The 57,671-nt window shown below is 33.3% G+C and carries 61 protein-coding genes and 1 pseudogene (2 of these 62 running past the window's edge); 18 read left to right on the top strand and 44 right to left on the bottom strand.

Translation table 11 applies throughout. From position 1 onward, the window contains the following. The 10 genes from ABH961_RS07330 to ABH961_RS07285 all read right to left on the bottom strand — a co-directional run. A protein-coding gene (locus ABH961_RS07330; protein WP_098152946.1) for an MFS transporter crosses the window boundary here: on the bottom strand, positions 1-518 show its 5' portion. It extends 718 nt beyond the left edge of the window; the window shows 518 of its 1,236 coding nt (coding positions 1-518); its start codon is at positions 516-518; the stop codon falls past the left edge of the window. A gap of 208 nt (positions 519-726) precedes the next feature. After that, positions 727-1,197, bottom strand: coding sequence for a MarR family transcriptional regulator (locus ABH961_RS07325; protein ID WP_048546849.1), 471 nt, complete (start codon positions 1,195-1,197; stop codon positions 727-729). Between the two features lie 241 nt (positions 1,198-1,438). After that, positions 1,439-2,440, bottom strand: coding sequence for a bifunctional threonine ammonia-lyase/L-serine ammonia-lyase TdcB (gene tdcB, locus ABH961_RS07320; protein ID WP_048546847.1), 1,002 nt, complete (start codon positions 2,438-2,440; stop codon positions 1,439-1,441). Positions 2,441-2,526: 86 nt separating this feature from the next. After that, entirely contained in the window at positions 2,527-4,110 is a 1,584-nt protein-coding gene (locus tag ABH961_RS07315; RefSeq protein ID WP_404519141.1) for an aminotransferase class V-fold PLP-dependent enzyme, read from the bottom strand. 69 nt (positions 4,111-4,179) lie between these two features. Next, positions 4,180-4,728 (bottom strand): glycerol-3-phosphate 1-O-acyltransferase PlsY, encoded by a 549-nt coding sequence (gene plsY, locus ABH961_RS07310; RefSeq protein WP_098132538.1) that lies wholly within the window; start codon positions 4,726-4,728, stop codon positions 4,180-4,182. A gap of 134 nt (positions 4,729-4,862) precedes the next feature. Further along, positions 4,863-5,762: a BadF/BadG/BcrA/BcrD ATPase family protein gene (locus tag ABH961_RS07305; protein WP_404519139.1), complete on the bottom strand. Its 900-nt coding sequence runs from the start codon at positions 5,760-5,762 to the stop codon at positions 4,863-4,865. Between the two features lie 18 nt (positions 5,763-5,780). Further along, a complete protein-coding gene (anmK, locus tag ABH961_RS07300) occupies positions 5,781-6,929 on the bottom strand; it encodes an anhydro-N-acetylmuramic acid kinase AnmK (RefSeq protein ID WP_098814319.1) in 1,149 nt (382 codons plus the stop codon). A gap of 22 nt (positions 6,930-6,951) precedes the next feature. After that, positions 6,952-7,218, bottom strand: a complete 267-nt coding sequence (locus ABH961_RS07295) for a hypothetical protein (RefSeq protein ID WP_098123781.1) — start codon at positions 7,216-7,218, stop codon at positions 6,952-6,954. 78 nt (positions 7,219-7,296) lie between these two features. Further along, complete coding sequence (locus ABH961_RS07290) at positions 7,297-8,580, bottom strand: PTS sugar transporter subunit IIC (protein WP_098123780.1); 1,284 nt, start codon at positions 8,578-8,580, stop codon at positions 7,297-7,299. Positions 8,581-8,591: 11 nt separating this feature from the next. Next, positions 8,592-8,897, bottom strand: a complete 306-nt coding sequence (locus tag ABH961_RS07285) for a PTS sugar transporter subunit IIB (protein ID WP_000865895.1) — start codon at positions 8,895-8,897, stop codon at positions 8,592-8,594. Positions 8,898-9,123: 226 nt separating this feature from the next. Between ABH961_RS07285 and ABH961_RS07280 the strand changes: the two genes are divergently transcribed. Next, the gene (locus ABH961_RS07280; RefSeq protein ID WP_098132541.1) at positions 9,124-10,683 is read left to right on the top strand and encodes a glycoside hydrolase family 10-like protein; all 1,560 of its coding nucleotides are present in this window, start codon (positions 9,124-9,126) and stop codon (positions 10,681-10,683) included. 55 nt (positions 10,684-10,738) lie between these two features. Here the strand turns inward: ABH961_RS07280 and ABH961_RS07275 are convergent, their stop codons facing one another. From ABH961_RS07275 to ABH961_RS07265, 3 genes are all read right to left on the bottom strand, one after another. After that, positions 10,739-11,572: a DUF3974 domain-containing protein gene (locus ABH961_RS07275; RefSeq protein ID WP_000008384.1), complete on the bottom strand. Its 834-nt coding sequence runs from the start codon at positions 11,570-11,572 to the stop codon at positions 10,739-10,741. 24 nt (positions 11,573-11,596) lie between these two features. Continuing rightward, positions 11,597-12,709: a toxic anion resistance protein gene (locus tag ABH961_RS07270; protein WP_000137411.1), complete on the bottom strand. Its 1,113-nt coding sequence runs from the start codon at positions 12,707-12,709 to the stop codon at positions 11,597-11,599. A gap of 314 nt (positions 12,710-13,023) precedes the next feature. Beyond that, positions 13,024-13,617 (bottom strand): O-methyltransferase, encoded by a 594-nt coding sequence (locus tag ABH961_RS07265; protein WP_404519137.1) that lies wholly within the window; start codon positions 13,615-13,617, stop codon positions 13,024-13,026. A 302-nt stretch (positions 13,618-13,919) separates the two neighbouring features. On the opposite strand from ABH961_RS07265, the gene ABH961_RS07260 reads away from it, so the two are divergent. Then, positions 13,920-14,078 carry a hypothetical protein gene (locus ABH961_RS07260; RefSeq protein WP_001100983.1) on the top strand — a complete coding sequence of 53 codons (159 nt, stop codon included), beginning with the start codon at positions 13,920-13,922 and terminating at the stop codon, positions 14,076-14,078. A gap of 35 nt (positions 14,079-14,113) precedes the next feature. Here the strand turns inward: ABH961_RS07260 and ABH961_RS07255 are convergent, their stop codons facing one another. The 3 genes from ABH961_RS07255 to ABH961_RS07245 form a co-directional block, all read right to left on the bottom strand. Further along, complete coding sequence (locus tag ABH961_RS07255) at positions 14,114-14,983, bottom strand: sigma-70 family RNA polymerase sigma factor (RefSeq protein WP_404519135.1); 870 nt, start codon at positions 14,981-14,983, stop codon at positions 14,114-14,116. Then, a complete protein-coding gene (locus ABH961_RS07250; protein WP_404519133.1) occupies positions 14,961-16,271 on the bottom strand; it encodes a phytoene desaturase family protein in 1,311 nt (436 codons plus the stop codon). Before ABH961_RS07250 ends, ABH961_RS07255 begins: the two co-directional genes overlap by 23 nt. Before the next feature lie 165 nt (positions 16,272-16,436). Continuing rightward, entirely contained in the window at positions 16,437-17,969 is a 1,533-nt protein-coding gene (locus tag ABH961_RS07245) for an SMI1/KNR4 family protein (protein ID WP_098076995.1), read from the bottom strand. 224 nt (positions 17,970-18,193) lie between these two features. Here ABH961_RS07245 and ABH961_RS07240 point away from each other — a divergent pair, with 224 nt between their 5' ends. The 3 genes from ABH961_RS07240 (at position 18,194) to ABH961_RS07230 (ending at position 21,192) form a co-directional block, all read left to right on the top strand. Continuing rightward, positions 18,194-18,826, top strand: coding sequence for a cupin domain-containing protein (locus ABH961_RS07240; protein ID WP_046955871.1), 633 nt, complete (start codon positions 18,194-18,196; stop codon positions 18,824-18,826). An 823-nt stretch (positions 18,827-19,649) separates the two neighbouring features. Further along, positions 19,650-20,078, top strand: coding sequence for an N-acetyltransferase (locus ABH961_RS07235; protein ID WP_404519131.1), 429 nt, complete (start codon positions 19,650-19,652; stop codon positions 20,076-20,078). Between the two features lie 292 nt (positions 20,079-20,370). After that, positions 20,371-21,192, top strand: a complete 822-nt coding sequence (locus ABH961_RS07230; protein WP_404519129.1) for a hypothetical protein — start codon at positions 20,371-20,373, stop codon at positions 21,190-21,192. A 497-nt stretch (positions 21,193-21,689) separates the two neighbouring features. Here ABH961_RS07230 and ABH961_RS07225 read toward each other — a convergent pair whose 3' ends face one another. Next, positions 21,690-21,935 (bottom strand): hypothetical protein, encoded by a 246-nt coding sequence (locus ABH961_RS07225; protein WP_404519128.1) that lies wholly within the window; start codon positions 21,933-21,935, stop codon positions 21,690-21,692. 141 nt (positions 21,936-22,076) lie between these two features. Here ABH961_RS07225 and ABH961_RS07220 point away from each other — a divergent pair, with 141 nt between their 5' ends. Both ABH961_RS07220 and ABH961_RS07215 read left to right on the top strand, forming a co-directional pair. Beyond that, on the top strand, positions 22,077-22,835 hold the full coding sequence (locus ABH961_RS07220) for a hypothetical protein (RefSeq protein ID WP_404519127.1): 759 nt from the start codon (positions 22,077-22,079) through the stop codon (positions 22,833-22,835). A 17-nt stretch (positions 22,836-22,852) separates the two neighbouring features. After that, complete coding sequence (locus ABH961_RS07215) at positions 22,853-23,887, top strand: HIRAN domain-containing protein (RefSeq protein WP_404519125.1); 1,035 nt, start codon at positions 22,853-22,855, stop codon at positions 23,885-23,887. Between the two features lie 149 nt (positions 23,888-24,036). Here ABH961_RS07215 and ABH961_RS07210 read toward each other — a convergent pair whose 3' ends face one another. The 13 genes from ABH961_RS07210 to ABH961_RS07150 form a co-directional block, all read right to left on the bottom strand. Beyond that, complete coding sequence (locus ABH961_RS07210) at positions 24,037-24,471, bottom strand: hypothetical protein (protein ID WP_076874686.1); 435 nt, start codon at positions 24,469-24,471, stop codon at positions 24,037-24,039. A 17-nt stretch (positions 24,472-24,488) separates the two neighbouring features. Continuing rightward, on the bottom strand, positions 24,489-27,086 hold the full coding sequence (locus ABH961_RS07205) for a hypothetical protein (RefSeq protein WP_404519123.1): 2,598 nt from the start codon (positions 27,084-27,086) through the stop codon (positions 24,489-24,491). Positions 27,087-27,314: 228 nt separating this feature from the next. Continuing rightward, positions 27,315-27,593: a phage major capsid protein gene (locus ABH961_RS07200; protein ID WP_404519319.1), complete on the bottom strand. Its 279-nt coding sequence runs from the start codon at positions 27,591-27,593 to the stop codon at positions 27,315-27,317. 14 nt (positions 27,594-27,607) lie between these two features. Then, positions 27,608-27,766: a hypothetical protein gene (locus ABH961_RS07195; RefSeq protein WP_404519121.1), complete on the bottom strand. Its 159-nt coding sequence runs from the start codon at positions 27,764-27,766 to the stop codon at positions 27,608-27,610. Continuing rightward, positions 27,766-28,014, bottom strand: a complete 249-nt coding sequence (locus tag ABH961_RS07190) for a hypothetical protein (RefSeq protein WP_404519119.1) — start codon at positions 28,012-28,014, stop codon at positions 27,766-27,768. The genes ABH961_RS07195 and ABH961_RS07190 overlap by 1 nt, the downstream gene beginning before the upstream one ends. A 245-nt stretch (positions 28,015-28,259) precedes the next feature. After that, positions 28,260-28,748 (bottom strand): hypothetical protein, encoded by a 489-nt coding sequence (locus ABH961_RS07185; protein WP_404519117.1) that lies wholly within the window; start codon positions 28,746-28,748, stop codon positions 28,260-28,262. Beyond that, complete coding sequence (locus tag ABH961_RS07180) at positions 28,748-29,230, bottom strand: DNA repair protein Rad50 (protein WP_404519115.1); 483 nt, start codon at positions 29,228-29,230, stop codon at positions 28,748-28,750. Before ABH961_RS07180 ends, ABH961_RS07185 begins: the two co-directional genes overlap by 1 nt. Positions 29,231-29,259: 29 nt before the next feature. Further along, positions 29,260-29,709: a terminase gpP N-terminus-related DNA-binding protein gene (locus ABH961_RS07175; protein WP_404519113.1), complete on the bottom strand. Its 450-nt coding sequence runs from the start codon at positions 29,707-29,709 to the stop codon at positions 29,260-29,262. 415 nt (positions 29,710-30,124) lie between these two features. Beyond that, positions 30,125-30,514, bottom strand: coding sequence for a transcriptional regulator (locus ABH961_RS07170; RefSeq protein WP_000227040.1), 390 nt, complete (start codon positions 30,512-30,514; stop codon positions 30,125-30,127). An 11-nt stretch (positions 30,515-30,525) separates the two neighbouring features. Beyond that, complete coding sequence (locus ABH961_RS07165; RefSeq protein ID WP_000152882.1) at positions 30,526-30,753, bottom strand: hypothetical protein; 228 nt, start codon at positions 30,751-30,753, stop codon at positions 30,526-30,528. A 404-nt stretch (positions 30,754-31,157) separates the two neighbouring features. Continuing rightward, complete coding sequence (locus ABH961_RS07160) at positions 31,158-33,410, bottom strand: VapE domain-containing protein (protein WP_404519110.1); 2,253 nt, start codon at positions 33,408-33,410, stop codon at positions 31,158-31,160. 249 nt (positions 33,411-33,659) lie between these two features. After that, positions 33,660-33,929 (bottom strand): hypothetical protein, encoded by a 270-nt coding sequence (locus ABH961_RS07155; protein ID WP_000611694.1) that lies wholly within the window; start codon positions 33,927-33,929, stop codon positions 33,660-33,662. Between the two features lie 73 nt (positions 33,930-34,002). Continuing rightward, the gene (locus ABH961_RS07150) at positions 34,003-34,194 is read right to left on the bottom strand and encodes a helix-turn-helix transcriptional regulator (protein WP_404519108.1); all 192 of its coding nucleotides are present in this window, start codon (positions 34,192-34,194) and stop codon (positions 34,003-34,005) included. An 80-nt stretch (positions 34,195-34,274) separates the two neighbouring features. Here ABH961_RS07150 and ABH961_RS07145 point away from each other — a divergent pair, with 80 nt between their 5' ends. Together ABH961_RS07145 and ABH961_RS07140 are read left to right on the top strand one after the other, a co-directional pair. Further along, positions 34,275-34,745 (top strand): helix-turn-helix domain-containing protein, encoded by a 471-nt coding sequence (locus ABH961_RS07145; RefSeq protein WP_071735167.1) that lies wholly within the window; start codon positions 34,275-34,277, stop codon positions 34,743-34,745. A gap of 79 nt (positions 34,746-34,824) precedes the next feature. Then, positions 34,825-36,009, top strand: coding sequence for a site-specific integrase (locus tag ABH961_RS07140; protein WP_483862360.1), 1,185 nt, complete (start codon positions 34,825-34,827; stop codon positions 36,007-36,009). A gap of 231 nt (positions 36,010-36,240) precedes the next feature. On the opposite strand, the gene ABH961_RS07135 is transcribed toward ABH961_RS07140, so the two are convergent. Further along, positions 36,241-37,518 carry an exosporium glycoprotein BclB-related protein gene (locus tag ABH961_RS07135; RefSeq protein ID WP_404519105.1) on the bottom strand — a complete coding sequence of 426 codons (1,278 nt, stop codon included), beginning with the start codon at positions 37,516-37,518 and terminating at the stop codon, positions 36,241-36,243. A 480-nt stretch (positions 37,519-37,998) separates the two neighbouring features. On the opposite strand from ABH961_RS07135, the gene ABH961_RS07130 reads away from it, so the two are divergent. Further along, positions 37,999-38,289, top strand: coding sequence for a DUF4183 domain-containing protein (locus ABH961_RS07130; RefSeq protein ID WP_001121646.1), 291 nt, complete (start codon positions 37,999-38,001; stop codon positions 38,287-38,289). 60 nt (positions 38,290-38,349) lie between these two features. On the opposite strand, the gene ABH961_RS07125 is transcribed toward ABH961_RS07130, so the two are convergent. After that, positions 38,350-39,315 carry a DUF4183 domain-containing protein gene (locus ABH961_RS07125; RefSeq protein WP_404519103.1) on the bottom strand — a complete coding sequence of 322 codons (966 nt, stop codon included), beginning with the start codon at positions 39,313-39,315 and terminating at the stop codon, positions 38,350-38,352. A 210-nt stretch (positions 39,316-39,525) separates the two neighbouring features. On the opposite strand from ABH961_RS07125, the gene ABH961_RS07120 reads away from it, so the two are divergent. Further along, positions 39,526-40,203 (top strand): BclA C-terminal domain-containing protein, encoded by a 678-nt coding sequence (locus ABH961_RS07120; RefSeq protein WP_404519101.1) that lies wholly within the window; start codon positions 39,526-39,528, stop codon positions 40,201-40,203. Between the two features lie 406 nt (positions 40,204-40,609). On the opposite strand, the gene ABH961_RS07115 is transcribed toward ABH961_RS07120, so the two are convergent. Next, positions 40,610-41,167, bottom strand: coding sequence for a helix-turn-helix domain-containing protein (locus tag ABH961_RS07115; protein WP_098076220.1), 558 nt, complete (start codon positions 41,165-41,167; stop codon positions 40,610-40,612). Between the two features lie 114 nt (positions 41,168-41,281). Here ABH961_RS07115 and ABH961_RS07110 point away from each other — a divergent pair, with 114 nt between their 5' ends. Continuing rightward, complete coding sequence (locus tag ABH961_RS07110) at positions 41,282-41,866, top strand: LysE family transporter (RefSeq protein WP_098076222.1); 585 nt, start codon at positions 41,282-41,284, stop codon at positions 41,864-41,866. A gap of 232 nt (positions 41,867-42,098) precedes the next feature. Here ABH961_RS07110 and ABH961_RS07105 read toward each other — a convergent pair. Continuing rightward, positions 42,099-42,836: pseudogene (locus tag ABH961_RS07105) on the bottom strand (N-acetylmuramoyl-L-alanine amidase). 280 nt (positions 42,837-43,116) lie between these two features. Between ABH961_RS07105 and ABH961_RS07100 the strand changes: the two are divergent. Beyond that, positions 43,117-43,377, top strand: a complete 261-nt coding sequence (locus ABH961_RS07100) for a hypothetical protein (RefSeq protein WP_060488764.1) — start codon at positions 43,117-43,119, stop codon at positions 43,375-43,377. Between the two features lie 472 nt (positions 43,378-43,849). Here ABH961_RS07100 and ABH961_RS07095 read toward each other — a convergent pair whose 3' ends face one another. The 3 genes from ABH961_RS07095 to ABH961_RS07085 form a co-directional block, all read right to left on the bottom strand. Next, on the bottom strand, positions 43,850-44,023 hold the full coding sequence (locus ABH961_RS07095) for a hypothetical protein (protein ID WP_176519550.1): 174 nt from the start codon (positions 44,021-44,023) through the stop codon (positions 43,850-43,852). Positions 44,024-44,297: 274 nt separating this feature from the next. Then, the gene (locus ABH961_RS07090; protein ID WP_098076224.1) at positions 44,298-44,486 is read right to left on the bottom strand and encodes a hypothetical protein; all 189 of its coding nucleotides are present in this window, start codon (positions 44,484-44,486) and stop codon (positions 44,298-44,300) included. Then, complete coding sequence (locus tag ABH961_RS07085; protein ID WP_098076226.1) at positions 44,479-44,946, bottom strand: hypothetical protein; 468 nt, start codon at positions 44,944-44,946, stop codon at positions 44,479-44,481. Before ABH961_RS07085 ends, ABH961_RS07090 begins: the two co-directional genes overlap by 8 nt. A gap of 397 nt (positions 44,947-45,343) precedes the next feature. Between ABH961_RS07085 and ABH961_RS07080 the strand changes: the two genes are divergently transcribed. From ABH961_RS07080 to ABH961_RS07065, 4 genes are all read left to right on the top strand, one after another. Next, on the top strand, positions 45,344-46,480 hold the full coding sequence (locus ABH961_RS07080) for a BclA C-terminal domain-containing protein (protein ID WP_098642315.1): 1,137 nt from the start codon (positions 45,344-45,346) through the stop codon (positions 46,478-46,480). A gap of 584 nt (positions 46,481-47,064) precedes the next feature. Continuing rightward, positions 47,065-47,211, top strand: coding sequence for a hypothetical protein (locus ABH961_RS07075; RefSeq protein WP_001030513.1), 147 nt, complete (start codon positions 47,065-47,067; stop codon positions 47,209-47,211). A gap of 591 nt (positions 47,212-47,802) precedes the next feature. After that, the gene (locus ABH961_RS07070; RefSeq protein ID WP_060488762.1) at positions 47,803-48,588 is read left to right on the top strand and encodes a sulfotransferase family 2 domain-containing protein; all 786 of its coding nucleotides are present in this window, start codon (positions 47,803-47,805) and stop codon (positions 48,586-48,588) included. A 272-nt stretch (positions 48,589-48,860) separates the two neighbouring features. Continuing rightward, entirely contained in the window at positions 48,861-48,986 is a 126-nt protein-coding gene (locus tag ABH961_RS07065) for a hypothetical protein (protein ID WP_255258476.1), read from the top strand. Between the two features lie 408 nt (positions 48,987-49,394). On the opposite strand, the gene ABH961_RS07060 is transcribed toward ABH961_RS07065, so the two are convergent. From ABH961_RS07060 to ABH961_RS07040, 5 genes are all read right to left on the bottom strand, one after another. Further along, entirely contained in the window at positions 49,395-51,191 is a 1,797-nt protein-coding gene (locus ABH961_RS07060; protein WP_404519097.1) for an ABC transporter ATP-binding protein, read from the bottom strand. Then, positions 51,184-52,938 (bottom strand): ABC transporter ATP-binding protein, encoded by a 1,755-nt coding sequence (locus tag ABH961_RS07055; RefSeq protein ID WP_098047833.1) that lies wholly within the window; start codon positions 52,936-52,938, stop codon positions 51,184-51,186. The genes ABH961_RS07060 and ABH961_RS07055 overlap by 8 nt, the downstream gene beginning before the upstream one ends. Positions 52,939-53,161: 223 nt before the next feature. Then, positions 53,162-53,758 carry a DUF1349 domain-containing protein gene (locus tag ABH961_RS07050; protein ID WP_098076231.1) on the bottom strand — a complete coding sequence of 199 codons (597 nt, stop codon included), beginning with the start codon at positions 53,756-53,758 and terminating at the stop codon, positions 53,162-53,164. A gap of 33 nt (positions 53,759-53,791) precedes the next feature. After that, on the bottom strand, positions 53,792-54,676 hold the full coding sequence (locus tag ABH961_RS07045) for a GNAT family N-acetyltransferase (RefSeq protein WP_048546786.1): 885 nt from the start codon (positions 54,674-54,676) through the stop codon (positions 53,792-53,794). Between the two features lie 261 nt (positions 54,677-54,937). Then, a complete protein-coding gene (locus ABH961_RS07040) occupies positions 54,938-55,624 on the bottom strand; it encodes an MOSC domain-containing protein (protein WP_404519095.1) in 687 nt (228 codons plus the stop codon). A gap of 262 nt (positions 55,625-55,886) precedes the next feature. Here ABH961_RS07040 and ABH961_RS07035 point away from each other — a divergent pair, with 262 nt between their 5' ends. Continuing rightward, a complete protein-coding gene (locus tag ABH961_RS07035) occupies positions 55,887-56,789 on the top strand; it encodes a LysR family transcriptional regulator (protein WP_098047834.1) in 903 nt (300 codons plus the stop codon). Between the two features lie 103 nt (positions 56,790-56,892). Here ABH961_RS07035 and ABH961_RS07030 read toward each other — a convergent pair whose 3' ends face one another. Both ABH961_RS07030 and ABH961_RS07025 read right to left on the bottom strand, forming a co-directional pair. After that, the gene (locus ABH961_RS07030) at positions 56,893-57,156 is read right to left on the bottom strand and encodes a hypothetical protein (RefSeq protein ID WP_048546781.1); all 264 of its coding nucleotides are present in this window, start codon (positions 57,154-57,156) and stop codon (positions 56,893-56,895) included. A gap of 66 nt (positions 57,157-57,222) precedes the next feature. Then, positions 57,223-57,671 carry the 3' end of a C45 family autoproteolytic acyltransferase/hydrolase gene (locus ABH961_RS07025; protein ID WP_048546780.1) on the bottom strand. Its footprint extends 658 nt past the window's final position, so only the last 449 of its 1,107 coding nucleotides appear in the window; its start codon lies off the right edge, out of view — the gene reads right to left on this strand; it ends in the stop codon at positions 57,223-57,225.

The raw sequence follows: 57,671 nt of genomic DNA, 5'->3' as shown, positions 1-57,671 counted from the left end.
CCAAACTTTGCAAGTAATCCCCCAAGAGTTGGTCCAATAATGGTTCCTGCACCTACCACTGCACTCACCCACCCAAAATACTTCGTTCTCTGCTTTGGAGGAATGATATCTGCAAAATATGCAAAAATTGTACTTATACTCCCTCCTGTTATACCTTCAATTATGCGTCCAGCAAATAGTACCCATAAAGCCCCTCCTATACCAAAAACTAAGTACCCGATTGCAGAACCGAAAAGGCATATTAAAAGTAATGGACGACGGCCATATTTATCGCTTAAAGCTCCGAGTGCAGGAGCAGCGAAAAACACGCAGACCGCATAAACAGAGGTCAATAGCGTAACAACTAGAGCCTGTTCTTCCGTACTACTTATATAAGGCTGCACTAAGAATGGAACAACAGGCAGTATGATACTGAAACCTATTCCACAAAGAAATACAGAAATAAGGCCGAATATTAAAGCATGTTTATCAATATTTTTTTCAGTTTCACTTTCATTTTGTGATCTAAATATAGACATTTAACTTCTCCTCTTAAAATATTTTGTTGCTTTGTCAACAAAATATTAACTCCGTTTTGTTGATTAGTCAACAAAAATACAATAATAAAAAGGTATCCTTACTGTGAGCAGGCTACCTTTTTATTATTTAAATGTATCCCGGATTAACGAGCAATTAAGTTCGTTTTCGGGATTAACTACCCGTTAATGCCCGAATGCTTCAACTTTATTACGACTTAATATGTATACCTTGTTTCTTTATTTCTGCATCCAAATGCCTACTATACTTTTCCACGAAGCTAATTATACTGTCGAATTCTGACTCGGTTACTTGCTCAAATACGGCTTTATCCCTCTCTTGAAACTCATTGTGCAACTCTTCGTGAATTTTATATATTTCTTTCCCTTGTTCAGTAAGCCTAAAATAGATTTCTTTTTTATTATCTGATTTCTGGTAACTTTCCATAAGGCCTTTTTTTATGAGCTTCTTAGTCATTCTACTTATTGCACCGCGAGTCACATAAAAAGCCTCTGCAAGTTGTGTCACGTTAGAATCTGCATTGTTTTCAATATATTCAATGCAATGTACTTCAGAAGACTTAAAACCTTTAAGACCTACTTCCATCTTATCCTTATTAAGCCAAACCATCTTATTATATAATTCCCTGAAACCGTTCATGACCTGTTCTTCCTTATTCATGGTCTATCCTCCTAACCGCTCATTCATACGTTAAGACCATTATATTAAATTTCTGTTTCCGTTTCGACAATATTGATATAATTATTTGAGTTATAAATGAAAATAGACGCTTAAATAAAATAATTCACTATACGGAAAATAAGGCATGTGTATTAAAACTTGTACTACACATTAGATAAAAAGTAAGAGCTAAGACTAGTTTTCTTAGCTCTTCTTTCATAAAATTTATGTTTTTTAAATACTATTTCACTTCATTAGCTACAAAAAATTGCTCACAAACACTGGAAATGCGCTGCAAGTCTACATTCCCACCAGATATAACCGCGACTACTTTTTTCCCTTTAATATATGTATCCACTTTCCCTGCAAGTAGGGCAGCAGTAGCTAATGCACCAGCACCTTCTACAACAGCTTTTCCACGTTGTAATAAGTCTTTCATCGCTACTTCTAATTCACCTTCTGACACTGTTACAATATCATCTACTAATTCTTTTACAACTTCAAAAGTTAAATCGCCTGGTATTTTAACTGCGCAACCATCTGCTATAGTAGGCGCCTCATAATGTTCTACAATTGTACCTTTGTCATAAGATGCCTTCATCCCATGAACATTTTCTGCTTGGACACCAATTATATTAATGGATGGATTAAAAGATTTTAATGCAACTGCAATACCAGAAATAATGCCACCTCCGCCAATTGGTACAATGACAGTATCAACATCCCACATATCATCAAGAATGTCCAAACCAATCGTACCTTGACCAGCCATTACTTCTACATCGTCATATGGATGTAAATATGTTTCACCTGTTTCCCTTATTATCTCCTCACATTTTGCCTTTGCATCATCAAAAGTTTCACCGTATAAAATCACTTCTGATCCATATCCTCTAGTTGCTTCAACTTTCGCCTGAGGGGCAGAAATTGGCATCACAATTTTACTCTTAATACCAAGTAAATGAGCAGATAAAGCAATTCCTTGTGCATGATTACCAGCGGAACAAGTAATTACTCCTCTCTCTTTTTCTTGATCTGTCAACTGTGACATTTTATTAAATGCACCTCGAAATTTAAAAGAACCCGTTAATTGCATATTTTCTAATTTCAAGTGAATTTCTCCACCTGTTTTACTAGTCAAATAAAATGATTTTACTAAAGGCGTTTTACGAGCATTTCTGTCTAAAATGTTTTGAGCTTTTTTAATATCATCTATATGTAATGGTAGTTTTTTAGTTATCATACTAACACCTCTTCCAATGGTCTATTCCTAAGTTTTCGTATGTAGCAACTCCTTTATACGAAACCAACTATATTAAGAAAAAGTCTTTATATATGTACCTCACTCTGTAATACACACAGTTGTAAACAATTCAACATCCTCTTCATATCACGTTCTTTGTAATGATTCAGGCATGCAATTTGGATCCAATTATTCTTTTGTAAATAAGATGACTCATAATGAACAATGTATCCTTGTAACGCTAACGCATCACCAATCGCCTTAGAAGACTGATTTTCATTTAATTGAATGGTAACTATAATTGGCGCGGCATGTTCTTTAAGTGAAACAAGATTTAAACCCATATTGGTAATAGTTTGTTCAATATATGCATACGTCTCGTTTATTTTTTCAAATGCTTTTGCATCTTCAAATCTCTTTAATGCTTCTTGCAGTGCATAAATTAAATTCCACGAATGAGAATATGGAATACTTTCATTTTCTTCGTACATACCAACGTCCATATAGGCCGGTAATGTCTCGTTTACTTTCACATTATGATTATAAAAAACGAAAGATAATCCAGTAAACGATTTAATTGCCTTTCCACTAACACCGCTTGCAAAATATACATCCTTCAAGTCTATCGGTATTGCTCCAATCGAACTGATACAATCTACACATAGCTTCACATTATACTTTTTACTTAAAACATTTAGCTCGTCTAAATCATTTAACATTCCGGTTGATGTTTCATGGTGAACAAACCAAAGCCATTCATAATCGCCAGTTCCCATTATTTTTTCTAATTCGGTATAAATAAACGGTTCTCCCATTTCTTTTTTATACGTATCAAAATGTAATTGCGCGCGTGCTGCATGTCCAACTAATCTATTACCAAATTCCCCATTTGTTAATACTAGTCCTTTCCCTTTTAAAGAACGTAACTGTAAAGCAATAGCATCATTTGCTAACGTCCCTGTTCCTAACATAAGTTGTACATGCTTTGCTTTTGTCATGTGAAGTAACCGTTTTTTCACATTGTCCATTGTCACTTGAAATGACTTAGAACGATGCGAAATAGGCTTAGTAGAAAATGCCTTTCGAACATTTTCTTCAATATCTACTGGACCAGGTAAAAACGTATATTCTTTCGTCATAATTCCCCCAACACTCGATGCTTCAAACATAGCAGGGGTAACATACATTGGCTGGAAGGCTGCTTCTTCTGTACCAACTAACGTATGGAAAGATTTGAATCCCATTTGCTCATATAGAGGTAGTTCACGTGTTGTAGCAGAAATGAGTGCCAATTCATATCCATTTAGAAGCAAATAACGATGTAAAAAGCGAATTAAACCTAACAACGCTCTTCCATTTCTATATTCACGTTCTACTGAAAGTAAACGAATTTCATATACGTTTTCTCCATGTTCTTGCAAATAATAATCTAGATTTGGAATTTTATTATCTAACGAGAATGGTCGTTTTCCTCGCAATGTAACCATACCTACTAACTTATCGTTATCTAAACAAATTAAATATGTATTTTCTTCATGGAAACGATCTATACGAACACGCTCTTTCGTTTCTTCATGTTGCGGAATTTCTTCTACAAATGTTTTATAATTCAACTTATGTATACTTTCAAATTCCCAAGCTTGATCAGCAACTTTATAAATTAACCCCATGCCTTCTCTCCTTTATGTATTTAATAAAAATTATAAGTGGAGATTAACTCCACTTATAAAAAGTTCATTTCATTCTAGATTTACATATAAAATAAGTACAATGATAAGTGCACTTAATATAGTCGTAACAATAGAGTAAGAATACAAAATCATGCAGACTGGTAAACAAGCGATTGTAATTAGTCCTGGCTTAGTAAATCCTTTAAAGATTAAATAAAATATAATGAAAACAGCAACAAGGGTAAGCGTTATCAAATAATCAAATGCAATTAATCCTCCAATAAATGTTGAAATGCCTTTTCCACCCTTGCCTTTAAATAAAATCGGGTAAATATGTCCAAGTAAAACAGCCAGTAAAGCTAACATTACAAATGTAGAATCTTCAAAAAGGTATTTTGCAATAGAAATTACGATTGCCCCTTTGATCGCATCACCTAAAAATGTAGCGACGAAATACCCTTTTCCATATACTCGCCCCATATTTCTTGCGCCAGGATTACCGCTTCCTTCCTGCCGAATATCAACATTATGTTTCCATTTCGTCACTATATAAGCGGTCAATATGTTTCCAAATAAATAAGAAGCCACCAAATACAAAAATTGCATACTATTAATCATGTAATCATTCACTTTCTACATGGGAGTACTTATACAATATTCAATGACTATGTATATTGTACTTTTCTTACTTTACATCCCTTTATACATTTTAACATCATATTTTTACAAATCATACAAAAATTCTCATGTAGCTATTTATTAAAATATAAATTCTTCATTAAGTAATAGGTTCCTTTCACTGCTAGTTCTGATGGTGATACAAATATAACTTCTCCCATACTTTTCTCGCAGCATTTCTTAAATTCAGCATATATTTCAGGAACGAAACGTAATATACTGCCACTTACTGCAATTGAAGTTGATAAATCAAACTGCATCTTATTGTAAATATTCACCGTAATTCTCGTTAATTCCGTAGCCGCTTGCACCATAATTTCACGTGCGTCATCATTCCCATTTCTCGCTTCCTCAATAATGAATGGTGCGATTGCTGCAACTTTATCTTTTGAAAAACTATATACTAGTCTTTTTATATGAGACAATGTCAAAAGTTGAAACTCTGCTTGAACTCTTAAGCTTAATGGGCAAAGTGGAACTCCTTGATCAAATTGATTTGCCATTCTCTTTAAACCTTGTAACCCAATCCAATATCCGCTTCCTTCATCTCCTAAAATATGTCCCCATCCACCGCTATACTCGTACACTTCTCCTTTCTTTCCTAAACAAATCGCACCTGTACCGCCAATTGTTAAAATCCCATCCTTTCCTTTTAAAGCAGCTGCATGAGCAATCGTTGCGTCATTAAAAACTTCAATTTGTGTTCCGTACTTCTTTTTTAGACGTAATGTTAACTCATTCGTATTTGCTCCACTTACACCCGCTAATCCTAAACAAATACACACGCAATTCCCATTTAATAACCCTCTCTGGCATTGATCAATCGCTTCCATAATATGAAAAAGTGCTTCTTCAAAATCTATTAATATATTTCCAAAACCACTCGTAGCCCTTTCAAGTTCACTTCCGTCTTGATTAAATGCAATTGCTTCTGTCTTTGTTCCCCCGCCGTCTACTCCAATCATATATTTCATATGTTCGCCTCATTCTCTTCAAATTGGAGGGAATGTTATATTCCCTAAAACTACAGATTGCTTTGCACCTGTTGCACTTGGCACATTACTCGGATTACGATGATACGTTTCGTTTGCTAAAATGGCAAAGGCGATTGCTTCTTTCGCCTCTGAAGAATAGCCTATATCTTCTTGAATGAATATGGCGCATTTTTCATCCTTCAATCCATACCGTATCATTTCAACAAGTGTACGATTATAACTGCCGCCACCGCCTAAAATCACCTCATCGATTTCATAATACGGCAGAATAAACTCCTTATACTGATGAACGATTGAACTTGCTGTAAACATCGTGACAGTCGTCAATATATTTTCTTTACTATGCTTTTCATACTGCTTCAACAACTCACTGACAAATTCTTCTCCAAACTGTTCTCTACCAGTTGATTTCGGTGGATTCATTTTCAAAAATGGATGGTTCATACAATAGGTCAATATTTCATCTACAACTACTCCCTGTTTTGCAATCTTACCATTTTGATCATATGACAACTGAAATAGCCTTTGACACATTTCATCAATTATCATATTACCTGGACCAGTATCAAAAGCTATAACGTTCTTATCACTTAGGTGACTTGGTATTACTGTAACATTACCGATCCCGCCAATATTTTGTAGTAGTCTATTTTTAGTTGGATGACGATACAAAATGATTTCTGAATATGGTACAAGTGGTGCACCTTGCCCCCCTGCTGCGATATCCATCGTTCGAAAATTAGAAATAACCGTCGTATTCGTTTCATATGCTATAACTGCTGGTTCTCCAATTTGCAATGTGGAAGGAATCATATTACCATCTTGCTTTGGCTGATGATAAATCGTTTGTCCATGAGAACCTATTAAATCTAATTGTTTCAAAGGAAAGTTGACCTCTTTACAAACTTCCTTTACAGCACCTGCGAAGCATAAACCGAGTTTGAAATTTAAACTGCATATGAGTTGTACATTTGAATTTTCTATTGATAATGCCTGCTGGATTTCATTTTTCATATCATTATAAAATGGCACAGTAATAAAATGGATGAGTTCAACTTTAGAGCCTACACCACTCCCTTCTATATGAACGAGTGCTACATCTATTCCGTCTAACGAAGTACCGGACATTATCCCTGCAATATACATAACATGCATGACCTCCCCTTTACTAAAAAACGATCATGTAAGTTACAAACGTACAACCGATCGAAAATAATATAAATCTATAAAACAACTGAGCTTTTGATGCAAACGATCCATCAATGAAAGAAACAACTACTGTAAGCAAAATACTTGCCGCAATGCTTGTAACGAGCCATATACTATACATTTGTGATAAATGTAGCATTCTTAATAAAGGTACAAAAAGGAAATTTGCACATATCACTCCAAATAATAATAAAAATACACCTTTATAACTAAATTTTATATTCATTCCATTTCACCCTCTCTGGACTTCATGTGAAAGAAGTGATAGACAAAATGCCTATCACTCAAAAATAAAATATAAAACTTACGGATTAACAGATCCCCCATCACCATTTTTCTCAATTTCAAGCATGTTTTTGTCGTACATTTTAAAGAATGGTAAATAAATAAGGAATGAAATTGTTATGTTGATAAATACGAGTACAATCGCTCTCCAATCCCCACCTGTTGCTAAATATGCACCAATTGGAGCTGGTAATGTCCATGGAGGCATTATATGTGTTGGTGTAACAAACCCCATCGCAGTTGCTGAGTATGCAATAGTTGCTGTTACTAGTGGTGTAATGATAAATGGGATAATTAATATTGGGTTTAGTACGATTGGCAATCCAAAAATAACAGGTTCATTAATATTAAAAATACCAGGTACAATACAACTTCTCGATAATGCTTTCGAATATTTCGATCTACCAAATACAATCATAGCTAATACAAGTCCTAGCGTTGCGCCCGAACCACCAATCCATATAAACCATTGGTATAATGGTTCTGGTGAAATGAATGGTAACTGATTTGCGCCACTAGCAACTGCTTCACCATTTTTCCCTAAATATACTTCCCATAATGGCCGGGCAACAGTTCCAACAACCGACACACCATGAATTCCGAATGACCAAAAAAATGTAATTAAAAATACTGGAATGATTACACCGAAGTAACTATCACCAGCTTTTACTAACGGTGCCGCTAATTTATCAACTACATGATGTAAATCAATACTAAAAACGACAGTTACTAAACTCATTAAAATAATAACGAATGCAGCAGGTATAAGTGCTTCAAACGAACGTGAAACAGACGGCGGTACTTGTTCTGGCATTTTAATCATTACATTTTTCGTCTTACAAAATCTTAATATCTCAACTGATAAAATAGAAACAATCATCGTTACGAATAATCCATGACCTCCGAGATTTGTCATCGGAAGCATAAACCCTTTTTTATCAATTAATTCAGGCGTTAATGTTAATAGTAATGAACATACTGCAAGCTGTGCTCCTGATAAAGCATCTAGTTTATAACTTTTCGCTAAATTATATCCTATTCCAAATGCTATATATAAAGACATAATAAACATCGTTAAACGATATGGTATTAATATACTTGTTTGATTTTTTAATGCCCAAACAGATATGAAACTATCTTTCGGTAATGGTGGAAATGCTACGATTAAAAAGAAACTTCCTACAATAATAAATGGTAACGCTGAAATAACTCCATCACGGATTGCTTGTAAATGCCTCTGTTCAGAAAGCCTTGCCATCGGTCCAGATAAGTTTCTATCAAGAAACGTGACAAATTTATTCATAACGCTTCCCCCTAACTAATTAAATCATTTACAGTTTTTAATAAAGTCGGTCCGCCAAGCGGCGTGTATGCTTGTGGCGGTATGATACCGCACGGGATAGATTCCTCTTCTGCGAATTTTTTAACAGAGTCAAATCTATGTCTTACTTGAGGTGCAACCATTACAACGTCCCAGCCATTCTTTACTTCTTCCTCTATCTCACTTGTTCCAATGGCATGAACTTCCATGTTTACACCTTTTTTCTCCGCCTCTTTTTTTAAAGCGTTTACAACAATTGCACTGGACATCCCTCCAGAACAAACGAATAAAACCTTCATTTATTAATCCTCCTATACTTATAAATTATCCCCTTCGGATGAAAGGAAGTTTCACTTTACTAACAAGCATATGAAGAAGTAAAAGAATTTAGTTATATTGAAAGTAAATTTCAGTAAAAATATTTTTCCTATTAAATTAATGTTTCAATATTTATTTTTCTCAATTGTAAGTACAACCTCACCTCGGATATCATATTAGCTAACCATATAATAGGGAGGCGTATAAATAATCATGAAACGTTTATTAGTGATATGTTGTATCGTCATCTTTTTTATTCCTTTCTCTTTCATTTCTCCTCACTCTACTTATGCTGAAGTAAATACTACGTATAAAAAACATGAATTACGTGCTGTATGGATCGCATCTGTTCTTAATATTGATTGGCCCTCAAAAACTGGCTTACCCGTCGGAAATCAGAAGCAAGAATTTATTAGATTATTAGACGATGTAAAAAACACTGGTATGAATGCAGTCGTTGTACAAATTAAACCAACTGCTGATGCTTTTTATCCTTCAAATTACGGTCCTTGGTCTGAATACATTACGGGGACACAAGGAAAAGACCCTGGATATGATCCACTCGCATTTATGATTGCAGAAGCACATAAAAGAAATATAGAATTCCACGCATGGATTAATCCATATCGAATAACGATGAATCACACCGATATAAATCGATTATCGAATAATCACCCTGCAAAACAGCATCCGGATTGGGTTGTACCTTATGGCGGGAAATTATATTACAACCCTGGTATTCCAGAAGTGAAAAAATTTATAACAGAAGGTGCTTTAGAAATTGTACAAAATTACGATGTTGATGCATTACATATGGATGATTATTTTTATCCATATAAAGTAGCGGGTGAACAATTCCCCGATCAAAAAACGTACGAAACATATAATAAAGGTAAATTTACAAATATAGAAGATTGGCGACGTGACAATGTAAATGAACTTGTCAAAGGTTTAAATACTGCTATAAAACAAGAAAAATCATACGTAAAGTTTGGCATAAGTCCGTTCGGCGTATGGCGAAATATAGCTGACGATCCAACTGGCTCTAACACAACTGCAGGCCAAAGAAACTATGATGACCTTTATGCTGATACACGTGAATGGATACAAAAAGGTTATATTGATTACATTACACCGCAAATATATTGGAATATTGGTTTCACACCAGCTGCATATGACATATTAGTAGATTGGTGGGTAAAAGAAACAAATAATAAACCGATTCACCTATACATCGGTCAGGCGGCGTATAAAATTAATAATAATTCTGTCCCAGCTTGGTCTGATCCTGAAGAATACCCAAGACAACTTGCATTAAACCGGTTATATCCTGAAATAAAAGGTAGTATGCATTTTAGCTTAAAAGATATGAATAACAATCCTCTAGGCATTAAAGCTAGACTCACAAACGACATATATAAACATCCTGCATTAATCCCACCTATGCCTTGGCTTGATCATGATCCACCAAAACAACCGACTTTAAAAGGTGCTATTCCAAGCGATGAAGGTATTGCAGTAGGTATCATTGATAATAGAGATAATGACTCTGCTTATTACGCCATTTACCGTGTGAATGGCAAAAATGAAGTGGATATACAAAATCCAAAACATTTACTTACTACTGTAAGAAAAACAAAACTTGGAGAAATTTATGTAGATAAAACAGCTATTTCTGGAGAAACGTACACTTATGTAGTAACTGCAGTTGATCGATTGCATAATGAAAGTGTTGCTTCTAGTCATACAACCGTTAAAGCAAAATAACAACTAATAAAAAAACGCCTTAAAAGCTAAGAACTATAGCTTTAAGGCGCTTTTTTTATTTATTTTTAAACTTCTCAGTCGCTGCTCTCATCTTCACATTCAAATCGTGATCAATCGAGTCACGAATATCTCGCTCGACAACTTCCATTTCTTTTTGGAAATTTTGCAAGTAGATTTTTAATTCTTCTTCTTTTTCTGGTCGTTGTGAAGGTGGTAATTGTACGACTAACGATAGCATCGCTGTTAAATCTTTCATTAAGAACGTTTCAAGTTTATGTTGTTGTTCAAACATACGTTGCTCCTGATAATACGGCAAGGCATTTAATACTGAAATTGTAATTTCATCAACCGTTCTTTGTAATGAAGGGTTGATTGATCGTTTATACGTTTGAATTGTATTTAATGCATCTGGATATCGATCATAAAAATACAATTTATAAAATGAAAGGTCTGATGGTTTTACTGTTTGCTGCGTTTCTTGTCTTAAAAAATCTTTTACTTTCATCGCCGCTACATCAATATCTTCATTTGTAAGTTTTTTCGTTGTTTTTGCCATTACATGTACTTTTTTCTGTTTTTCTTTCGGTAACATTGAGAATACTTGCTCTCTCGTACGTTGACCCGATGCACAGAAAAGAGTGTTTAATGTATATTGTTCTTTCTTTCCTTCCGTACGAATCCAGCGATAAAAGAGTGGATGTTGTGTAAATTCTTGTAGAAACGGTAATGATTTATTCGATAACTTATCTAAAGAATCATGTGCTCTTTTATATGGTTTCGTCCATGAAAAATACAGTTTACGTCCGAAATATACAACTAAAACAACGACAGTAAATGCGATTAAAAGCAATGTACCCAATAGTACTAATACTGTTTGAATGAAACTCATTTTTTCACCTCCTCTAAAAGTCTGTTATTTCCTTGGACGCTGAATGAGTTTTTGTTTCATTTCATCATTAAATGTGTCTAATTCAACTACAAACTTCTTACTTGACTCGATAATACGTTCTGATGATTTCTCAGAAGCTTCAATCGCAGCAAATACATTTTGGAATGATTCACGTAATTTATCCATGCTAATAGCAGGATTTTCAAGAAGTTTTGTTGTCTCTTCTGTATTTTGTTTTAATGCTTGTGAGTTACTTAATACCATTGATTCAATTGCTTCATTTGTCGCATTCACTGCATCAATTGTTTTACGCTGATTTGTTAACGCTAGCTGGATAGCAGCTGAAACTGTTACAACGTTTTGCGTCATCGTAATTGCATTACGAATTGCCTCTGTTAACTTTTCATTATTTTTCTTAATAATGTCTACAGATGCGATAGATTGTAATAGTACACTTTTCGCTTGCTGCATATTTCGTGTACGTACTAGAATTTTTTCTAATGCATCGTTAATTAATGGAATATCTCTTTGGCGTTCTGGATTTTGTTTCTCAGCTTCCAGCATACCAGCGAGTTTTCTGCCTAAGTATACTTGTTTATCAAGAGCGTGAATTTTATCATGCGATTGTTCTTTAAGCATTTCAAGACCAACTGTATCTTCTTGTAAGTTGTCACGACCAATTAGAAGGGATCTTATAATCTCTTCAATTTGTTTATCTATAGATTGATATTTATGCACGTATGTTTCAAGTGGATTTTTCTTGAATACTTTAAACATAATTTTCTTCATACCACTTGCTTTTAATGAATTCGGATCAAGCTCTGATACCACTTTGCGTAATTCTAACAATGTATTTGGAATTTCTTCATTCTTTCCATTCATCATCGCTGTTACAGGACGTTTTAATGCTGATAACGTTTGTCCTGCTGCTTGTTGCTCTTTATCCCCTAAATCTCCTAGCTGTGACAATACTTTTGATAAATCCGTATTTTGCTCGCTATTTAATTTTTGTACATAAAGATCAGCTTCTTTATTCAGTTCCTCTAATTCTTGATCTTTTATAACTGTATCTACTACTACTTCTACATTATTATCTTTCACAATGGATACAGGTTCTTTTTTCTCGAGTTCAGTCAACAAAATCGCTCCTTTATTTATATGTGCGAATTTATATGCACTATATTCCATCTATTATATCGTATTTCATATACATTCTAACTGCTTGAAATCGATTTTTTTAGAAATGCCTGTTTATGCAGTCATTCCCTGTTTCTTAGTATAAGTATACCTGTTCTCAACATTATTTTCCTCAGACTTAAGACCTAGAGAACAACATGCTGAAGGCGGATTCTTCGTATGTTACGTATATAAATTACGTCCTTCCCATCCTACTGTACTCAATCTTTTGACATACAACCTTTTTCAATGTGATAATTATATTACGCTCAATCTTAACTCTTCTTAAGCGCTACAAATGCTCCATTTTGAAATGCTAATAACACCGTTTCAAACATTTCATCCTCTTCAATCATTTTTCTAAACTCGGCTAACTCACTTGCATGAGAGGTTGCGTTATCAACAACAAGAAAACCCTTTGGTTGTAAAATGCGTTTTATATGCTCAAGCCACCACATATATTGCGTCCGCTCTGAATCTAGGAAAATAAAATCAAATGAATGATCTAGTTGCACATCTAAAAATGCCCCTGCTTCTTGATTATGAACATCAATCCTTTGTAAAAGGTTTGCCTTTTCAAAATTGACTAGTGCCTCTCCAACTCGTTCTGAAGAAAGCTCTACAGTTGTTACATTTCCATTTGTTTCTTCTACCGCGCTAGCTAACCACAATGTAGAATAACCATTAGAAGTTCCAATTTCTAAAATGCTTTTTGCTCTACATCCTTTTACTAAAATTGATAAAAATCGCCCCATCTCACGTGAAATATTCCGTAATTTTTCTTCCCGTGTTTTTTTGTTTCGATCATGCTCTTCTCCATATTGTTCAAGTTGAAATAATAATGAATCTAACGTATCCATTCTTTTCATCGCCTTTCCAAGCAATATGATGAAAAAGCTCTTGCTGCCCGTCTACTTTCATTATATGCGAAACGAAATCCTTTTTCTCGTTATATGACAAAGATTTGAATTTTTTTATAGCATATTGTTTCGTTTTTTGGTAAAGTTAATTTCTACGTGCAATTATTCCATTCATACTATTTTTAATTCAATTGCAGTTGTTAAATCATATAAACCCCAATTAAATGAATCGGTATTTCAAATTCAATTAAGCGCCCTTTCCGGACGCATTTTCTTTTGTTTATATATTTCTAGAAGAAAGGATGCTTACAATGAACGTGATTAGCTTAGATGCTGCTCGAAAGCGCAAACAGCATAAAAAATTAATGATTACTATACCGATTATTTCACGTATTTATGAAGAAGATGGGGAAATTAAATTTGAGGTAGCAGGCGAAAAAGATGTACCTCTTGAAATGTTAGAGAAATAAAAAAAAGACGCACTTCTAAAGAAATGCGTCTTTTTTTATACAGTTACATTTAAGTGCATAAGTTTTTCAGGATTAACCATCATATAAATGTTTGAGATTTTCTCATTTTCAAATGTAAATGAAAGTACATAAGTCACTTTATTATTTACTTTAACAATAACACCTGGGGCACCATTTACCATCTTATAATCAACATTGTACTCTTCCGGTAACTTCTTCCCAATTCCAAAGAATAAACGTATAATTCTATCTGCAGAATAAATTGGATGAATTGCAGTTGTAACTTTGCCACCACCATCTGCTTTCAATATCGCATCTGTTTTTAATACTTCTAACATGCCTTGCGCATCCCCACATTGTAATGATGATACAAACTTTTCCACATAGACAGCCATCTTCTTCGTACTTAATGTTGACTGCTTCGGCTTATCCAAAATACTTTTTCGTGCACGTTGAAAGATTTTTCGGCAGTTCGCACTACTCTTATCTACAATTGAAGCGATTTCTTCGTATTCATAACTGAAAACCTCTCTTAATATGAACACAACTCTCTCTACCTCAGACAATTGTTGTAAAAGTAATAAATATGCCGTAGAAATTGATTCTTTCATTACAAATGACTCTGATGGATCATCAACCTCTTCCACAAATGGCTCTGGCAACCACATTCCGACATATACGTTCCGTTTATGTGCTGCCGAACGTAATTTGTCAATTGAGCGATTTGTTACCATTTTACATAAATATGCTCTCATATTTTCTATAGTTTGAACGTCCTCCATATTATTAAGTGATATAAATACGTCATGGACGATATCTTCAGCATCCATAACACTCCCAAGGATTCTATATGCTAACGAAAATAATAATGATTGATACGTTTCATATAATTGCTCCGCTTCCATGATGAACTGCCTCACTTTCGGATTGCTTTAAAATGTGTAACGCTGCACGTTTTCCGCTTGCTACCGCAGCATCAGCTAATATTTCATCATGCCCAACCCAATCTCCTGCGACATAAACACCTGGCATTTCAGGTATATTAGGGCCAGGGTTTTCAACACGGTCAATATGAGGAAAATCATGTACTACCGATATTTTCGGTAAATATTGCTGTTCAACAACTTCTCTTTTCCAATTCGGCTGTAACAATTCCATCATATTTTCTAACTGTTCTTTCTCTTCTTGAATATGATTCAGTTCTAGTACAGGGTTATGGTATTTAATTAGACTCACTACAATTGATCCATCTTCACTTAATTTAGCTGCTCTCGATTGATTCGTGAAAAATATAGGTTGATCTAATCCCAATGCAAAATGATGTAAAGGATTCGGTAATTGTTTTAAACCAATATCTAACGCTGCCACGGTCACTTGTATAGATTGTTCACTCCATTTTTGCAAACTTGTTCCTTCTGTACCTTTTATAATTTTACATGCCTCTTTCGGTGGAGTTGTTACAATAACTGCCCCTGCTTCAAATACTTCATCGTCAAAACAATATATTCTTTGTTTTCCTTCACAATGCTCTATTTTTAAAACATGCTTTTTAGCCAGAAATTGTACACCACTAGTATTCGCTATTCCTCTTAAATTTGTTATTATCGTCTCCCAACCACCATCTACATAAAGTACTCCTTCTTTCATAGAAAGCTGTATTTGCTTTAGTACGGAAGATGCTAATTGTATTGTAGGAGCATACGTATATGTTGTTGTTCGGCATAATGCATAAAATATATTTCGAACCATTGGATCTTTAATTTCATTTTCTGCCCATGTAGTTAGGCTTATTTTCGGAACTTTTCCTACATCTAAGTTTCCTAAATGAATCATAAGACGAGCGAACTGTACTTTTGCAGACCATGAAAGTAACGGTGTTGATAAAATAGAGCGAAAATCTGTTGGAATGGTATAAATATCCCCTTTCCATATTCCATTTGCTTTTGTAGATGGGATTCCACCTGGAAGATTTACTCCTAGCTCATTAAAAGTTATAAACGCTTCTCCACCTCTATATAAAGCATGTGCACCAAGATTCATACAAATGCCGTTTTTATTTATAGTCATCCCTCGACCGCCGAAGTGACTGGACTTTTCTAATACAATAACTTTCCTTCCAGCTTTCGCTAAATATATAGATGCTGTTAATCCAGCAAGCCCACCACCAACAATTGCTACATCAAAATTTTTCATAATAAAATCCCTCCTTATCCGTTTTACATACAAGACGAACGATTAAGGGGGGATGTGACATTCAGTTACACATAATTTATTTCACCTAACCACTTTATTGCAGTATCAACTGTCAAACAGTTACACCTTCTACAAACAAACTTATTTACATAATAATGTTATTTTCTATTCAATTACATGCTGGTGCCAAATTTCACTTTCTTCTTCACTCATTCCTCCAATTATTTTTGAAAAATCTATATTTCTATCAAACGAGTCTTTTAACATAAAAAATTGTTCAAACGTTCCTGTAAATATTTCTAATGAATGCGAACAACAAATCGTTTCAAGGTTATCAATTGTTGCGCCATCTAATTCTAATTCCTTTAGCCCATTCATTTTACCTAATGCCGCTCCATCCTTTACCTTTGTATCTGTCAATTTTATATTTTGAATTGACGCATTGTGTTGAAAACAATTTAAATTAGCAATGATGCTATTTTCAAATTCAATTGTGATTAACTTATTTAAATTTTGCAAAACAAGCAAATCCAATTCACTAACATTCTCTAAACCTAAAATATATAAATGCTTTAAATTATCTACTTTCGAAATCGCATAGAGCTGCTCATGATTTGAAATATGTACAGAAAGCGATTCTAATTTTTGAAACTGCGGTAGCAACGAAAAATCTTGAATACTAGTATGTGTAATATTTAATTTTTTTAATGATGACATTTCTACAAGTTCCGATAAATTATTTATCTTCGTATTCTTTATATTCATTTCTTGTAAGTGTTTTAGATGTATGATTGGCGTTAAATCTTGAACCGGATTATTAACTAAATATAACTTCTTTAAAGAATTCATTCGTTCTAATCCTGCTAAATCTTGAATTTCATTTCCGGATAAAATTAGTTCTCTCACTTCTGTACACATTTGTAATGGACTAATATCTACTAACCCTTTTCCACCTAAATATAATCTCTTCTCTCTAATAAACCTGTCTGCTCGTTCAAATGCACCCACTATATATCTCCAATTCTCATCTAAACTATCGTACCAATCATTAACGTTATTTTCAGATTGAAATATAAATTGGGGCTGTAAAACAGGTAATTCAATATTAAATAAAGCGTCTAAAAAATGTATATTATCATTAGCACCATAACTCCAATATAAATAATCTTCCTCTTGATGAATGGTGAAATTTTTATTTTTTAGCGTTTGTAAAATAAATAGTAACAAATCCGAAATTCTATTTGCAATTACATATTTCACTTCTTCATCTCGTCCAAAATTAATAACTTGTCCCACTTTCCCCTTTTCATCTGGATCAACATCTATTCCTAAATTGTTACCGCCATAATCTTTACTAATAGGTATCCAATTGTGATTCACATATCTTTCCTTAATATATTCTGTTGGTATTGAAAATGCATCAAAATTAAAAAAATCATCCTCTTCAATTCTTTTCCATATTCTCCACTCATCCAAAACTTCATCTAACGAGAGAAATGGCAAACCAAAAAACAACCCTGGTCCTGATTTATCCTCACCGTTATGTGCAAGATAAAGATTACGTAATTCATCTGGAAACACAATTCCCATTTCACTTTCGGCATATTGAATTTCTTCTATTGTTGCAGGTGCATTCAAAAACGGTTGAAAGTAATTTTTCAATTCAACTTCCAACTCTTTTAAAATAGTATGGTTCATTTTCTGCACTCCCCTTGTACTCCAAATTAAAAAGCGCTACATTTTACATTAATTGTAATTAATAGCACCTTTTTTCGCAATGAAACTCTTGTAATTATAGTGCATTCAAATGAACATTTTTATCACTTTACAAACGAAGAGCAGCAACGCTTTCACATTTCAATAACTAGACTCATATCCTAAATTCAAATTGCATGAAAATATAAGAAAGGCGGGTAATACAAATGACTTCTAATATCGACTATACTTCCCCCTCAACCAATTTCACTCATGATTTAAATAAAAGTAATTTTTTTAAGAAAGATGCCCAAAATTATATAAACGTACTTGGCATAAAACAATTAAATACTTTAGAAAATACTTCTTTATTAGATATCTATTTAAGTACAGGAAATGTTGTAGAGCCACATATTCATCAAAATGCAGCTGAACTTGTTTACTGTATTTCAGGATCTGCTGTTGTTTCCTTACTTAATCCTTTTACAAACCAAATATTAAACTTACCGATAAAACCAGGGCAAGTTGCCAACATTCCACAAGCGTGGTGGCATTATGAAATTGCTACAGCAGATGGTACTCACTTATTAGCTATTTTCAATGCCCCAACCCCAGAAGTTATTTTTGGTTCTGATATTTTAAGATTAACTCCCGCTAATATGATGGCTCATACTTACTGTCTCGATGAACAACAATGGAAACAAGCGATATCCCCTATTCAATCCACTACAGTAATTGGTCCTCCAGCAAACTGTAATCAGAACCGCGGCACGATAACCCCAACAACTCAGCCTCCTAACCAACAACAAAATTTATATTACCAAGATTCATACTATTTCCCTCTTTACTGGGGATATTAATTTATTTCATTAATAGACAATTATTGATCTCCTCGGAAAATACGTAGGAGATTTTTTATTGTATATCTACCATTCCTATTTTTTTCGTAACAATTAATAGAGTACATACATATACTATTTATATATTTAATTGGAGGTGATAGTACTATGAGTAATTATAACTATCGAAAAAACTACTCTAATAATAAAAATAGTAGTTCATCAGCATCCTCTCAGTCTTCGAATTCTCAATCTTCCAATTCCCAATCACAAAGAGATTTAGCCGAACAAGGCTATGTAAAGAAAAAAGGATGTAACTGTAATAAAAACAAATAGTTTATTACTAATTTGAACTATAACATTTCAACGCTCACGATAAATAACTTTCTTCCCTTTTATACCATTTATGAAATGGATGAATTCTATTTTTAATAGAATCGGAACTCTGCAAAGAGTAGTATTAAATGCCTTAGAACCCTTGTTAATTCAGGGTTTTGGGCTTTTTTTATTTATCATTTATATTGCAAGATAGAGCATAAATAAGAATACTACTGGGGCTAAGTGGGGCTAGTTTGGGACCCAAAAAATAAAAGGCTGGCGTGTGTATAGAAATGGATAAGTGTAAAAAAACAATAAAAAACTCTGTAGATCTATAGTACATTTATCTTGTTTATAGTTAATAATTATTAGCCCTTCTTTTCTTCAAAATTTTTCATTGTCCCTTTATCCATCTAAAGGGAAACTTTTTAAATGACCTTGAGCAAATACTAATTTCTCCACGCAATCCTTGGATTTTCAGATATAATGATATTTATTCTGATAAAAATAAAAGGAGTTAATTGTTTTGAAAGAAAAATTCAACAAGATCCCTCTTCATGTACAAGACTTTCAAAAATTAAAAATGTTATTAGACGAATTGGTGCAAGATGAAGTAATGTTCATTGAAGGTCTTTCTAAATATTCTTTAAATATTTCTTCTGAAGAACATAAGGTCACTATTAACCTTCGTAGTGAGTTTTCTACTCACCCATACTTGGCGATCACTGCTATAAGTATTACCCCAAGTAATCAAGGTAAGGGGAGTATTGTTATTGAATGGTTTAAGACATTCGCTAAAGAAAAAGGATTCGAACGATTAGTGTTACAAGAAGTTATAACTGAAGAAGGTTACCACTTTGCATTAAAAAATGGTTTCTCAAAAAAGATTGATCCATTCGAGGAAATATTTAGAAAGCCCGATAGTACGGACGGAAATTATGAGCTACATTTATAAAAGGTAAAATAAAAGTGAACGAATATTTTCCTTATGCGTTCACCTTTTTACTTGATGAATTATCCACCACAGCTTATTCTTTTCTTTCCATAAGAGCAATTTCCTCTATACTTTTAAATATTTAAATCGCTGTCAAACACATACCCGCATCCATTTGATGTTAACACAACAATTGTTGTGATTTAAACAAGGAGAAACTTCTCATAAGGGATAGAAAACTCCTTGTTTTTTTTACGCTAGTGCAACCTATTGTTTTTAAAAATGGTAAAATATAGTTTTAGGAGGGGTAAGAATGATGAAACTAAAAATAACTATTTTTATCTTATTACTGAGCATACCACTATTTCTATTAAATGGTTGCTCTACAGACACAAAACTATTTGAAAAACCAATAGGAGATTATTTGTCCGAAAACTATGGTATAAAGAATGGGGATTTTAAAATTCTTTCTGCTGATAGTGCGCTTGGAGTTTCTATTCATAACACTTACGTGGAAATAAAAAAACCATACCACACTGTTGTTTATTTTATTGTAGACAGTGAATTTCATTATGAAGTAGTTAAAAATGAAAGCGATGATGTTTTTCTAGAAATATTTAAAGGGGCTTATGTTGAACAGCATCGTGATGTTTTGAAACAATCCGATAAGATGATAAAAAAGTATAACTTATTAAGTGAATCTCCTACCGAATATCACAAAGGGAAACACAATTTCTATTACTATTTACATATAAATATAGATGAACAACAAGAAAAGGAATTAGTTGAAAATTTCAAACGTGATCAAAAAATAAACACTGACAACATAATGAAAATGTTAAAAGATAGTACACCTAGAGATCATGCCAATTATACAGGAGTCATAAATTTTAGGTACTATTACAATACCTACAAAAATAGTGAAACTATTCCAAATGCTCAAGATATTATGGATGATTTCGAAAAGAGCCACGTGTTAACAGAGGGTATTTATAACATAGCAGTTAAGACCATCTATTCCAGCCCTAAGGAAACAGAGGAAACAATGGATGATCGTCGTAATAATAATGTCATGTTTACCGTGGATAAACAAGGGAAATTCGAAATATTAAAAACAACTGTAGATTCTAGATAAAATACGCCAATTGTTGTGTTTTAAATAAGGGGCGACTTCCCACCAGGAAGATAGCCCTTTTTTTCTTATTACTTTTCTTGTTCTATTACTAATAACCCGGTTGTTCAAACCCACTTAGCCAAAAACGGGGACAGCTCAACTTTGAGCATACCCCACTGAAAAAGGTAAGTCCAACTTTGGACAGTCCTCCATCCTATTTAATTACATAAGCATAGATAACTAAATCTTGTTTATCACCTTCAAAATCATCAATTCGAGTTATGCCATACTCTTTACCTCTAAACATAATGCTCATACTTGGATGGAAATCATTTCTCCATCCAATTCACCTATTTTCTTTTTAACTTCCTCTTCAGCTTTACGAACAGCCAATATACGAGGTACTGATATTTTCATAAAAAACTCTGCCATTTTCAATGCAGTTTCCTAACTTGATGGATTATCTAACACAGTTCTTTCTTTACGTTCTATTCCATAAGAGCAATTCCCCCTTTCATTCATGATTTTTTACCTTTTTTCTTTTTATTTCCTATGTAAGTTAGTATGGTTCGTAATTTACCATCTTTCAGAACAACTTTTCTATCATAATCCGCTAAAATTTCCTCACGATTTATTTTTTCTACTTTCTCACTAACTCGCCAGTATCCAGCACGAAGCAGAAACTCAGAATACCATTCTGGAATCGGTATTTCATAACCATCTAAGGTGATTCTAGTAACTTCAATACCCTCTCTAATTATCATCTAATCACCCTTTTAATTGGAATATGGATAAGTTCGCCTTGAGGTATGTTAATACCTTTTAAAGAAATTTGTAAAACGTAATATTTACAGTTATTACGTAAAATTGGTATGATTTAGGTATTACTTCAAGGAGGTTTAGCATTGAAAAATTTATTTTTGGCATTATTACTTGTTATAGTAACTGTACTTTCAGCATGCAGTTCAGGGGATGGAAAAATTTCAAAAGAAGAATTTAAACAGATTAAAAACGGAATGAGTATGAAAGAGGTCGAGAAAATTGTAGGCGGAAAAGGAGAAGAAAGCGTTAATCAATTCAATCCATCACTTGTTGAATATAAATATCCTGCATTAGATGGTGTAGAAGAAGATGGTTATGTTTATATATTGTTTAACGATAGCAAAGTAGATGTTATTTTAGACTTTGGATTATTGCAAAAGAAAGAACAACCTAAAAAAGAAGACACTATAACAAAGGATACAGCAAAGCCTGTACAAGAAACTGCTCCAGTGCCTGCACAATCAATACAGTGGGAAGAAAAAGTAAAAGAAGTATCTTCGAGTAGTAGAACCACAACTGAAAAATTTGATGAAATAAGCAGATATGCTCATGATTACAAACCATCACAGGCTGAAGTAAAACAATTTGGTGATGACATCATTAAAGAATATAAAGATAAAAATTATATTAAAGATGTATCTAACCATGAATATATGTTAACGAATATTTTTAAATCACAAATAGTTGATAAAAATGCACCAGAAAAGCCATTAAAAGATTTTGCTTTTGACTTCTGGCAAAACACTAAATACAACTACCGCGGCGTTGAAAATGCAACGAGTAGCGCAACACAAGCAAATGAACGTCAAATGGATAAAGCTTTAAATAGAATGAACAAATAATTCAAGGAGGTCATTTCATGAGTTATGATACAGTCGCATCATTGCAACGTATGCAACAATTAGAACAAGCCCAGGCTGCAACTGGAAAACGTTTAATATTAAAAAGAGTAAATTCCACCTTAGATATATGGATATTCATTCTTGCTTTTCTTTTATTCATTCCAACCCTCGGGTTTTCTTTGATTCTAGCTCCATTTGTTTACTTTGGAAAAGAATTTTTCACTAAAACATGCATGGTGAAAAATGCGGCAACAGGTGAGAAATTCAAAGTTGAGAAACAAGATTTTAAGCAATATAAAAAGGCTTTTAAAGCAAAAGAAAAACAAGTTAGAAGAATATCTGATTTGGAAACGACTACAGTCGAAATAGACAATACTGATACGACTAGCCACACTCATCATGAACCTAAAATAGAAAATATCAAGGAAGAAGTAGTAGAAGTAATAAATACATATGTGGAAGAGCCTAGAACAGAAATTGAAGAAATCCTACCCAAACAACAGACTTTAGAACCGAAATCAGAGCCAAGTCCAGTATCTTCCCCTTTACCAATTAAATTAGAAACTAATAACACTCTCACTTTTAACATTGCAGGGGTTACTTTCGATAACGACAAAGGTAAAGACATACAACCACTTCTAAGAAGAATTGCTCGTGCAATTGCTAAAGAATATGATATTGAATCATACGGCGGATATACTAATAAAGAATTACTAGAGATATGGGGAGAAGCATCTGAATTTGAAGATGTTGAATTTGGGGATTATATCTCATTTATAAAAGATCCTGATAACGAATTTGATAAAAATGCAATTAAAGTAATTGTTAATTTAGACGGCAAAGAATTTCACATAGGCCATGTACCTAAAAAACAAAATGTTGAGATTGGTAAATTGCTAGATTCGGAATCAATAACAAGTATTTCAGCTAACTTTGTAGGTGGAAAAACAAAATCGGTTGATTATGATGATGAAAAAGACAAAGATGTAGTTGTAATTACTGAACTTACATTAGGAGTTTTAATCACTTTACGCTTCGAAGCTGAGGCTTAATAAAAAAACATTTAAGTCACACTCTCATGAGTTGTGGCTTTTATTATGTAGAATTTATAGTTTTTTATAATGAGTAACTAAAACAAAAAAGCCGTACCTCTAATAGGGTACGGCCAAATTATTGCTAGTGTCTATTCATATTATATATTTTAATTAACTACATCTGCAAGGGTTATATTTTGATCAATCTTCAACATGATATTGTAATCTTTCCATAACACATCATTATTATTTGTTATTATTTTCCCGTGCTTTAACGAGTCTTTAATTTCATTCCTAAATCGAACAAATCCTAAATTCTTATATCGATTTAATCTTGGAGGTAGAGTTTCAACACTAGATAGATTTTCTAAAAATGAATCTGGAATAAAGCATTCATAACTGTTCTTTTTTAACTCAGTTATATATCCATCTTCAATTCTGATTGTAACTAAAAAATCTTCATAAAAAGCAATGCTTAATTCACAGTAATCTTGTTTCAAAAAGAAACTAACATTTATCATTCTTTTAATTGTTTGCTCAATATTTTTTATAAATATTTTTTCATAATCATCTATGGCGGAGGATTTTATTGCATAATTCATTATTCATCCCCTCTTTTTTATTTTTTTAATTTCTTTATTACATTATTTCTAACCTTAACAGTATCAATCTCTGAGTAATCAGCAAGTTTTTCATCCAGAGCTTCTTCCATAATCTCTTCTATATCATCCTTTTCAATCACTAATTTATCTGTTATCAATATTTTATGCAAATTCTCCATAAAAATGTTTCTAGCATTATATAGTTTTTGATGATTTTTCCGATATTCCGAATGTAAGTATGTTAATACTTCAATAGGCAAGAAAATAGGCCTTGTATCATAACCGCTAGGAAGCTTGTTATAAAAATGGTTAGCCATAGTCTCATAATTATTAGTATCAAAATTATTCGAAATAAATATATGGGCACTCAACTGTTTTTTATTACTGAACTTTGTAATATGCCTAATTTGATTTAACATTTCAACATAATCGTGAGCTTTACGTTGCTCGCCTTTAGATAGATCATACCCATTGGTATTCTTATTCAATTTACAGTCATAAGAAAATACATATTGATGCTGTTTGTCTTCTCCACCTTCTGTAACTGTGTACGTTAAAGCAAAAATCCCCTCAGGTACCTCTTTTCCTGACATTTTACTTCCCCACTTATCAGCATTTGGAAATATATCTTTAAGAATATTGAATACATCATCCTCAAAGTCAGAAGGGGAATAACTTTTCCCAATTTCTTCTGGCTTTGGTAAACCTTCAAGTATTTCTAATGATTTGGCCGCAACACTAGATAAATAAGATTTCGCTCGATGCTCTATCGACTCATATATCTTCTCAAAGAACTTTTCTGGTTTTTCCATGTTATACACTCTACCGAAGTTAATAGGGAATATGCAGTTATTATTATATTTATCTATATTTTTCTCAAAAATCCCTACAAATACTATAACAGTAGGCGTTAGTGAGCGGTTAATTTTTTCAAGAACTCTATTGTGAATAGCTCCTTGATGAATGAGAATCTGTAATGATTCATTTGTTTGGTTATTGTCTAAATTAATGAACTTATACTTATTTTTATAATACGTTTTCTCAGTATCTTTACTTAATTCCCAATCAGTTGAGCTACAAAAAGATTTAATTAGTTCTTTAACAAAGCCATGTACAGATTTTATTGAAATATTAACTGAACTATATCCATCTTTTCTTAATTTAGGATTTCCACAACTCGGGCATTCTTTTAACTCACTCGAAATACTTTCTGTATAATCACAGTTCGGATTTTCACAAGAAATGATGATTTCGGATCCCTCAAAAATAATCTTATCCTGTATCAATCTATCAAAAATTTCCTGCTCTATATCTGTAAAAGCTTTTTTCAATGAAATAGTCATCAAATAATCTGTCAAATCAGCTTTTCCGACCGTAAATTTCGAATTTGATATCAATTTATTTAACGGGATTCCAAATTTAGATAAAAACTTTTCTTGTATATCATTTTTAATTTCAGGTTCAATTCCACTATCATCTAAAGAAAATATAATGTTTCCATCTTCTAATACCGTTGATCTAATAGTTCTACTTACTTTAGAAGTTTTAAAAGATATACTTTCTATATCTTTAATACTTTCCAAATCAATACACTCTCGTGTATATGCATCTTTAATTGAGGGTAAAACATCTCCGTTTTTCAACTCAAATGTTAAACCCGGTGAGTTAATCAAAGGACTACTTCTGAAAACAACTTTATTAACAACAAAATCCAATACCTCTTTATTTTCAGGTGGCGTTCCCTCTAAAACAGCACTTATGACTTCCTCTGGCTGATACTTATTAAATACCTCAGGCTTTATTTCAGTTAGTGAAGTATCAAATGTTTTTTCTATATATTTCTTAATTCCTTCTTTTTCTTTTTGAAATTTTGATCTAATTTCTAAAAGGCCTGCTGCGACATCAATTTGAAACATAATTGAAACCACCTCTTTATTTCTAAAGGGTTCATCAAAATCTGGCCTTGATGCATCATTTATTTGTCTGTATAACATTACAACAAGTTTTTCTTTCTCCTGCTTTCCAAAGGAGAATACCTTATATTTATTCTCCTGATTTGAATGAGCATACATATCTTCAACAAAATCCTTTGCATACTCTGTAGGAATTTTATAAGCCTTCTCAAAGCTTACCTTTTTATTCAATGAGAATTGAATCCCCGTCCCCTTACTATCCCAATTATGCCAAGTATAAATTTGAATAATATGAACATGGTCAATATTAAACAACTGAGATAACTGACATACTTGAGAATGTTTAAAGATCGTTTCGTAATCCGAATTTACTGATACAGAATTATAATATCTAATAACCGTTTTTTTCTTTCGATTCAAAAATTCTCTTAATATAATAATCTCTTTTTGAGAATCAATTGGTACTTCATTAAAGCACTCCACTTGTTCTTTCTTATTAACATCTTTTATGTCGACATTTAAAAGCATTGATAATTCTGCTAATTCATTAAGAGTCACATTATTAAGCATACTTTTAAATCTAATCTCTATTTGAGATGGAGACAATTCATTAATTAAATCGATTGAAACCCCAACAAACCTCCAAAACTTTACATCGTTTTTATCAAAATTTCCAAAATCTGCATTTATTGACACTAGCATTCACCCTTTTTTCTTCTTTTTCTTCTTTTCATTTTCAGCTTTTTTAAAGGGTTAATCAAGACTTTTCCATTTATTTTACAAGATTTAGTTTTAATTCCATTATACAAGAACAGATGTTCCTATTCAACTTTATATCTCTAAAGTTAGTTTTAACATACTTACACAACGATAATAATAAAAAATAAAAGACCGTTGTTTAGACGGTCCATATATTAAAGTTTTAAATAATTATTTAACCTCCAAACGATACACAGTCGGTTCTACCTCTGAATAGATTAACTTTCCATCAAGAAGGTTGTATAATTTCAATCCTACTTCATTAACATCAGTATACATTTCCCTCATAACTTCAATTCCCAATCCATCTGAATTTTCCTGAATAACGAAGGACGAAAAATCACCAAAGTTAAATACTACTGCTGAATCTACTAATCCTTTTACTGCATCTGTGCAAACAAGTGGGAATCCTAGTAACATATAACTTACTCCACCGTCCTTTTTAAGGATAGTGACTTTTTACTTTATTGAAAAGGGTTCGATCCATTTATATTAGAATTTAACCGTTTAGACATCTGCATACATTCCTCTAATTCCGTTTTCGTTTCTGCTACTTCAATGGCTTCCTGTCTCTTTTCCATCGCCTTTCTGAGAATTGCTCGTACACGCTCTAGGATATCCATTAAAAGTTACCTCTGTACATATAAGGGCTATTAAAGAACTCTTTGTACATTTCAGCTGCCTTTTCTGTTCCATATAGGTTAACAAGTGAACTAAAGCCCTTCATAATAGGTGATTGTCCTACCATTTTTGTAACTATATTCTTCACATTCATTTTTTCGCTAATTTTAGCAATGAACAATTTATCCCTTTCTTTAGCTAGTGCGTTCGCTTCCCTGATTAATTGATTGTCACAAAGCTGTTTTTTCATTTTGTCAAACATCTTTCATAGTTTTTTTGAACATTACGAATCATGTTGACTGTATATAGTTAATATATTAGCAACTTCTTTCTAACACTCTTTACTCTCTTTATTTAATGTTATTCACAATTTGGGTATAAACACATTAGATAGTTACAAAAAATAGCATACAGAACAAACTGAAAAGCCACTTTTCTGTTTTCTATTATTTTCCACCTAAATGGAAAGGAATCCTAAATAAAAGGGCTCAAATGTTAACCTTCAATAACTAACGTTTCGTTTACTTCTTTTCTCTCAATTTCAATCGCTGGATTTTTAAGCACTTTTTGTTCGCCACCATTTTTCGGCGTGTCCAGGACATCAACTCTCTTTTCAATCTTCACTGAATAGTCGACTCCAAGTATAGGAGATTTTAAATTACCCCATTTTGTACTTGTTTCCCATTTTCTATAAATCTTGTTTTCTACATAACGTAACACTTCATTTACTCGCTGATCTTCTGATTCATTCAGATCATCATAGTAAAAAGTATATTTGTCATTAGGTTTGAAGTTGCCTTTGTTACGTGATAAAGCATTCTTTAACCAGTTTTTAACTTGTCCGTCCATTTCTCCCTTTAATAAGTCCATACGACCGAATAATACTTTCCCTGCATCTGTTAGCGGCGTTAGTTCAATATCATAGGTATGGTAAGCATGTTTTCTTTCTCGTGCCGATAGAATTTTTTCATATATTGTAATCATTATCGTAATACCTCCGATTTTGTAGATGTAACCATTTCATATAGTTCACAGTAATATCCTCCGTAAGTCTCGTTACAATGCATTAACTTTCTGTGAGCTTCATGCATTTCATTTAGTTCTACATTAATAGCGGCAACTTCATCTGCAATAGACATTTCTAAGTCATCTTTTCGTTTGCGTAACTCGATATAACGTTTGTCCATTTCTTTGATATCTTTCTTAATCACTTTCGCCACCTGGGCTTTGTCTTCTTCGCTAAAAATAACCGTTGGCGTGTAACCGAATTTCCTTTCGGCTGCATACTCTTTTTTTAGTTCTTCAACAATCTTTGTAATGTGGTCATATTCATCACGTGACGTAACGTTTCTTTGACACTCTTCCGCTAATTTTAGCTTTTCCAGGACCGGAAGGCTTCTTTCTTCTGTTTTGATTTGTTGATAAAATAATTCTTTCAATTTTAAACTTTTTTCTAAATGTGTCATGTTTTCATGACCTCCTGTTATATTATTATTTATACATAAAGTTCTTCATCGTCTTCAGCTTCTTCAATGTCGATACCTAAAAACTCCAGCAACTTTGACATAGACGTGATAACTTTTGTTAATTCTGAAATAGAATCATTCTTTTTGACTGATCCCGTTACACTCATTACAGATACGCCGCGTTCTTCAATATCTTTAATCAATTTGTTTTTGATATCGAAAAATTTCATGTACGTATTCACCATGTCTACAAATTGCATTTCGGTTTCTAGACCTTTATCTTTCAATTTAGACATCAGTAAATCATAAAACTTTTGGCGATCTACATTCGCCGATAGTTCTACCCACTTGTAACGGTGACGCCAATTGTTTAGCGTACTCTCTTTGACTTCTAATTCTGCTGCGATTTCTTTAAATGAGTATTTTCCGCTTTTATACATTTCAAAAGCTGTTTGTTTTTTGTCTTCATTTGAAATCATACTTTCATCACCCTTTCATCACTTGTTTTATTATTTTTTAAAATGAAAATTACTATTTGACGTGTATATTTGAGTTGTGATAATCTAAATTTAACAAAACAAACATTGATTTCATGCGGTTTATAGGTTCATAAGTAACAATTTAATTTACCAATCAAAAACATGAATGTTTTCCTAAAAGAATAGGAAAGCATCTTTTTTTGCGCTTTTTTCTGTTTTCACGTGCGCGACGCGAAAATAAAAAGAGAAATCCCCCCTCGCGTTGCCCGGTCCCCCATCAATTCATTCTCTAAAAAAGAGGTGGGGGGTGTTATATAAAAATTCATTTTTAATTTTTGTTTACAAATGAACAATTCAATTCTTGTTTAATTAATTAAATAGCTTTTAAAATATTTTATTTTCCTTCCACAGTTCTCTATCCTCTTACCTTTAATCTCTCAGCAAACTTGATTCTTCTCATAATCTCAGCATGTTTCACTTTAATGTAATGCGTACTGTAATTTAATTTGGCTCCTATGCCTTCTAACGTCATTCCATCAATGTTTTTCAGCTTAAGTATCTGTTGTTCTAAGTTTTTGAAATTACTCACTAAGTCAACGAGCTGTTGCAATTTTTCTTTCTTAAATGTGAGCTTCCTCTTAAGTTGATCCAGTATCTTTTCTGTTTCTTCATTGCCTGTATTAATTGATAATATATCTTTATCCCATTTGCTCTGACGTTTTAATTCAGCATGTATTCTATTAAACTTGTATTCCAAATAAGCGATTTCTTCTTCTAACATTTGATAATCTTTAAGGCAAACCAATTACGTATCACCTACTTAGGCTCACTCTTTGTAACAACCTCTTTACCCGATAGTTTCATCTTCTTAAGGACATAGCCTGTACGAATATATGGACTATCTTCCTCAAAACAATGTGCATCCCTGTGCCCTTCACCTGTTCCGTGATGATGAAACTTTCTACAATATTGACACCACGTACTAAGATTTCCTGCTGCGTCTCTTTCTATTGCTAGTACGATTGGAGCTTTTTTAATTGTCATTTACTCGCCCTCTTCATTTTTTAGTTTGTATCCGAAAAAGCACCTCACCACCTCTTCACTGGGGTGAACACCATTTAGACTAAATATGAACACCAAGGCGAACCGCATTTTACGTTAAGAGTTCTACCCAAAAACGTTGATATGACTAGGTTTTGAGTAGGATGAACACCACGAACACCAGAAATCGGCAAAAGTAACAAACTGTGAATTCTTCTGCTACTCTCTCTACCTACTTCTCTATATTCTTACTTTTACACTTTTATATAGATTATGGTGTTCATGGTGTTCGCTTTTCCCTCTATCCATTGGTATGACTGGGTTTAAAGGTAGAACAGCAACTTGTGTTTTACCTGTTCACCTACGTGTTCGCTTGTGTTCACCATAACAATTAGCTGTTCACTCTATTAACATGAAGGTTTACCAGCAAAAGGCGGTGTTATCCATCCTCTTTCTCTGTCTTTCCCCTTTTGCTTTCTTACTGCTCCATACTTTTTAAGTGCTGTAGCTGCATTTTTTGTATTCTTGGTTAACTCCAGTTCCTTGAAGATGACCTTACTACTCTTCCATGTCCACAAGTCTTTAGATGCCCCCCAAGAAAATCCACTTAAAATTTCAATTTCTTCATGTGTCTGCAGTTCACTTTCTTCGTTGTGTTCTTTTTGTTTCTGTGCTTCTTCACTAGTAAGAAGGTGGGAAGCATTTTTTAACGCCATTGTGGCGATTTCTCCCCAAAACTGGTCAATATCAATCGCTTTTAAGTCACTTATCTTATCGCCTACGTTTATTACAGCGTATCGTCTATTTCCTGTCTTATCTTTCAAAAATTCATCGTCATTAACAGTTGCAAAAAATATAGTCATCCTAGGATATTTAACCGATAACCTCTGATATGGTCGTCTAAACTCGTCAACATTCTCTGTAAAGAATGCTTTTAGTGCCGCCTGTTCAAATTTCATTGTAGAATCTAACTCACCTAACTCCACAGCAAAGTTGCTTACTGCTTCGATTACACTGTCTTTGTTCTCCGGGTTAAGTCTTTTACCTGTTTTGAAATAATCATCACCTAGTGAGTTAAATAACAACTTGAACCAGAATGTTTTCCCACAACCTTGAGAACCTTGAAGGACAAGTACAAATTCTTGATTCATCTTTCCATTTTCGTTAAATGCAAGTTTAACAGCTTGGATTGCCCATTTTTTTAAGTATGCAATTCCTAATTCTCTATCTGATCTAGTGTTTAATGTAGCGAAAACTTCCTCGATACGGCTCTTTCCATCCCATTTTTTAGATACATTTAAGAAATATTCAGCCACTTTATTCTTCTTATTACAGCTAGCTAAATATAAAAGATGGTCAATTAGTTTATCTTTCGTTATGAAATAATCCATATCAATAGCTTCTTCTATAATCCCTTGTGCATGATGGTCTGCTATTTCACCATCAAAATATAAATTTAATGACGATAAGTATTCACGTTTTCTTATAACATCGTAATAAACCTCTATGCCCATTGAATCTAATAACTTCTTAGTATTTTCAGCTTTAACAAGGATTTTGTTTCTGCTATTTCTTTTAAAATCTATTTCATTTTGTACCTTTGGTTCTTCTTGTTTATGAATGCCTTGTCCACCACTTATATGTTCCTCGTAATACGCCCTCACTTTTTCGTCTTTCCTACAATGCTCAATCATGGCTTTATAACTAGGCTTGTCCTTCATATCCTCCGTGCCATTATCCAAATGACCAAATTTATGCAGCCTGCATAAGTCAAAACTGTTTACATTCTTAGCGCTTATCGGATCTGTTGAATGATTGCTATGTGCATGTGTGTCCTCATCATAAATAACTAATCCACCTTTAGTACTGCCATCAATATATGTATATCTATTGTTTCTAAATGGCTCATATTTATCTGATAAGAAATTGTTCAAAACATCCGTAACTGAATAAATATTTGTCCATGCCCCAATCCAATTTTGTTTTGTGCGCGGATCGGCTTTTTCACTCTTTTTAAATGTCTTAATTTCTTCATGCTGTTTTGTAAGAAAACTTGCATCAAAAAAAGGTAAGTCTTGATAATAAAATTCGTAATCAATAGAGTTACTGCAAGTTGGATAGTGCATGTGTCGTTCAAATTGGTAAGAACTTTCATCTATCCACAATTGGAGAATGCCAACTAAATATTGTGTAACCTCCTCATAGTGTTCCGGCTTAATGTCGTAAAGCAAAGGTATGATGATTCTGTACCGCGGATCATCTTTTGTATGCTTGTGTGTTGAATACATAGCAACCGCGAAATTTGTAAAGCCCTCAATGTTCTCCCGAACATTTAAACCTTGTGGCACTTCATCTATATCAATCGATATTATGCTTCTGCTTTTAACATTTTCTTTATTTCTTTTATTTTGAACATACCCTCCTACAAAACCACCTGCATTTCCTTTTTTGGTAGTTATCATAGGATCGCTTATCCTGTTTAAGAACTCTCCATATGATATTTTTTCGTTAAATGCATTGGTATTAGTAAGGGATTTAAAACTAGTTATATCTATTAACCTGTCATATTTAAGCTCTATTTTTTCTTTATGTGATGTTATAGTAGATAACACTTTCTCACCTCCTTTATGCTGAATAATGTTTTTAAGATGGACTATCACACTTACTTTAATATTCGATTAATTTCTTTTAAAACTTCGATTGCTTTTGGATCACCGTTTTCCGCTTTTTCTAAAATCATATGTAACTTGTCTTCACGTATTTCAGCAGTTGTCATTAAACTATTCACCTCAATTGTTTCCAAATCGACGTTGCTATAAAATATCAAGCAATTTGAATTAATAAGTATTATCCACCTAATCTTTTATGGACTTTGTTTCCTATGCATACGCCAGCCAAAGCGTTGTTGCTTACCATTCATCTACAATTTCTGTTATTACTTCAAGAGCTCGCTTATAGAACCACCAACGTTTTCTGTTGCGACGTCGCTCTATTAATCTCATACGTGGATCAGATAAAATCTCATCTTCTAGGAATCTCTTACTCATTGATGTAATTACTGCTAATTTTTCAAGATCAACCATCAATAAGGTTTCGTGAAGTTGTTGATCTATTTGCTGCAGTATGTATTCCTTAATGGCTTTTTCATCAATATTTACTTGCACATTTGCAGGAATCATATAATTACCTCATCTCAATAATTTCTTCATATAAATAGTTCTTATTTACCTTTCTGCAAATCGTTAAACAAGGTTAACAAGAATTATAAAAAATTTTTTCCACATCCTCTTCAAGTGAACGGGCTATTGAGAGTGCAATGGAAACACGTGTATCACCACCCTTTTCAATATTATAAAGAGTAGTTCTGCTCACACCAGAGCGTTTCGCCAATTCAATCTGCGATATTTTCTTTTTTTCTCTAACTTCCCTAAGTTTGTTAACCATGTTTACCACCTCTTGCTAATAATATATCATGGTGTTAAACTTATGTAAAGCACGATTAACAAAAATAAGGAGGTAATCCAATGGATGATTTCGGACAACTTTTAAGAGAACTTAGAGGTAATCATTCTTTAAGGGAAATGGCAAATTTAATAGGAATTAGTCATGTACAATTAAGTAACCTAGAAAAGGGTGTTGATCCTCGGACAGGGAAAATCAATCGCCCATCCATTGAAACAATAAAAAAGCTAGCCAAAGCTTACAACTATGATTGTGAAACACTAATAAAGAAGGCTGGATACTTTTTTCATTTCGATGAAAATAATGCAATGAGTGCAGAGGAATGGGAAAAAGCAGAGGAAGAATGGAAGAAAACAGAGGAATATAAAGAAATAGAGGAAGAAACTCAACGAAAATGGGAACAACACTGGGAAGAGTTAGAAAAAAAAATAAAGTTTGAAAAACAAATGATAGATACATTAAATAAATTAAACGACTCCAATCTACGCCTCCTAAACGAAATGGCAAATATCATGCTTAAAGCACAAAACTAAATTTACACATGTTTTTGAATAGATCCAATACCTATCCATTCCTATGCATACGCCAGCCAAAGCAATGAAAGGAATGGTAATGGTGAAGTTACACAAATCAGCAAAAGAACTCGAAATATACTATTATTTCAATACAAAGAATGAAAAACTGTGGATGTATCGTCACAAGTATTATGACAACACAGGAAAAAGAAAAGAGAAGAAAAAAAGTGGATTTAAATCAGAAAAAGAAGCCATCAAATCTCTTTTAGAAGTGAAAGTTACAACACTACGTGGTGAATCTAAACAAGTTGAATATGATCAACTAACCATTGGAGAGTGGTTGGATATTTGGTATACCACTTATAAAGACAGTTGGAAACCAGCATCCAGGGCGCAACGTGAAATGGCCATCCGCTTACAAATGAAACCATTGCTTGGCCATTTCAAGTTACAAAATTTGGATAGAACAACATATAAGAGAGAATTTTTAAATGTACTTGAAAAGAAATATAAACCAAGTACAGTTCATTTATTCCACACCCTATTTAAGATTGCTATTAATGCAGCTGTAGAAGATGAAATATTGTCTCGCAATCGCTTCACAAAAATCAAACTTTCAAATCGCGAAACTATTAAAGAAGAAAACAATAATTATTTCACACCTGAGCAATTAGTTGAATTTTTAACAATAGCTAAACGCGAAGAAAATGCCACGAACTATACATTTTTATTAACCGTTGCATACACAGGGATTCGTAGAGGTGAAGCCTGTGGTTTACAGTGGAAAAACATTGATTTTGATAATAAAACAATAACTATTGAACGCACTAGGGATAATAAAGGTATACGATCACCCAAAACGAAAAATAGCTATAGAACAATTTTAATAGATGATGTATTAGTAAATCAATTAAAGATATACCGAAAATGGTGTATGAAGGTAATGTTGTCTTTTGGATACAAGCTAAAAGATGATTCTTTTGTATTTACATCATACCAAACTGGAAAACCTATAACAGATGGCTGTGTTTTTTATGCATTTAGAAGAGTATTAAATAAAACAAAGCTTCCTCCTATAACAATACATGGCTTACGTCATACACATTGCACTATATTATTAAATCAAGGTTTAAATGTAAAAGTGATTGCCGAACGTTTAGGGAATTCTCCACAAATGATTTATGAAATTTATGGTCACGTATTAAAGGAAATAGAATCCGTGTCAGTAGAATTATTTAGTCAGAGTTTAACAGAAAATGGGGCTGATTTTGGGGCTAGTTAATAATAAACATGCTACAAATACTGATATAATAAGGGCTTTTGATACTATCGAATTCTATTTTTAATAGAATTCATCTTTTTTATTTATAGGTAATTTTTTCAAATCATTTAACTTATTCCATAAATAATAAAGTATAAATCATACATTTTGATTTATCACCTATCTTCCCATAAAATATAGCCCTTCCTAATAAAATTAGGAGGGGCTATATACAGAATACATTACCACAAGTTATTCGATATTAATACCTGCACTTACAAATCCAGCAACTGCAGCTATTGGACTTGCTGCTGTTAATGAAACATATAACAGTATTTTATCTCCAGCAGCTACTGGAATAGCTTCAGGAATGATTCCCGATGCTGTAGCACCAATCGCTATTACAGCAAATGCTGGTGCTAATAATAAAGGTGCGCCCTGTACTGTAAACGTATTACTCGCTGCTGGTGCAGTTAATATTTGTATCTGCACTTGAACAGGTGATAATGGAGCTAATGCAGCTGTTGCACTAAAGAAACCTGCTAATGACGTAATAGTTCCTGCACGTGGTGCTACAAATGCATAATCACCTATACCTAACGCTAATGTGATACTTGTTCCACCCGTTAAAGCTATGCCAGGCTGACTAAATCCAAATCCAAGAAGAGTTCCTGTATTAGCTATTAATGCGTTAACTAACGCAGATGGTGTTGTACCTGAAGCGAATGGAATAATAGCTCCGCCACCTGTTGCACCAGTTGTTCCCGTTGCTCCCGTCGGGCCTGTTGCTCCCGTTGGACCTGTCGCTCCTGTTGGGCCTGTTGCTCCTGTTGCTCCTGTTACTCCTGTTAGGCCTGTTGCTCCTGTTACTCCACCAGTACCTGCTGGACCTGTCGCTCCTGTTGGACCTGTTGCCCCTGTTGCTCCCGTTGGACCTGCTCCGGTTCCTGCTGGGCCCGTTGGACCTGTTGCCCCTGTTGCCCCTGTTGCTCCCGTTGGACCTGCTCCGGTTCCTGCTGGGCCCGTTGGACCTGTTGGACCTGTTGGACCTGTCGCCCCTGGAGTAGCATTGATTAATTGAATTAATAAATTAAAAAGAAGTTGTAAAGTTGCAGAATCAACATTTGAGTTGCAGGATATAGGGATAAGATCTAAAGCGAAGAAGAATTGTGCAAGGGCGCTATAAAATTGTTGCAATAATGTTGACAATTGTCCTAAATTAGGTGCTGGAGATTGTAATAAAACTATAATACTTTGAGTTAATTGTTTCAAAAAATTAACTTCTGGGGAAGGTAATAAGGAATTTAAGAAAATTAAAAATTGATTAAATAAATCGAGTAACACTAATCTGTTTGCATTACTTGGATTTGCAAAAAATGCTGAAATAGCTGATACTAATGAGTTTAGTAAAGTAATTAATTGACTTAATTGTTCCCTAGTAATAGGAACTGACTGTGGATTTTTACAACAATCTGCTGAAAAAACAATCGGATTGCAGTTATTATGATCAAAACAATCATTATGTTTCATTTATTTCCTCCTTACTTTTCTTATAGTTGAGTGTTTTCCTATTCTAAGTACTATAAAAGATGCGATTGAAAAAAGTAGTTGAGTTATATGTTTCTCTTAAAATAGGAAACATGAATGATAATCAAACTTGAAAACGTCATTTAATTATGTTCATGACTCACATATTAATTATATGTTTTTAATAATTGAGTGCTTAGATTAAACACCTAAACTTAAGCGTTTATTTTATTTTTCCACGTTTATCTCTTAAACCCAAAAAACACCTATGTATTTAAATACAAAAATTCAAATTTATCCTTAGCATATATTCCACAAGTATCAACATCACTTTTTAATTGTAGTAAAAATTATACATTTAATAAAATTATGCCACTCTTCTAATCCTAAAGCCGTTTCTATTATAGAAAACTCTCATACAATATAGTGGACAAGTTATTCCATACTTCGTTCCAATAAAATATGAATAGGAGTGAGAATTAATTGCCTATCATTCAACCATTTATGGCATCTAGAAGATTTACATCTACACTAGGCGCTGGAACAGGAACAGGTGCAGCTTTTGCAATTGCTGCTACAGCTTGTTTAAACGATGCTGGTACTACTGCAACTGCTTTTCCGACTTTTACGTATTACAACTTTTATGTAAACGGCATTCTTCAACCTAGTGTGAACTCCAGTATTACTACTGGACCTACTGGTGCTATTACAATTCCTGGCGGAGATGCATTAGACGGCGGAATTCCAATTACAATCGAATTTATCGTCACTTAGTTTAACTACTTTAATGTAGAACAAAAAGACAGATTCTTTTTATTTAAGAATCTGTCTTTTTTAATTAATAATGATGAATTGCAAAATAATTGAAGAACCTTGCGTTGGTGGTTGATTATCCAATAATGTTAGCTGACCATTACTAACCTGATATAATGGTTGTGGTTGAAGTATTCCATTAATAAACAAATTAATATAGGAAACCTCATCAGGAGGTAATATGTGTGTTGTACCATATTGAGCTATCCCATCTGAATCTGTATATATAAGTTTTTCTCCATCTGAAAAAGTGTAAAATAATAAATTAGTTGTTGTTATGGGACCAATAACTCCTGTTGCTCCCGTTGTTCCTGTTATTCCTGTTGCTCCTGTTAAACCCGTCGGACCTGTTGCTCCCGTTGTTCCTGTTACTCCTGTTAAACCCGTCGGACCTGTTGTTCCTGTTGTTCCTGTTGTTCCTGTTACTCCTGTTGCTCCCATTGCTCCTGTTGCTCCTGTTGCTCCTGTTGCTCCTGTTGCTCCTGTTGCTCCTGTTGCTCCTGTTGCTCCTGTTGCTCCTGTTGCTCCTGTTGCTCCTGTTAAACCCGTCGGACCTGTTGCTCCCGTTGTTCCTGTTATTCCTGTTAAACCCGTCGGACCTGTTGCTCCCGTTGTTCCTGGTAAACCAGTTGGACCTGTTACTCCCGGTGATCCTGGTAAACCAGTCGGACCTGTTACTCCCGGTGATCCTGGTAAACCAGTTGGACCTGTTACTCCCGGTGATCCTGGTAAACCGGTCGGGCCTGTTACTCCCGGTGATCCTGGTAAACCAGTTGGACCTGTTACTCCCGGTGATCCTGGTAAACCAGTTGGACCTGTTACTCCCGGTGATCCTGGTAAACCAGTTGGACCCGTCGCACCGGTCATTCCCGTTAAACCCGTTGGGCCCGTTGGAATATAAATTGGGGGAAGAACTGGAAACGTAGGTCCAATGTTTTCAGGTTCTATCATAGCTTTATTTATTGATAGTTTATTATCTCGCTTCACTTTAATACCTCGTTCCACATTTTTGTTTACTACTTAACAAAATAATACATCTATCATTTTAGAAGAATTCCATAACTACTTTTTTCATTCTCAAATGATTTTTACATATAGTAAACTTTTTACCGTTGCTATAACTAGTAGTAATAATATAATAAAATGATAGTTCCATTTCAAAATACTAAATCGGTTACGTTCTAATTTAAAAATGAGGTGATTTATATTCAAGATAAGGATGAAAAAATGAAAAAAGAACTATTATCACTGGCTCTTGAAATTATTCTTCCATACAGACTGACAGGTCCTACTGGGCCCACAGGTAATACCGGTCCTACAGGCATTACTGGACCCACAGGTATTTCTGGACCCACAGGCATTACTGGACCCACAGGCATTACTGGACCCACAGGTATTTCTGGACCCACAGGCATTACTGGACCCACAGGTATTTCTGGACCCACAGGCATTACTGGACCCATTATTACAACAAACTCTATGTTCGCTAATAATACATTAGGTGGTCCCATCTCAGTCATATTAGGTGGAACTAATATTCCACTTTCTAATAACCAAAGTCTCGGTAATTTTACAGTGAACGCTACAAATGATATATATACAATTCCTGTTACTGGAAGATATTATTTAACCTATCAAATTAATACAACAACTTCTCTACTTGCTGGTACAAGGCTACTATTAAACTCTTCGACTCCACTTCCCGGATCTATTTTTTCACCCGCAATATCAACTTCAAACTATAATAATAACTTAATAACCAATTTAATTGCTGGTAATACAATTTCCCTTCAAATATTCGGCGTATTATCCATAGTTAATTTAGTTGGAGGTGGTTCAACAGGTGCCTCTTTAACAATTATACGAATCGATTAATAAATGATTCATTCTTTTTTATAATAAACATTCTTAGCTGCTAAAGTAGTAACTATTACGTCATTCCTAAAGCTAATAATATTTCAATAATTTCACGACAGTGATTAAGCAATAAAAACAATTTGTACTATATTCATAGTAATAACCATCTATACTAAATTTTCCGTATATACATTATCAATTTACACTTCTCCCTACGGATGTTACATTGAATAAGAAGACAGTTTCTCAAATGCGAACCATCTCAATACGTTTTTTGAGAAATATACTCCAATCCTATACGCGAGAGCAATATTATGTTGACACTCAAACGAGTGTCCTTTTTTATGAATTAATAAAATAAAACCATCTCTTATAGATGGTTTATCAACACACATTGCTTTATATCCTTGATGTAATTGCAAGTTTATGTAGCTGGATAATAAATGGTCATACTTAACCGAGTTAGCGTACTTCCAGAATTATGATAAGAGTGCGGTCTATCCGCCTTAAATCGAATTGCATCCCCACTATTTAATTTATATTGACTATCATTTATTTCAATTGTCAATTCCCCTTCAAACACCGTTATAAATTCCTCAGTCCCTTCTTTATGGCCTTCCGAACACAATTTTCCTTCTGTTTCAATTTCAACCGTATAGATTTCAAAGTTCCTATCATCTTGAAAAGGAAAGGAAGGATACACTTTATACCTCCCATTGTCTTCTGATAATACTTGTACATCATTTCGTAAAACAACTTTCGTATCTGGTTGCGGATTATTGATTAAAGAAGTAAAAGACACTTTCAAACCATTAGCGATTTTCCATATCGTTGTTAATGTTGGGCTTGACTCTCCTCGTTCAATTTGTCCAATCATCGTTTTACTCACACCTGTTAATTGAGAGACCTTTTCTAAACTCATTTTCTCTTTTTCACGTATTGTTTTTAAATTTTTTGCTAAAATAAGTTGAATTTCTTCCATAGAAAACACCCCTACACTATATACAATATAACGACCGTTTTGTATAATAAAAAGCGCACGTTATATTGTTCTTTTCGGTCATTATAACACACAAAATAATTAGGGGGTTTTGAAATGCCTATATTTTCTTTTTTATTATTTGTTTTTATAAGTAGCTTCACACCCGGACCTAACAATTTTTTAGCTATGACATATGCCAATCAACATGGTTTGAAACGGAGTATGCAATTTTGCTTTGGGGTAGCTTTCGGATTTTTCATCCTCACTTCCTTATGTAGCTTCTTTAATATTGTACTAATTAATATCCTACCTATAATCGAATTCCCTTTAAAAATTTTAGGTGTAATATATATGCTATATTTAGCCTTTAAAATACTCACTAGTAAAACTAGTACAGATCCAGATGAAAAACATAATAAAAACTTATTTACAGTCGGGATTTTTCTTCAATTTGTTAATCCTAAAGGGATACTATTTGGGCTGACTGTAGTGTCAACTTTTATTCTCCCTTACTATAATTCATATTCAAGTTTTCTACTTTTCTCATTATTTCTAGGTATAGTTGGGTTAATGAGTACATTTAGTTGGAGCTTATTTGGTTCCATGTTCCAAAAACTTTTATTAAAACATACGAAATCATTTAACATCATTATGGCCGTTTTATTAGTTTTCAGTGCTATTTCAATTGTAATTAATTAAATTCAACTTTTAAACTTCTTTTCTTTTTAAAGGTATGTTTTACAAATATAGCTGATATCTTAATGAACCTCCCACTAACATATAGCACTTATTAAGTTTTAAGGTGGGAGTCTCCTGTATCTAATTATATTTATACGAAATAATATTATAAAAAGAGTATTACTCATAATAAGTAATCCTCTTTTTACTGCCTATTTTTTTAAAAATAGGCAATTCTATTAAACTAATACCTTTACTTAACTTCGTACCAACAACCTTTACGATCAAGGTAATCCGTCATTCCTTTAAGTTGAGCGTCTGAAGTTGGTTCAGTAATAAAATATGTTAGACCATCCGATTGTAAGATAAAGTTAGCTGTCATTTTTAAGGACGTTAGCGCTCCCATAACATCAGGTGTTTCATACGGTGAAAAAGCTCCTGATTGAATGATATTTTGTTTGGATGGTGGAGTTGTCCCACCAGATTGCCCAGTTAATGCATATACAATTGAATTAGCAATCTTATCTGGATCCCATTTTGCCATATCTGCTTCATTATCGATAAATCCAAGTTCAATTAAAATTGCGGGTGCTTTCGTATTAGATAACACATAAAGATCTTTTCGTTCCTTCGCACCACGATTTGACCAGCCAATATTTTTTGAAAGTTTCGCTGCTATCTTTGCTGATAAAGCTTGTTGGTCATAATACAGTACTTCAACACCATTAGCATTCGTATCATATGAGTTTAAATGAAATGAAACTACTAAGTCTACATCATGTTAGTTTGTTTTAGATACAATGTTATTTAAATTTTGCGCTTGTGTTGTCCCTACTTCATCAGTATCATCATAAACTGTATGCCCTAATGCTCTTAATTTAGCAACAACCGCATCCTTAACTTGGCGATCCATAATGTGTTCTTTCCGATTCCCATAATTTGCGCCCTGTACAATACTATTGTGCCCTGCGTGTAAACTATATCTAGCCATTGTTCCACATCCTTTTTTATTACTATATTCAAAGCTCGTCTTATTGTCCGGTCAAATATCCAGTACTTCTCCAGCAAACAAAATTTGGGCACTAATCTATTTTTTAATTTTTAATTCTAGATTATCTATTTTCTAAAATAAGCAACTTAAAAATAAAAACCACAACTAATATTTTTAAGTTGCGGCATTTACGTCTTTAAACTATTGATTTCAAAATCTTTTTATTATAATACAGACAAATACGTTATAATATAACTTACTGTTCTTTAGGAGGGGTTTAATAACTGATAAATATAAATTTTTGATACTCATTGTTACAGCATTTTTTTCTTTCTTTTCTTTAATAAAAGATTTCCGTAACACTTCAAAAAGTTTCTTTTGGGGGAGCTTTGCAATTTTAACGAGCTTTATATTATTATTAACTCCCGCTTTAGAATTAACTCCAATACTTCTCTATTCAGCACAGATGGCTCTTGAGATTATTACAATTCCACGTAAATTAATTCTTCCATCTGGCACTGAAGTTGCTATTTTTTACTAACTATTCGTGTATTTTAAAAAATCCAACTCTATATTTATAATTATCTTTACAAATTTAATATAGTGCGGTTTCCCCTTTCTAGAGAAACCGCACTATATTAAATTTCAAACCCACTAGTATAAAAATCTCATACATCGCTATTTTTTTCATTGAGTTCGTTTGTTTTGTGTAAAAGAAAAAGCACCCAAATGGTTGCTTTTTACAGAATCATCTTTTTCTTCTGCTTCTTTTTACTTCCTTTATTTCTCCTTGCTTAACTAGTTTTCAAAATATAAACGTACTAGCTTATAAACACACTCCCTTCGCTAATTTTCCTGCTCTTCTTGATTTTTCATCCGGACGCACAATTCTTTGTAGTTTCTCAGCTCTTTCACCACAAGTCTTCACATCTCCTTTTCATCGATGTCTTTAAAAAATAACAATTGATTCATACGATACGGTTCCCCTCCGTTCGATCTACTCTGTTGAACTTTTACTTCATTTCTTTTTTACATTCTTCAAGAAAATCAATGACTTTTTGAGTGTGCACTCTCGTAGAAAATAATTCCATCACATCGTCTTCCGTGTTATAAACACAGATCGTTCTTTCCTTGAACTCCATCCCTAACATTCCATCATCACCTAAAAGCTTTACGTTACCCTCCATTCTTTTAACCTCACTTTCTTTTCAAAGGATTATTTTGTTCAGTTCCTTATAAAGTGTTAATATTCTTCATAAAGGAGGTCTACTAATGAAAAATTCCTGGAAGAAAGTTTCTTTAATTGCTTTCATAGTAATTGTCCTTTTAATAATTTTATATTTTGGCGGTATGTCACTTTTTTGGAACCAGCCCTGAATAAAACTCAATATTCCGTCAATACTGTAGACAACCCATTAAGTTACTTTCTCCTTGTTCCCCCTTGGAGAACTAGCCGGGCAGTTAGTTTTTGCTAGCTGCTCTTTTATTCTGTAATCCTCCAAATAATGTTCCTTCTTCAATTTGCTTGAGAAATTCATCATCAACAGCATTTTCTACATCTCTCATAAGTTTAATTAACACCTTATCATCTTCTTTACGGGCTATTTTATCTAAAGTGTCCCAATAAGCACCTTTTATTGAGCTATGCATCTTGTACCATCTTCGTTTCAACTTTCCGTTTACAATTCTCAATCACTTTCTCTCTTAAATGCTCCGGTATGTCTTCAATCAACACATTCACATAACATCTCTTTTTGTGGATTTCCAAACTCTTATACAATTTCTCAATATTTTTACGCACCATATATTGCGCTTTAAGAAATGCTCTATTTGAACTAACTGGTGAATGAGAAACGATTTTACCAGTTACCATTTCAGTGATGACAAACATTCTCTTTGAAACGCTGTATCGCGAGAACAGATGAACACCTTCAATATTTCCGCAATACTCTTGTATCTCCACAAACACACCATCAACTGCCCCGAAAACAGCTTTATTAATAATCACACCAACCTCATACTTTTCACCTACATTCAATGGTCCTTGAATTGCATTAAAGTAACGATCTTCCTCATTAAACATATTTGCTACCATTCCTATGAATCTCATATCCATTCCCCTTTTCTACAAAATGAAATTTTTATACAAAAAACACTCAATTAAACAAACGTAACTTCAGATGATATATTGCATTCTTTTTAGGGTGGATAGTCGCTACAGAAGGGCGCTTTCCGAAGCGCTCTTTTTAATATCCCCTGCACTGAATAATTGTTGAATCATATATTAATTTCGAGAACACTCACAAGTCATAGGTTTACAATAGGTCTTGGTCAGAAGAGCACTTATATATGGTGCTCTTTTTGGTATGGAATGTGAAATAGAGACTTGCTCTTAAAACCTTTCATGTGATTTTTATGGTTTTTCCTTACACCCGTATGTCTGCTTGCTCATAAGTTGTTAAAGTATAAATAAAAATTGGCTAGTTATTTATAACGGAGGTGTAAAAATGAGTAAATTTAAAAAGAAATGTCACATCCCATTTCCATGCGCCTTTCCTTTGCCTCAAATCGGGTCTACTGGACCTTCGGGACCTACTGGAGCTACTGGACCTTCAGGTGGACCTCGGGGGCCTACCGGACCTACTGGAATTCAAGGTAACCCGGGACCTACTGGTCCTCAAGGGATTTCTGGATCTATTGGTCCAACTGGACCTTCTGGAATTCAAGGTATCCAAGGCATCCAAGGCATTCAAGGGATTCCTGGCATTCAAGGGATTCCTGGCCCGACCGGCCCTCAAGGGATTCCTGGCATTCCTGGTTCTGTAGGTCCAACTGGACCTTCTGGAGCTATTGGACCTACCGGCCCTTCCGGGGGACCGCCAGGACCAACGGGCCCGACTGGACCTTCCGGGGGACCACCAGGACCAACCGGACTTCAAGGTATCCAAGGCATCCAAGGCATTCCTGGCCCCACTGGACCTCAAGGAAGTCAAGGGATTCAGGGGATACAAGGTAATCCAGGGCCTATTGGTCCTATTGGACCCACTGGAATAACTGGGGCGACTGGAATTCAGGGTATCCAAGGTATTCAAGGTAATCCAGGACTTATTGGACCTATCGGCCCGACTGGACCAACTGGGCTTCAAGGTATCCAAGGCATTCCTGGGCCTACTGGATTACCAGGAACCGCTGGAGCTACCGGACCTACTGGGCCTGCCGGTCTTACAGTATCTGGTTTATCTCAGTATGCTTATGTTTTCAATACAGCAGCTCAAGTTGTTGCCTTAGAAGCACCTATTCTTTTTAATTCACACGGTAGAATCACATCCGGTTTTACTCATACTCTTGGAACTTCTCAGATGACAGTTATTAATGCTGGAGATTATAAAATTTCTTTTTCTGTATCAGGAGTTGAACCTAATCAATTTGCCCTCTTTTTAAATGGGGCTCCCGTTACCAACTCCATTTATGGATCAGGTGCGGGTACTCAACAAAACAATGGGCAAACAATTCTCACTTTAGCAGCAGGTGATATTCTTACCCTTAATAATCATACTTCCGCTGCTGCGGTTACTTTGCAGACTTTGGCAGGTGGAACACAAACAAATGTAAATGCTTCAATTGTAATTGAAAAGTTAGATTAATTTAATCATTTGTTTCCTGAAACTCTGTCAGTAAATAACTTTGGTTGGATTCTTTTTTCAACAAACAGTTAGCATTTGCTAGCTTCTTTTTGTATGGAGTGGAAAATAAATTTTAAGTCTTATTTCTTTTCTACGTCATATATTTTTAACCTAAACATCCAGCTCAAAGTGTTACCTCCTAATTTAAAGAGCACTTATGCATGGTGCTCTTTTTTATTTTGTTTTCTTTCATTTCTCAACACTCCGGTTGTGGAAATTGATTACCTTTTATGGTAATATATTGGTAATTTCACAAACTTCTATTGTTCCATTAAAAGGACCCGCACCCCTAATCAGGTCCTTTTTAATGTTTTCTACTTAAATAGCGTTTTTATATTAAATCTCGAACATTCCTAAAAAACATACATACAGTATCATGAGGTATTCTTTTTTATTTTTATTAAGGAGCGCTTTAAAAAGCGCTCTTTAGTTTTTAAATAAAGATTTTGTTTTACTTTTGCTAGCTACCCTTCCCTTGTATAAATGCACCTTTTTTTACATACCCTATTAAAATCTAAATAATTCTCTTTTAGGACGGTACAAATATGAACAAGGCAGTAAAATACATTTTAATCTTCTTTTGTACGGTGTTTTATATTGTAATTATTGGCGGTATTGTCTATCAAAACTTTGTTCAAGAGCATTTTATTCCTCCAAGCAAGAAATCTAAGATTGAACATAAACATTCATAATTAGCTATAAGAAGCGCTCTACAAGGCGCTCTTTAACTTTAAAATAAGAATTTTGTTTAATTACTATTAACATTTTAGATTTCTTTGAATACATTAATATCAAAAGAAATTCTATATGGTGCTCTGGTCCAGTTACCTTGAATTTCTTGCAGACCTTGTGTGAAGAATCCGTTTATAACAAACGGGTTCTTTTATTTTGGGTTATAAAATAACTCTTTTGTTTAAATTTATCTTAATTCACATCAGATTTTCTTAACATTCGAATTAACAACTATATAATATAATTAAACTATTTGTATGAGGGGTGATTATTATGAACTGGAAACAAAAATACAATCCAAAGTATCTCTTTTACCGTATGTATAGTTATATTTATAAAGCCCTTGATGATATATCATGGTCCTTAAAATAATTTAGATTGTGATGAGTACACATTTTCTGTGTGCTCTTTTCACATTTCTATAAAATAACTCTTTCATTTCAGAATTATATTATTTTAAATTATCTATTTTACTTCTCTTCTCTTGTTCATATGCCAAGTTCTTTATTCATAAACTAAAAGTACTTGACATAACTGAATGGAGGCTAGCCATGTCTTTTGCAAATATTATTAAATATGGACGCGTTCCCCTCTTTAATTCTAACTTCCCTTTAATTTTATTTTGGAGTCAAAAAAGTGGCTGTACCTCTCTTGCACATTGGTTTTTTTATCAAATAAATTTATTTAAACAAGCCATAAAATACGATTCTTTCATTCATAATTATGAAAATGAAATATACAAAAACTCTTCGGACTACTTTATTGAACTAGCTGCGGCTTTATATTCAAACAGAAAAGATACCTATAAATTAGTGAGAAACCCCTATACAAGAGCTGTAAGTTCATTCTTTTCACTAATTGCCCCCCCTTATATAGAAAACCCAGCATGGAATCCTATTCGGAATTTTTATTATGGTAATGAATTTTGTAATAAACCTATTTCATTTAAAATCTTTCTCTACTACTTAAAAGCGCAAATGATAGATTTAGAACAAGTAGATCCTCATTTAATGCAGCAATATGAACCAGGTGAGGAAGAGTTTGTTACAAAGTATATCTACCTTGAAAATTTCTCTACTGAAATTGTGCGCTTAGAACAAACATATCAATTAAAAAATTCTCCTTTACAAATACTAACCAAATCATGGCATCATCAGAAAGACAGGGCGATTTTTAAAGGTAATTTTGCAGATGCTGATATTACTGACCCTTTATTCCCACGCCTCCCAACGTACGATAGTTTTTATGATCATGAAACTATCCAATTAGTACAAGATATTTTTAATATAGATTTTAGCACGTACAATTACCCATTAACCCCTTTAAAAAATAAATGATTTTCTAATTGCAGTTTCATATATTATAGAGAAACTTAAATTCACCTATTTAAGTTTCCTCATAAAACTCTTGTATTAAGTTGGGACACTGGAAGCAGTGTCTTTTTTTTATAAAATTCAAATTGTATTATTTATTAAATCATTAAAACGTATAAATATAACGTGAAATACTCGTTAAGGTTGCCGTCATTGGCTCTATTTGTTCCAATGCCATTGTATATAATCAAAGTTCAATTATTTCACTATTATATACAAACTAAAAAGCACTCATAATGAGCGTTTTTTTACGTGTTATTAGTCAAACTTTAAACCCGGATAATCAACTTGTATTAGATACAACAACTTCAAGTTCCAAACGATTAATCCCAATTGATGAAAAAACAATTGAAGCATTATAAAAACATAAAATTACAATAAACACTGATAAATTAATACTTGGTCAAGCGTATATGGATTGTGATTTAGTTGTTAGCACTAAAAAAGGTACATGGGGTTGTCGCGGTGGATTTCATGATATTTTTAAGACTTATTTAACAAAATATGAATTAAAAAAATTCGATTTCATAGTTTACGTCATACTCATGCAACACTACTTTTGAAACAAGGTACACATCCAAATATTGTAGGGGGAACAGTTGGGTTATAAAGATGTTTTCATAACCTTAAACCGCTATTCGTAAGTTTTACTTGGGATACAAGAAGACGCAGTTAAACATTTAGTGAACGACTATTTGGATAGTAATGTTTTCAAATATAAAAATGCGGTTTCTCCTTTCTAGAGAAACCGCACTATATTAAAGTTTTTATTAAATTTTAAACTGACTCGTATACAAATCAAAGTAAAATCCTCTATCTTCCATAAGGGATTCATGATTCCCTCTTTCCAAAATACTTCCATCTTTTATAACAAGAATTTGATCTGCTTTTTCAATCGTTTTCAGTCGATGAGCGATTACAAAACTTGTTCGACCTTTCATTAAATTATTTAGTCCTTCTTGAATTTGCAATTCTGTTCTCGTATCAATATTTGATGTTGCTTCGTCGAGAATTAATATATCTGCATCTGCTAAAATCGCCCGCGCAATCGCAAGAAGTTGTTTTTGTCCTTGACTTAAATTCGATCCTTCTGAAGCAATTTTTGTTTCATATTGATTCGGTAAATGTTTAATAAAAGAATGTGCAGATGCTGCCTTAGCTGCATTGATTACTTCATCATCACTAGCATCTAATCGACCATAACGAATATTATCCATAATCGTCCCAGCAAATAAGTACGTATCTTGTAAAACTACTCCTATTTTACTCCGCAACGAATTAATATCATAATCTTTTATATTTTTTCCATCGATATGAATTTGCCCTTGCTGTATATCGTAAAAGCGAGTTAGCAAATTAATGATTGTTGTTTTGCCCGATCCAGTTGGACCAACTAAAGCAATTGTCTCCCCTGGCTGTGCCTTAAGACTCACTTCTTTTAAAATCGTTTTATTTTCCTCATAACCAAATGAAACATTCTCGAGTGCAACATGCCCTTGTAAATTTTGTACAATGCATGCATCTTTTTTATTTTGAATTTCTGGTACTTCATCCATAATTTCAAAGACACGTTCTCCACCAGCAACTGCCGCTTGAATTGTATTCATTAAAGTGGCGAATTGACTTAGTAGTCTTGAGAATTGACGAGAATAATTAATAAAAGCCGCAATGACACCTACTGTTGTCATTCCATTTAAAACCATAATTGATCCAGTCCCAATTACAAGTCCCATACCTAAGTTATTAATAAAGTTCATACTCGGAAAAATAAAAGCTGAAAATGTATCCGCCTTCGTAGCTGAAATTCTTAGTTGTTCATTAATTTTATTGAAATTTTGTACAGTTTCTTTTTCTTTCCCGTATAACGTTGTAACATCCGCTCCTGTTATAGCTTCCTCAATAAAACCATTTAATTCTCCTAAATCTTTTTGTCGCTTCGCAAAGTTTTTACCACTATAAGCAACTAGTTTTTTTGTAACGAAAAACATAATAGGTACTGTAATTAAAGTAACAATCGCCAATATCCAATCTAATGCGAACATCGCAATCGTTACACCTATAAAGGTTAATGCAGATGAAATAATTTGTACCACACTTTGTGTCAACGCTTGATTCAAATTATCTATATCATTTGTCACACGACTCATTAAATCCCCTTGCGAACGTACATCAAAAAAACGTAAAGAAAGCGTTTGGATTTTCTCAAAAATATCTTGTCGTATTTTTTGTATCGTTTTTAATGCAACATTAACCATGACAAATGTTTGTAACCAAGTTAACAATACTGTTACACCGTAAATCGCGATAAGTAACAAACACATTCTCGCCGTACCGCTTAAATCTTTCGGTACAATATATTGATCTATAATTACTCCCATTAAATAAGGACCTAATAACCCAAGTAACGTCGTAACAAATACTAAAAATATAACGAACGTAAGAGCAGCCTTTTGATACCCCATATAGTTCCATACTCGCAATACAGTTCCTTTTGTGTTTCTAGCTTCACCCATTTTAGGCTCGTTACGCCCACCTTTATTAGCAAATTGCCCTTGAAAATTACGCATGTTCTTTCCCACCTTCTTTATGTAAATTGCCACCTTGGGAAAGATAAATTTCTTGATATACCTCACATTGTTCTAACAATTCTTCATGTGTACCATCACCAACTAATTCACCGTTATCTAAAACGAGAATTTTATCAGCATCTATTATAGATGAGATTTTAGAGGCGATTAATAATGTTGTTGTTCCTTTATATTCTGTTCTTAATGCCGATTGGATGTTAGATTCTGATTTCGCATCAACTGCTGATGTAGAATCATCTAATATAAGAATGGATGGCTTTCTCACAAGTGCCCTTGCAATTGATACACGTTGTTTTTGTCCACCTGATAAATTCGTTGCACCTTGTGTTAAATGATATTGATATGAATCTTCCAACTTGTTAATAAACTCAGTCGCACAAGCTGATGAAGCCGCTACTTCCAGTTCGTCATTCGTTGCATTTTCTTTACCATAACGTAAGTTCTCTTCTATGCTACCTGAAAACAATAATGCCTTTTGAGGTACAAACCCGATTGAAGCACGAAGTTTTTGTAAATCGTATGCTCTAACATTTATTCCATCAATGCATACTTCCCCTTGATCAACATCGTATAAACGCGGTAACAGTTTTGCTAAAGTAGATTTACCACTTCCTGTAGAACCGATAATTCCTACTTTTTCACCTTTACATATGTTAAATGAAATATCTTTTAAAACATATTCATTATTTTTCGTGTAACTATAACTAACATTTTTAAAGTCAATTTCTCCCTCGATTTGCTTAGGTGCAATCGCATTTGTTTCCGTCGTAATATCAGCCTCAGTATTTAAAACTTGCTGTACACGATCCGCAGATGGAAATGCTCGCGCGATTTGCATAAATACCATACTTATAGACATAAGTGACATTAAAATAATATTCAAATAGTTTATAAACGCTAAAATAGCTCCTACTTGAAGCGTTCCATCAAATACTTTTTCTCCACCAATCCATAATGTTGCGACAATCCCGCCGCTTACAACTAACATAATGATTGGCATCATTATGGAAATAAGCTGCACCGCTCGAATATTTATCTTCGTTAAATTTGTATTAACATTTCCAAACTGAGTAATTTCATATTTTTGTCTTACATACGCTTTAATAACACGTACTCCAGATAAATTTTCTTGTAGCTTTGTATTCACTTTATCTAATGCTTCTTGCACTTTTTTGAACGTTCCGCTCGCTTTACTTGCAATGAATATAATCGCAAGTAATAAAATTGGAACAACCACAAGTAATATAGGAAATAACTCACGTGCTGTTACAAAAACAATTATTATACTTCCGATAAATAACAAAGGACCACGAACAAGTACACGTAATGTCATCGTCATCGCCGATTGAATAGAAGTAATATCATTTGTCACAATCGTTAATAATTTCCCAGTTCCAAATGAATCACGATTTTCACTAGAAAATGTTTCTACTTTCGCAAATACATCTTTTCGTATGTCTGTAGCGAAATTAACAGCTGCTTTTGTAGAATACATCATACACCCAAGTCCTCCAACTAAACCGAGTGCTGCAGCTCCTATCATAAGAAGCCCCATTTTTATTACATAATTCAAATCACGATTTGCTATCCCAACATCAATAATATGTTGCATAATAGTCGGTTGAATTAAGTCCATCGCAACCTCAAGTACCATAAATAGCGGTCCAATAATTGCGAAGAACAAATATGGTTTTAAATACTGTAATAATTCGCGAAATGATTTCATACTTAATCTCCTTTTTCCCTATGAAATTACCATTTAATAATTCATACCCTCCTTACTTAAGCCATATATTTTTTGATTTTTCCAGTACTTCTATTATATTATGCAAATTAATATTTAACATTATTAAATGATAAGCATTAATGACTTTCTGGTCAATAAATGTGCTTTATATTACACAAATAGAAAAACCGTATTCTTAAGTAGAAAGAATACGGCTTTTCATCTATATCTCTTCAATTGTAAAATCTAAAAACTCAGTCTCAAATCCATTGTTTTTAGAAGGACTACACGTGTAAAAACCTATTTTAACAGGCGCATTCCCTATATCCTCCATCAAATGGGCAATTCTTATTTGTTCCCATTGACAGCTATTTTTTACATATATTATATAATCGCCACGTTTACGAACAATTCGAAAACGAAGTTGCTCGTTAGCTAATTCTGTTGGAAAGTCTTGTGTTGACCAATCAGAATATCCATTATTCGTTACGACAGCTCCTAAATGAGAAGGGCCATCTGGAATATACTCTAATGAAGTTTTCAACCAACACTTTTCCGAAATCATAACAAAAAGACCTGCTTGATCGTATTTTGAATTTGGATTCATACACAATTGAACTTCAGCTTGAAAGTCTGTCATCATTTCATTATAAAATACATGACCATTCATTACTTCAAAACCATAATGTGTTTTAAGCCAGAAATCTGTTTCTGCTTTGGAACAGACGATAAACGACCGGTTGTCATTAATTTTATAATATTCAGGGACATTCATTATAGTGAGCTGCTCAACATGTTTAGGTATATACGATATATTCATAGTTCCTCCATAATAAAGCCTTTATACAAACATTTAAAACTCCGCTAATACAGGGAATTTATAACCTTTAAAATCTAACTCTTTATTACTTCGAACCATTAAATACTTATTAGACTGTAATTCTGTAAATTGTACATCCTCAATCCCTAATTGATCTGGTGAGAAGTAAAATTCGATTTCTGTAAATCTTTCAGCGATTTCTCCGCATATTTCATCTAAAACTGGAATTACTGGTGCAAATACTCCATATAATTTCAACTTTTCATTATCTACTTCATACACAATTAGAGCATCTAGTTTCTCTGAATAATACAATTTCCCATTCCATCCCGAATCATACATATTCAAATAAAACGAAGGACGGAAGTTTAATGTTGAAAAATTATTTGAAAGTCTTTGGCTACTATCAATAGTTTCATGTATTAACTTTCTATCCTCTTCCATATAATAATCTAATTTTCTAAGTAAGGAGTCATTATTATTCTTTTTATCATATAGAATAGTCATCAAATACTCCTGCACAACTTTAAACCCAAATGATGTATATAGTTCCGGTTTTTCCGTAAATAATAATGTACATTCACATTTCTTATCAATTTCTTCTATCATTTTACTTATTAATTGTGTCATGAGTCCTTGTCTACGAAAATCAGGGTGAGTCATTACCGTTTGAATGCCGGCTGCATTTATTCTTGCACCATTTACTAGCAACGGTAGCGAAAATACCGCAACATTTGCAATCGCTTTATCGTCATGTAAAAATGATAAAGCTTTGTATGTATCATCCCAATAACCTCTCTCTGAAAAATCATTCAATGTTTGAATTGTAATTCCAAACACTTCTTCAAATAAAGGAAATAACTGCTCTCTTTTTGGTTCTTCTAAAAGAAATTTCTCAAAAATTTCAACATTCCCCATGTTGTCCCTCCATACGTTAATTCCATCAAATTAAATTTAGTTATATAACCTGCTCTTAATGTAATAGGTCTTACCAATCAATATACTATCATAAAATATAAAAAAAGAGTCTAATTAATTTTATGTTTTGACTATTCGAAAATAAGTCGAATAAAACAATATTAAGATTTTTGAATATTAATAAGTTTATTATATAAAAATAGTGCTTTCTACTTCGTTTTTACTCATAGAAATGCACCATTTATAAAAAAATATTTTTTATTATTTTTTTCCTTCTAGTCTCTCCCTCGTATTAATTTCTTCTCCTCTCATTCGCTTTTCAAATGTATTTCTCCAACTTGTAGAAAGTGCATGTACTTCTAAGATCCTTTTTAGCCCTTCCATATTTTGTTTTTCCTTATGCATAATACGATTAGCAACTGCTACTGTAACACCTTTTGGATCAGACTTTATTAACTTTAACGTATCAGCAGGTGATACCCATCCTTCTTTTAATACACGAAAATAAAATCCTGTATATCCTGTTTCTTGAAAATAAAGTGGTAACTTTGGAATATTGTATTTCTTAGCTAATTTAAAACAAGGTTGTCTTGGCTGTGTTACTTGTACAATTGCTTCTCCAATTTGAAATGTATCACCAATACAAACATCCTCTTCACACAGACAATTAATTGTTATATTTTCTCCGAATGCTCCATATACAAGGGCTTGATTCAACTCTTTTTCCCAGTATCTATAATGTTCTCCAGAATACACACAAACTGCTTTATCTACTCCACCATGTTGAACTAAGTCCGCTTGCCCATCTCCATTAAATTTTAAAAAGGATAAAAACACCGGTTCCCTTACTTGCTTCTTATTTATACCTGTATGAATTACCTTTCCGCCGTATGTAACCTCTTTTGGTAACCCTATATTTAAAGATAGTACCTCATATACTTTATTCATCTTAATCGCTCCTCTTACTTACCCTACAATTTTTCAATAGATTAATTTATACTTTCAAACTCTCTGTCTATTTTTCATTTAAAATGACAAAAGGTTAGCAAATGTAATAACCACTCAAATATCCTTGCTCCGATACTTATCTATCCTTACTTCAAAACTTTTCAATCCCTCTCTAATAAAGTGATTATAAGCTCAACAAAATCATTGTTCAATCCAATTATTTATATAATAATGATAGGTATAACCTATCATTAAACTTGAGGTGATTCCAATCGAATTAAGACAACTTGAATATTTTTTAGCTGTTTCAAAAGAATTGCATTTCACAAAAGCAGCTGAGAAACTAAATATTTCACAACCTTCTCTAAGTCAGCAAATACGTGCATTAGAACATGAAGTAGGAATGCCGCTTTTCGATCGCATTGGTAAAAAAATATCTTTAACTGATGCAGGAAGGATTTTATTATTACATAGTAAAACCATTTTTCATGAAGTCGAACAAGCTCGTTCCGCTATTCAAGACTTAAACGGATTACAGCAAGGTTCCTTAACAATAGGCTCTTTGTTAACCGTCGTAAATTATTTACTACCACCAGCTATATTAAATTTTAATCATTCATATCCCAATATAGAGCTTTCTGTATTAGGGCTTCGTACAGGAGATATTCGTGAAAAATTATTACAAAACGAACTAGATATTGGCATTACATTTCTCCCGGTGCAAGATAAGGAGATTATTTCTATCCCTCTATACAAAAGTGAACTTACATTAGTCGTACCAACCGATCATCAATTAGCTGAACGTAATCATGTATCTATTGCTGAATTACAGAACTACCCTTTAATTCTTTTACCTAAAAATTTCTTTTTAACCGAACTAATTACATCTCATTGTCAAAAATTTAACTTTAAACCAAAACCAATTTTAGAAATTAGTACGATGGAATCTTTAATCCAAATGGTTTCAAAAGGAATGGGAATTACATTGTTACCAAAACCGTATATAGACTTTTTACAAAATAAAAACATTCGAGCTATTAAAATAGAAAATCCTACTCCTACAATAGAAATTGGCCTTATTTATAGAAAAGATAAATATATGTGTGCTGCAACTCGAGAGTTTATTGAGCAACTAAAAAGAACAGTACATTCTTTACAAAGCTAAACGAACAAAAGAGATTATCCTATTGAAACCGTTTCACAACGCTCTAGTAGAATAATCTCTTTTCAAAATAAAATACAACATAACTTTTAAACTCAAATAAATTTCAATGTACCTTTTTAGATATTGGAATATATTTCGTACAATATGCCCCGACTAGTAATAAAACAATTGAAATTAACCAAATAAAAATACCGCCAAAGTTTAACCAATATGCAAGCAAATTTAAGATTGCTAGTGTAAAGAAACAAATTGAAGTTAACGCACTCTTCAATCCTTTTACCCCTGCTTTTTTTCTTTTTTCATAAGTAATATACATTGAAATGGCAACAAATAAGATAAGAACAATCGGTAACATTACTTTTAGCAATGGCAATCCCTCCCGTACATACACCTTACTATTACCATTTTATCTCATTTATTCTTCTTGAATCAATTAATAGCGTTCTTCTCTCCAAAAGTCAGTATACGTTTTATTATTAAATTTCACATTTACCTGAGAAAATGAAAGACTTCCTCCAACTTTCAATGAGTACCAGTCGTTGAATAGTGGAGATCCGAAGCAAATATTCATTGTACGATTATGCAAATCAAATAAGACAGAATGCAAAGTTCCAAACCATTCTTCATAATTATGTACTGTCAGCCCAGTAGGATACTCTCTTTCTACTAATTCTTTTAAAGAATCCATGCTCACTTGTTCATTTCGATTTAAATGTTCATACAATGTGTAATATCTGTTTGTAGATTGTTCTAATCTTCTATTATTCAATTTTTGAACAGATAAACTAATTGCATGATTTGTTGATACGATAAAATCTTGGTTTTCCTCATCAATTGTGGTTATTGATTTAAAACCGTCAAATATTTCAATACGTGCTGCGT

The organism is Bacillus sp. RC251 (assembly GCF_044908765.1).
Lineage (GTDB): Bacteria > Bacillota > Bacilli > Bacillales > Bacillaceae_G > Bacillus_A > Bacillus_A wiedmannii.
The sequence above is the reverse complement of the archived record's forward strand: the minus strand, read 5'-3'. Positions and strand labels throughout refer to the sequence as shown.

Coding starts and splice junctions, on each gene's coding strand:
- ABH961_RS07325 (WP_048546849.1), bottom strand. CDS start 1,197: ATGAATAAGGAAGAACAGGTCATGAACGGTTTCAGGGAATTATATAAT.
- tdcB (WP_048546847.1), bottom strand. CDS start 2,440: ATGATAACTAAAAAACTACCATTACATATAGATGATATTAAAAAAGCT.
- ABH961_RS07315 (WP_404519141.1), bottom strand. CDS start 4,110: ATGGGGTTAATTTATAAAGTTGCTGATCAAGCTTGGGAATTTGAAAGT.
- plsY (WP_098132538.1), bottom strand. CDS start 4,728: ATGATTAATAGTATGCAATTTTTGTATTTGGTGGCTTCTTATTTATTT.
- ABH961_RS07305 (WP_404519139.1), bottom strand. CDS start 5,762: ATGAAATATATGATTGGAGTAGACGGCGGGGGAACAAAGACAGAAGCA.
- anmK (WP_098814319.1), bottom strand. CDS start 6,929: ATGTATATTGCAGGGATAATGTCCGGTACTTCGTTAGACGGAATAGAT.
- ABH961_RS07295 (WP_098123781.1), bottom strand. CDS start 7,218: ATGAATATAAAATTTAGTTATAAAGGTGTATTTTTATTATTATTTGGA.
- ABH961_RS07290 (WP_098123780.1), bottom strand. CDS start 8,580: ATGAATAAATTTGTCACGTTTCTTGATAGAAACTTATCTGGACCGATG.
- ABH961_RS07285 (WP_000865895.1), bottom strand. CDS start 8,897: ATGAAGGTTTTATTCGTTTGTTCTGGAGGGATGTCCAGTGCAATTGTT.
- ABH961_RS07275 (WP_000008384.1), bottom strand. CDS start 11,572: ATGAGTTTCATTCAAACAGTATTAGTACTATTGGGTACATTGCTTTTA.
- ABH961_RS07265 (WP_404519137.1), bottom strand. CDS start 13,617: ATGAAAAGAATGGATACGTTAGATTCATTATTATTTCAACTTGAACAA.
- ABH961_RS07260 (WP_001100983.1), top strand. CDS start 13,920: ATGAACGTGATTAGCTTAGATGCTGCTCGAAAGCGCAAACAGCATAAA.
- ABH961_RS07255 (WP_404519135.1), bottom strand. CDS start 14,983: ATGGAAGCGGAGCAATTATATGAAACGTATCAATCATTATTATTTTCG.
- ABH961_RS07250 (WP_404519133.1), bottom strand. CDS start 16,271: ATGAAAAATTTTGATGTAGCAATTGTTGGTGGTGGGCTTGCTGGATTA.
- ABH961_RS07245 (WP_098076995.1), bottom strand. CDS start 17,969: ATGAACCATACTATTTTAAAAGAGTTGGAAGTTGAATTGAAAAATTAC.
- ABH961_RS07240 (WP_046955871.1), top strand. CDS start 18,194: ATGACTTCTAATATCGACTATACTTCCCCCTCAACCAATTTCACTCAT.
- ABH961_RS07230 (WP_404519129.1), top strand. CDS start 20,371: ATGATGAAACTAAAAATAACTATTTTTATCTTATTACTGAGCATACCA.
- ABH961_RS07225 (WP_404519128.1), bottom strand. CDS start 21,935: ATGATAATTAGAGAGGGTATTGAAGTTACTAGAATCACCTTAGATGGT.
- ABH961_RS07215 (WP_404519125.1), top strand. CDS start 22,853: ATGAGTTATGATACAGTCGCATCATTGCAACGTATGCAACAATTAGAA.
- ABH961_RS07210 (WP_076874686.1), bottom strand. CDS start 24,471: ATGAATTATGCAATAAAATCCTCCGCCATAGATGATTATGAAAAAATA.
- ABH961_RS07205 (WP_404519123.1), bottom strand. CDS start 27,086: ATGCTAGTGTCAATAAATGCAGATTTTGGAAATTTTGATAAAAACGAT.
- ABH961_RS07195 (WP_404519121.1), bottom strand. CDS start 27,766: ATGGATATCCTAGAGCGTGTACGAGCAATTCTCAGAAAGGCGATGGAA.
- ABH961_RS07190 (WP_404519119.1), bottom strand. CDS start 28,014: ATGAAAAAACAGCTTTGTGACAATCAATTAATCAGGGAAGCGAACGCA.
- ABH961_RS07185 (WP_404519117.1), bottom strand. CDS start 28,748: ATGATTACAATATATGAAAAAATTCTATCGGCACGAGAAAGAAAACAT.
- ABH961_RS07180 (WP_404519115.1), bottom strand. CDS start 29,230: ATGACACATTTAGAAAAAAGTTTAAAATTGAAAGAATTATTTTATCAA.
- ABH961_RS07175 (WP_404519113.1), bottom strand. CDS start 29,709: ATGATTTCAAATGAAGACAAAAAACAAACAGCTTTTGAAATGTATAAA.
- ABH961_RS07165 (WP_000152882.1), bottom strand. CDS start 30,753: ATGACAATTAAAAAAGCTCCAATCGTACTAGCAATAGAAAGAGACGCA.
- ABH961_RS07155 (WP_000611694.1), bottom strand. CDS start 33,929: ATGATTCCTGCAAATGTGCAAGTAAATATTGATGAAAAAGCCATTAAG.
- ABH961_RS07150 (WP_404519108.1), bottom strand. CDS start 34,194: ATGGTTAACAAACTTAGGGAAGTTAGAGAAAAAAAGAAAATATCGCAG.
- ABH961_RS07145 (WP_071735167.1), top strand. CDS start 34,275: ATGGATGATTTCGGACAACTTTTAAGAGAACTTAGAGGTAATCATTCT.
- ABH961_RS07140 (WP_483862360.1), top strand. CDS start 34,825: ATGGTGAAGTTACACAAATCAGCAAAAGAACTCGAAATATACTATTAT.
- ABH961_RS07135 (WP_404519105.1), bottom strand. CDS start 37,518: ATGAAACATAATGATTGTTTTGATCATAATAACTGCAATCCGATTGTT.
- ABH961_RS07115 (WP_098076220.1), bottom strand. CDS start 41,167: ATGGAAGAAATTCAACTTATTTTAGCAAAAAATTTAAAAACAATACGT.
- ABH961_RS07110 (WP_098076222.1), top strand. CDS start 41,282: ATGCCTATATTTTCTTTTTTATTATTTGTTTTTATAAGTAGCTTCACA.
- ABH961_RS07095 (WP_176519550.1), bottom strand. CDS start 44,023: ATGGAGGGTAACGTAAAGCTTTTAGGTGATGATGGAATGTTAGGGATG.
- ABH961_RS07090 (WP_098076224.1), bottom strand. CDS start 44,486: ATGCATAGCTCAATAAAAGGTGCTTATTGGGACACTTTAGATAAAATA.
- ABH961_RS07085 (WP_098076226.1), bottom strand. CDS start 44,946: ATGAGATTCATAGGAATGGTAGCAAATATGTTTAATGAGGAAGATCGT.
- ABH961_RS07080 (WP_098642315.1), top strand. CDS start 45,344: ATGAGTAAATTTAAAAAGAAATGTCACATCCCATTTCCATGCGCCTTT.
- ABH961_RS07075 (WP_001030513.1), top strand. CDS start 47,065: ATGAACAAGGCAGTAAAATACATTTTAATCTTCTTTTGTACGGTGTTT.
- ABH961_RS07070 (WP_060488762.1), top strand. CDS start 47,803: ATGTCTTTTGCAAATATTATTAAATATGGACGCGTTCCCCTCTTTAAT.
- ABH961_RS07065 (WP_255258476.1), top strand. CDS start 48,861: ATGAGCGTTTTTTTACGTGTTATTAGTCAAACTTTAAACCCGGATAAT.
- ABH961_RS07060 (WP_404519097.1), bottom strand. CDS start 51,191: ATGCGTAATTTTCAAGGGCAATTTGCTAATAAAGGTGGGCGTAACGAG.
- ABH961_RS07055 (WP_098047833.1), bottom strand. CDS start 52,938: ATGAAATCATTTCGCGAATTATTACAGTATTTAAAACCATATTTGTTC.
- ABH961_RS07050 (WP_098076231.1), bottom strand. CDS start 53,758: ATGAATATATCGTATATACCTAAACATGTTGAGCAGCTCACTATAATG.
- ABH961_RS07045 (WP_048546786.1), bottom strand. CDS start 54,676: ATGGGGAATGTTGAAATTTTTGAGAAATTTCTTTTAGAAGAACCAAAA.
- ABH961_RS07040 (WP_404519095.1), bottom strand. CDS start 55,624: ATGAATAAAGTATATGAGGTACTATCTTTAAATATAGGGTTACCAAAA.